The sequence below is a fragment of the Lacrimispora sp. genome (genome assembly GCF_032078915.1).
In the GTDB taxonomy this organism is placed as follows: domain Bacteria; phylum Bacillota; class Clostridia; order Lachnospirales; family Lachnospiraceae; genus Lacrimispora.
Genome location: NZ_DAMAUN010000004.1, coordinates 71,716 through 129,386, shown reverse-complemented (window position 1 = coordinate 129,386; position 57,671 = coordinate 71,716). Strand labels below are relative to the sequence as shown.

The 57,671-nt window shown below is 43.0% G+C and carries 47 protein-coding genes and 1 other annotated feature (2 of these 48 only partly in view); of the genes, 35 read left to right on the top strand and 12 right to left on the bottom strand.

Annotation, left to right across the window (positions count from 1 at the left end):
• The 12 genes from RT269_RS03210 to RT269_RS03155 form a co-directional block, all read left to right on the top strand.
• On the top strand, positions 1-186 hold the 3' end of the coding sequence (locus RT269_RS03210; RefSeq protein WP_313180546.1) for an ABC transporter substrate-binding protein. Its footprint begins 1,173 nt before the window's first position; the window shows 186 of its 1,359 coding nt (coding positions 1,174-1,359); its start codon lies beyond the left edge, outside the window; the stop codon is at positions 184-186.
• 56 nt (positions 187-242) lie between these two features.
• Positions 243-1,142, top strand: a complete 900-nt coding sequence (locus RT269_RS03205; RefSeq protein WP_313180545.1) for a carbohydrate ABC transporter permease — start codon at positions 243-245, stop codon at positions 1,140-1,142.
• On the top strand, positions 1,135-1,974 hold the full coding sequence (locus RT269_RS03200) for a carbohydrate ABC transporter permease (protein ID WP_313180544.1): 840 nt from the start codon (positions 1,135-1,137) through the stop codon (positions 1,972-1,974). The genes RT269_RS03205 and RT269_RS03200 overlap by 8 nt, the downstream gene beginning before the upstream one ends.
• A 34-nt stretch (positions 1,975-2,008) precedes the next feature.
• On the top strand, positions 2,009-3,223 hold the full coding sequence (locus tag RT269_RS03195; protein ID WP_313180543.1) for an enolase C-terminal domain-like protein: 1,215 nt from the start codon (positions 2,009-2,011) through the stop codon (positions 3,221-3,223).
• A gap of 290 nt (positions 3,224-3,513) precedes the next feature.
• A complete protein-coding gene (gene rpmG / locus RT269_RS03190; protein ID WP_013271142.1) occupies positions 3,514-3,663 on the top strand; it encodes a 50S ribosomal protein L33 in 150 nt (49 codons plus the stop codon).
• 24 nt (positions 3,664-3,687) lie between these two features.
• Positions 3,688-3,891 carry a preprotein translocase subunit SecE gene (secE, locus tag RT269_RS03185; protein WP_313180542.1) on the top strand — a complete coding sequence of 68 codons (204 nt, stop codon included), beginning with the start codon at positions 3,688-3,690 and terminating at the stop codon, positions 3,889-3,891.
• A gap of 23 nt (positions 3,892-3,914) precedes the next feature.
• The gene (nusG, locus tag RT269_RS03180; protein WP_313180541.1) at positions 3,915-4,430 is read left to right on the top strand and encodes a transcription termination/antitermination protein NusG; all 516 of its coding nucleotides are present in this window, start codon (positions 3,915-3,917) and stop codon (positions 4,428-4,430) included.
• A gap of 95 nt (positions 4,431-4,525) precedes the next feature.
• Positions 4,526-4,954, top strand: coding sequence for a 50S ribosomal protein L11 (gene rplK / locus RT269_RS03175; RefSeq protein ID WP_312427814.1), 429 nt, complete (start codon positions 4,526-4,528; stop codon positions 4,952-4,954).
• Positions 4,955-5,153: 199 nt separating this feature from the next.
• Entirely contained in the window at positions 5,154-5,849 is a 696-nt protein-coding gene (gene rplA, locus RT269_RS03170) for a 50S ribosomal protein L1 (RefSeq protein ID WP_313180540.1), read from the top strand.
• 40 nt (positions 5,850-5,889) lie between these two features.
• Positions 5,890-6,033: a sequence feature (ribosomal protein L10 leader region), on the top strand.
• A 59-nt stretch (positions 6,034-6,092) separates the two neighbouring features.
• Positions 6,093-6,596, top strand: coding sequence for a 50S ribosomal protein L10 (gene rplJ, locus RT269_RS03165; protein ID WP_313180539.1), 504 nt, complete (start codon positions 6,093-6,095; stop codon positions 6,594-6,596).
• Between the two features lie 116 nt (positions 6,597-6,712).
• A complete protein-coding gene (rplL, locus tag RT269_RS03160) occupies positions 6,713-7,084 on the top strand; it encodes a 50S ribosomal protein L7/L12 (RefSeq protein ID WP_013271148.1) in 372 nt (123 codons plus the stop codon).
• 256 nt (positions 7,085-7,340) lie between these two features.
• Positions 7,341-7,544: a cold-shock protein gene (locus RT269_RS03155; protein ID WP_025231175.1), complete on the top strand. Its 204-nt coding sequence runs from the start codon at positions 7,341-7,343 to the stop codon at positions 7,542-7,544.
• Between the two features lie 67 nt (positions 7,545-7,611).
• On the opposite strand, the gene RT269_RS03150 is transcribed toward RT269_RS03155, so the two are convergent.
• The 5 genes from RT269_RS03150 to RT269_RS03130 all read right to left on the bottom strand — a co-directional run bounded on the left by RT269_RS03150 (position 7,612) and on the right by RT269_RS03130 (position 12,247).
• Positions 7,612-8,403 carry a helix-turn-helix transcriptional regulator gene (locus tag RT269_RS03150; RefSeq protein ID WP_313180538.1) on the bottom strand — a complete coding sequence of 264 codons (792 nt, stop codon included), beginning with the start codon at positions 8,401-8,403 and terminating at the stop codon, positions 7,612-7,614.
• Positions 8,404-8,511: 108 nt separating this feature from the next.
• Positions 8,512-9,219 (bottom strand): alpha/beta hydrolase-fold protein, encoded by a 708-nt coding sequence (locus RT269_RS03145; RefSeq protein ID WP_313180537.1) that lies wholly within the window; start codon positions 9,217-9,219, stop codon positions 8,512-8,514.
• A gap of 14 nt (positions 9,220-9,233) precedes the next feature.
• Positions 9,234-10,298: an ABC transporter substrate-binding protein gene (locus RT269_RS03140; protein ID WP_313180536.1), complete on the bottom strand. Its 1,065-nt coding sequence runs from the start codon at positions 10,296-10,298 to the stop codon at positions 9,234-9,236.
• Between the two features lie 32 nt (positions 10,299-10,330).
• Positions 10,331-11,095, bottom strand: a complete 765-nt coding sequence (locus tag RT269_RS03135; protein ID WP_313180535.1) for an ABC transporter ATP-binding protein — start codon at positions 11,093-11,095, stop codon at positions 10,331-10,333.
• A 12-nt stretch (positions 11,096-11,107) separates the two neighbouring features.
• A complete protein-coding gene (locus RT269_RS03130) occupies positions 11,108-12,247 on the bottom strand; it encodes a FecCD family ABC transporter permease (RefSeq protein ID WP_313180534.1) in 1,140 nt (379 codons plus the stop codon).
• Positions 12,248-12,521: 274 nt separating this feature from the next.
• Here RT269_RS03130 and RT269_RS03125 point away from each other — a divergent pair, with 274 nt between their 5' ends.
• From RT269_RS03125 to RT269_RS03115, 3 genes are all read left to right on the top strand, one after another.
• Positions 12,522-13,142 carry a TetR/AcrR family transcriptional regulator gene (locus RT269_RS03125; RefSeq protein ID WP_313180533.1) on the top strand — a complete coding sequence of 207 codons (621 nt, stop codon included), beginning with the start codon at positions 12,522-12,524 and terminating at the stop codon, positions 13,140-13,142.
• An 84-nt stretch (positions 13,143-13,226) separates the two neighbouring features.
• A complete protein-coding gene (locus tag RT269_RS03120; protein ID WP_313180532.1) occupies positions 13,227-14,981 on the top strand; it encodes an ABC transporter ATP-binding protein in 1,755 nt (584 codons plus the stop codon).
• Complete coding sequence (locus tag RT269_RS03115) at positions 14,978-16,708, top strand: ABC transporter ATP-binding protein (protein WP_313180531.1); 1,731 nt, start codon at positions 14,978-14,980, stop codon at positions 16,706-16,708. The genes RT269_RS03120 and RT269_RS03115 overlap by 4 nt, the downstream gene beginning before the upstream one ends.
• Before the next feature lie 170 nt (positions 16,709-16,878).
• On the opposite strand, the gene RT269_RS03110 is transcribed toward RT269_RS03115, so the two are convergent.
• Positions 16,879-17,838 carry a helix-turn-helix transcriptional regulator gene (locus RT269_RS03110; protein WP_313180530.1) on the bottom strand — a complete coding sequence of 320 codons (960 nt, stop codon included), beginning with the start codon at positions 17,836-17,838 and terminating at the stop codon, positions 16,879-16,881.
• Positions 17,839-18,025: 187 nt separating this feature from the next.
• Here RT269_RS03110 and RT269_RS03105 point away from each other — a divergent pair, with 187 nt between their 5' ends.
• The 11 genes from RT269_RS03105 to RT269_RS03055 all read left to right on the top strand — a co-directional run bounded on the left by RT269_RS03105 (position 18,026) and on the right by RT269_RS03055 (position 31,277).
• Entirely contained in the window at positions 18,026-18,619 is a 594-nt protein-coding gene (locus tag RT269_RS03105; protein WP_313180529.1) for an MptD family putative ECF transporter S component, read from the top strand.
• Complete coding sequence (locus RT269_RS03100) at positions 18,580-19,698, top strand: ATP-binding cassette domain-containing protein (protein WP_313180528.1); 1,119 nt, start codon at positions 18,580-18,582, stop codon at positions 19,696-19,698. Before RT269_RS03105 ends, RT269_RS03100 begins: the two co-directional genes overlap by 40 nt.
• Positions 19,646-21,415, top strand: coding sequence for an ABC transporter ATP-binding protein (locus tag RT269_RS03095; protein WP_313180563.1), 1,770 nt, complete (start codon positions 19,646-19,648; stop codon positions 21,413-21,415). The genes RT269_RS03100 and RT269_RS03095 overlap by 53 nt, the downstream gene beginning before the upstream one ends.
• Positions 21,408-23,111 (top strand): ABC transporter ATP-binding protein, encoded by a 1,704-nt coding sequence (locus RT269_RS03090; RefSeq protein WP_313180527.1) that lies wholly within the window; start codon positions 21,408-21,410, stop codon positions 23,109-23,111. Before RT269_RS03095 ends, RT269_RS03090 begins: the two co-directional genes overlap by 8 nt.
• Positions 23,112-23,328: 217 nt before the next feature.
• Positions 23,329-23,943 carry an MptD family putative ECF transporter S component gene (locus RT269_RS03085; RefSeq protein WP_313180526.1) on the top strand — a complete coding sequence of 205 codons (615 nt, stop codon included), beginning with the start codon at positions 23,329-23,331 and terminating at the stop codon, positions 23,941-23,943.
• Positions 23,936-24,616, top strand: a complete 681-nt coding sequence (locus RT269_RS03080) for an energy-coupling factor transporter transmembrane component T (protein ID WP_313180525.1) — start codon at positions 23,936-23,938, stop codon at positions 24,614-24,616. Before RT269_RS03085 ends, RT269_RS03080 begins: the two co-directional genes overlap by 8 nt.
• A 12-nt stretch (positions 24,617-24,628) precedes the next feature.
• Positions 24,629-26,011, top strand: a complete 1,383-nt coding sequence (locus RT269_RS03075; protein WP_313180524.1) for an ABC transporter ATP-binding protein — start codon at positions 24,629-24,631, stop codon at positions 26,009-26,011.
• 26 nt (positions 26,012-26,037) lie between these two features.
• Positions 26,038-27,006: a helix-turn-helix domain-containing protein gene (locus tag RT269_RS03070; protein ID WP_313180523.1), complete on the top strand. Its 969-nt coding sequence runs from the start codon at positions 26,038-26,040 to the stop codon at positions 27,004-27,006.
• 175 nt (positions 27,007-27,181) lie between these two features.
• On the top strand, positions 27,182-28,966 hold the full coding sequence (locus RT269_RS03065; protein WP_313180522.1) for an ABC transporter ATP-binding protein: 1,785 nt from the start codon (positions 27,182-27,184) through the stop codon (positions 28,964-28,966).
• Positions 28,959-30,707, top strand: coding sequence for an ABC transporter ATP-binding protein (locus RT269_RS03060; RefSeq protein ID WP_313180521.1), 1,749 nt, complete (start codon positions 28,959-28,961; stop codon positions 30,705-30,707). Before RT269_RS03065 ends, RT269_RS03060 begins: the two co-directional genes overlap by 8 nt.
• Positions 30,708-30,938: 231 nt before the next feature.
• Entirely contained in the window at positions 30,939-31,277 is a 339-nt protein-coding gene (locus tag RT269_RS03055; protein ID WP_313180520.1) for a hypothetical protein, read from the top strand.
• A 164-nt stretch (positions 31,278-31,441) separates the two neighbouring features.
• Here RT269_RS03055 and RT269_RS03050 read toward each other — a convergent pair whose 3' ends face one another.
• Together RT269_RS03050 and RT269_RS03045 are read right to left on the bottom strand one after the other, a co-directional pair.
• The gene (locus tag RT269_RS03050; protein ID WP_313180519.1) at positions 31,442-33,469 is read right to left on the bottom strand and encodes a heparinase II/III family protein; all 2,028 of its coding nucleotides are present in this window, start codon (positions 33,467-33,469) and stop codon (positions 31,442-31,444) included.
• A gap of 57 nt (positions 33,470-33,526) precedes the next feature.
• Entirely contained in the window at positions 33,527-35,314 is a 1,788-nt protein-coding gene (locus RT269_RS03045; RefSeq protein WP_313180518.1) for a hypothetical protein, read from the bottom strand.
• A gap of 418 nt (positions 35,315-35,732) precedes the next feature.
• Between RT269_RS03045 and RT269_RS03040 the strand changes: the two genes are divergently transcribed.
• Together RT269_RS03040 and RT269_RS03035 are read left to right on the top strand one after the other, a co-directional pair.
• Positions 35,733-37,247, top strand: coding sequence for a sulfatase family protein (locus tag RT269_RS03040; RefSeq protein WP_313180517.1), 1,515 nt, complete (start codon positions 35,733-35,735; stop codon positions 37,245-37,247).
• 3 nt (positions 37,248-37,250) lie between these two features.
• On the top strand, positions 37,251-38,384 hold the full coding sequence (locus RT269_RS03035; protein WP_313180516.1) for a glycoside hydrolase family 88 protein: 1,134 nt from the start codon (positions 37,251-37,253) through the stop codon (positions 38,382-38,384).
• Between the two features lie 137 nt (positions 38,385-38,521).
• On the opposite strand, the gene RT269_RS03030 is transcribed toward RT269_RS03035, so the two are convergent.
• A complete protein-coding gene (locus tag RT269_RS03030) occupies positions 38,522-39,133 on the bottom strand; it encodes a YesL family protein (RefSeq protein WP_313180515.1) in 612 nt (203 codons plus the stop codon).
• 28 nt (positions 39,134-39,161) lie between these two features.
• Positions 39,162-41,321: a heparinase II/III domain-containing protein gene (locus tag RT269_RS03025; protein ID WP_313180514.1), complete on the bottom strand. Its 2,160-nt coding sequence runs from the start codon at positions 41,319-41,321 to the stop codon at positions 39,162-39,164.
• 296 nt (positions 41,322-41,617) lie between these two features.
• Between RT269_RS03025 and RT269_RS03020 the strand changes: the two genes are divergently transcribed.
• From RT269_RS03020 to RT269_RS03005, 4 genes are all read left to right on the top strand, one after another.
• Entirely contained in the window at positions 41,618-43,246 is a 1,629-nt protein-coding gene (locus tag RT269_RS03020) for an extracellular solute-binding protein (RefSeq protein ID WP_313180513.1), read from the top strand.
• Between the two features lie 25 nt (positions 43,247-43,271).
• On the top strand, positions 43,272-44,210 hold the full coding sequence (locus RT269_RS03015; RefSeq protein WP_313180512.1) for an ABC transporter permease: 939 nt from the start codon (positions 43,272-43,274) through the stop codon (positions 44,208-44,210).
• Positions 44,211-44,223: 13 nt separating this feature from the next.
• Entirely contained in the window at positions 44,224-45,108 is an 885-nt protein-coding gene (locus tag RT269_RS03010) for a carbohydrate ABC transporter permease (RefSeq protein WP_313180511.1), read from the top strand.
• A gap of 62 nt (positions 45,109-45,170) precedes the next feature.
• Complete coding sequence (locus RT269_RS03005; protein WP_313180510.1) at positions 45,171-47,435, top strand: helix-turn-helix transcriptional regulator; 2,265 nt, start codon at positions 45,171-45,173, stop codon at positions 47,433-47,435.
• Positions 47,436-47,581: 146 nt separating this feature from the next.
• Here RT269_RS03005 and RT269_RS03000 read toward each other — a convergent pair whose 3' ends face one another.
• Positions 47,582-49,600, bottom strand: coding sequence for a heparinase II/III family protein (locus RT269_RS03000; RefSeq protein WP_313180509.1), 2,019 nt, complete (start codon positions 49,598-49,600; stop codon positions 47,582-47,584).
• A 509-nt stretch (positions 49,601-50,109) separates the two neighbouring features.
• Here RT269_RS03000 and RT269_RS02995 point away from each other — a divergent pair.
• Complete coding sequence (locus tag RT269_RS02995) at positions 50,110-50,829, top strand: polysaccharide deacetylase family protein (protein WP_313180508.1); 720 nt, start codon at positions 50,110-50,112, stop codon at positions 50,827-50,829.
• 400 nt (positions 50,830-51,229) lie between these two features.
• Here the strand turns inward: RT269_RS02995 and RT269_RS02990 are convergent, their stop codons facing one another.
• Entirely contained in the window at positions 51,230-51,874 is a 645-nt protein-coding gene (locus RT269_RS02990) for a GntR family transcriptional regulator (protein ID WP_313180507.1), read from the bottom strand.
• Between the two features lie 406 nt (positions 51,875-52,280).
• Here RT269_RS02990 and RT269_RS02985 point away from each other — a divergent pair, with 406 nt between their 5' ends.
• On the top strand, positions 52,281-53,687 hold the full coding sequence (locus RT269_RS02985; protein WP_313180506.1) for a tyrosine phenol-lyase: 1,407 nt from the start codon (positions 52,281-52,283) through the stop codon (positions 53,685-53,687).
• A gap of 1,599 nt (positions 53,688-55,286) precedes the next feature.
• Positions 55,287-57,671, top strand: the 5' portion of a protein-coding gene (locus RT269_RS02980; RefSeq protein ID WP_313180505.1) for a DUF6273 domain-containing protein. 18 nt of this gene lie beyond the right edge of the window; the window shows 2,385 of its 2,403 coding nt (coding positions 1-2,385); its start codon is at positions 55,287-55,289; the stop codon falls past the right edge of the window.

The following is a 57,671-nucleotide window of genomic DNA, read 5'->3' as shown; positions in this document are numbered from 1 at the left end:
TACGCAGGCTTTTTACAGCAAATCGCAGATGGCTGCCGTCCAACCGTTAAGTTTGCATGTGTCAGCGGCTTAAAGAGCGCCCTTGGAAATGCATACGCGTCTGTATTCTCCAATGAAAAGAAAAACGAAGAAGCAGTAAAAACTCTGGTAAGTGATGTTGATGAATTGTTAGAGGATTATAACTGATCATTATGAATGAGGGAGGAACCATCCTCCCTCAAAAAAATGGAGAAGGGAGTAAGATGAATTTCATGAACAAAAATGGAACTGCCCATATAAAAGTGAAGTCCCAGAGGCAAGGATATTACTTTACTCTGCCGATTGTCGTCATGCTGGCTGCCCTTATCATTTATCCTATGGTTTATGGGTTCTATATCAGCTTTTTCAACACGAACCTGGTGACGAAATGGAATTTTGTAGGCTTTAAATACTATGCAGCGGCATTTAAAGAAGCGGCCTTCTACCAGTCGGTTCTGCTGACGACCATGTTTATGATTTTGGTTGTAGCGGGACATTTCATTTTAGGGTTTATCCTGGCAACTTTGCTTAACCGGGAATTTAAAGGAAGAACTGTTTTCCGGGTTATATTTATGCTGCCATGGTTTTTCCCGGAAGCGGTTGTGGCGCTTTTATTTACCTGGATCATGAATCCCATGTATGGAATCTTAAACAGTGCGCTGAAAGGACTAGGGCTTATATCTACCAATATTTCCTGGCTTGGCAGCAAGGAGCTGGCCTTTCCGGCGGTGGTCTTTGTCTGCATCTGGAAGGGATTTCCCCTGGTCATGACCATGATCCTGGCAGGTTTGCAGAGCATATCCAGGGATTATTATGAGGCGGCGGAAATCGATGGTGCCAGCAAATTGGCACAATTCCGATACATTACGGTTCCATCCTTAAAGCCTATTCTGACTACGGTTTTGATCCTGGACTGCGTCTGGTGGTTCAAGCAGTATACCCTGGTTTACACCATGACAGCAGGCGGCCCGGGAACTGCTACCAATTTAATCAGCTTAAGCATCTATGGAACAGCGTTCAATGATTTGAGGTTTGGAAAGGCGTCTGCCTGGGGCATCCTGGTGTTCTTCATTTGCTATTTGATCAGTCTGGTGAGTAAGGTGGTGACAAGGGAGAATGAGTAGATCAAAAAAAGAAAAAAATAAATTGGCAGCTACCTATGCGGTATTGATCTTTATGGCCTCTTTTATCGTGGTCCCGGTTTTATGGATGATATCCACTGCATTTAAAACGGAACCGCAGACGTATTATTCTCAGCCAAAATGGATTCCGGACCCGTTTTCCCTGGATTCCTTCCGGAAATTTTTCAATACTTATAATTTTGGACGCATGACCTTAAACAGTCTTGTGGTCTGCCTTTCCGCCATGGTGATCTGCGTGGCATGTGCCTGTCTGGCAGGATACGGGGTGACCAGATTCCGGTTTAAAGGAAGAAAACAGCTGATGAGTTTTCTCCTTATTACACAGATGTTTCCGGGAGTCATGCTGGTGGTGCCTTTTTATGCGGTGCTTTCTAAGTATCATCTTGTCAATTCCTTATTTGGCCTGGTAGTCGTTTATGCGGCTACAAATATTGCGTTCAGTACCTGGATGATCGTATCTTACTTTAAGACCATTCCCCTGGAGCTTGATGAGGCGGCACGGGTGGATGGGGCTTCCAGCTTCCGGATCTTTTGGAATATCATCCTTCCGCTGATCGTTCCGGGAATTGCGGCGGTAGCCATGTTCGTTCTGTTCAACGGCTGGAATGAATATATGTTTTCTTCTGTCCTGGTATCCAAGGATGAATTAAAAACGCTCACTGTTGGGATCATTTCATTAAATTCCCAATATCAAATTAAATGGAATGACTTAATGGCGGCATCCAGCATATCCAGTCTTCCTTTGGTAATTCTTTTTGTAAGCTTCCAGAAGTATTTCATTGCTGGAATGACCGGAGGAGCTGTAAAGAGCTGATTTGCAGAGAATATGACTTACGGAGGTACTAAAAATGGATCATATAAAAATCCATGACATTAAAGTTTTTGTAACTGCTCCAAGAAATATCAACCTGGTTGTGGTAAAGGTGGAAACAACGGAGCCGGAGCTGTACGGATATGGGTGCGCCACATTTACGTGGAGGCATAAGGCGGTGGTGACAGCCATTGAAGAATATCTGCGGCCCATGCTTAAGGGAATGCCTGTGGATGACATTGAAGGGATCTGGCAGACCATGATGGGAAGCTCTTACTGGAGAAACGGTCCTGTTTTGAACAATGCCATATCCGGTGTTGATGAGGCATTATGGGACATTAAGGCAAAGCGGGCCAATATGCCGCTTTACAGCCTGCTGGGCGGAAAATGCCGGGAAGGAATCGCAGTTTACAGACATGCGGATGGCAGCTCCATCGAAGAGGTGGAAGAATGCATCCGGAGGTATATGGCGGAAGGATACCGTTACATCAGATGCCATATGGGTACCTATGGCGGTAACTTCGACGGAAAAATACAAAGAATCGTAAAGCCTGACAATGCACCCGGGGGAGCGTATTTCCATCCCAGAATGTACATGCAAAGTGTTTATAAACTGTTTGACCGGGTTCGCAGGGATATTGGCTGGGAAGTGGAGCTTATGCATGATGTCCATGAGCGCCTAAGCTTTGCTGAGACTCTGGAATTTGCCAGGGAGATGGAGCAGTACAAACTATTTTTCCTGGAGGATTCTCTTGCACCGGAGCACGTGGAGTTCTTTAAAACCCTGAGGCACCATACCATTCTTCCTCTGGCAATGGGAGAGCTGTTCACCAACCCCAATGAATGGAAGTCTATTGTACAGAACCAGTGGATCGATTATATGAGAGTTCATTTAAGTGATATCGGAGGACTGACCCCTGCCAGGAAGCTGGCACATTATTGTGAGGCATATGGAGTGCGGACAGCCTGGCATGGGCCAAATGATTTATCTCCTATTGGGATGGCAGTGCAGATGCATCTGGATTTAAACAGCCACAATTTCGGGATACAGGAATTTTCCGGCTTCAGTGAAGCGGAGCAGGAGGTGTTCCCAGGCTGTCCGGTGATCAGAGAAGGATATGCCTACGTTAACGGTAAGCCTGGAATTGGAGTCGGTTTTGATGAAAAAGCGGCTGAAAAATATCCTGCGGTGGATATGGACCATGGCTGGCTCTTTTCAAGGCTTCCTGACGGAACGCCTGTAAGGCCATAGAAAAAAATACAGAATACATATTATTATAGAAGCAGGTCCGGCTGGAACAGATTTAAAAAACCTTTAAATCCTCCTGACCGGACTTGCAATTTTTTTGCTTCCATGATATAATGACGAAATACCGTGAATACCATTGTTTTTCACAAAAAAAGATTGACGAATCCTGGTCTGTATGTTATAGTAATTGGGCGAATGGAAGAGCTTAGGTCTTTTTTTTATGCTCAAAATTGCTTGCAGCAGACAAAGGGACTTAAAACACAACAATGAAAATTTAAGTGGAGGTGGAAGTCGTGCGCACAAAAATCACACTGGCATGTACAGAATGCAAACAGCGTAATTACAACATGACCAAGGATAAGAAGACTCATCCGGACAGAATGGAAACCAAGAAGTACTGCAGATTCTGTAAGAGCCATACAATGCACAAGGAAACAAAGTAATCAGTTTGTAAAGGACGTGAAATTATGGGAGATACAGTGAACAACGAGAGTGCTCAGAAGAAGAGCTTTTTTAAGGGTTTGAAATCTGAGTTTACAAAAATCGTTTGGCCTGACAAAGAAACCGTAACGAAACAGTCGATCGCTGTCATTTCTTCAGCGATTGCTTTAGGACTGATTATCGGAATTCTTGATCTAATCATCAAGTTTGGTCTCAGTTTTATCTTATAATTCGTAAGGGTTAAGGTGAGTTTATGTCAGAAGCACAGTGGTATGTAGTTCATACCTATTCAGGTTATGAGAATAAAGTAAAGGTTGACATTGAGAAAACAATCGAAAACAGAAACTTACAGGATCAGATTCTGGAAGTATCGGTTCCGCTTGAATCCGTCATTGAACTGAAGAATGGCGTTGAGAAGAAGGCGGATAAAAAGATGTTTCCCGGCTACGTACTGATTCACATGGTCATGAATGACGACACATGGTATGTGGTGCGTAATACCCGTGGAGTGACAGGCTTTGTAGGTCCTGGATCAAAACCGGTTCCTCTGACAGAAGAAGAGATGGAGAAACTTGGGTTCAAGAACGAAGAGGTCATCATTGGCTTTGAAGTGGGAGATACCGTTGTGGTAACTTCCGGTGCATGGAAAGATACGGTTGGTGCCATCAAGTCCATCAACGAAAGTAAGAAAACCATCACCATGAGCGTTGAGATGTTCGGCCGGGAGACCCCGGTAGAATTAAACTTCAGCGAAGTAAAGAAGATGTAACAAGTAAAAGCGGCTTATACCGGTGTATGCCGGTGTATAGGCTCGTGGGAGGGAAATCCCCGACAATACCACATTTATTTAGGAGGTGCCTTATTATGGCAAAGAAAGTAACAGGATATATCAAATTGCAGATTCCAGCAGGAAAGGCTACACCAGCTCCTCCTGTAGGTCCGGCACTTGGACAGCATGGTGTAAACATTGTACAGTTTACAAAGGAATTCAACGCAAGAACAGCTGATCAGGGAGACTTGATCATCCCGGTTGTTATCACTGTTTATGCTGACAGAAGCTTCAGCTTCATAACCAAGACTCCACCGGCTGCTGTATTATTAAAGAAGGCCTGCAAGATCAAATCCGGATCTGCAGTTCCTAATAAGACAAAGGTAGCTACAATTACTAAGGCTGAATTACAGAAGATCGCTGAACTGAAGATGCCTGACTTAAATGCCGCATCTGTTGAGGCAGCTATGAGCATGGTCGCTGGTACCGCAAGAAGTATGGGTATCACAGTAGTTGAAGCATAATTTTCCTGGCATATTTTACTTAATGAAAGCAAGCGTAATTTACTTAATGAAAGCAAATGTAAGCGCGGCTTGAATTTAGAGAAATAGCCGTTCGACGAGCCATTAGGCGAATCGAACTTCCTTATAATATCGCAGTTAATGAAGTTTTAAGAACGTGGGAGGGAAAATCCCCGACAATACCACTAGGAGGTTATTTAGAATGAAAAGAGGAAAAAGATACGCAGAGGCAGCTAAAACAGTAGATCGTTCTGTTCTCTACGATGCACCAGCAGCAATCTCTTTAGTTAAGCAGAATGCAAGTGCTAAATTTGATGAAACCATTGAAGCTCATATCAGAACCGGTTGTGACGGACGTCACGCAGACCAGCAGATCCGTGGTGCAGTTGTACTTCCCCACGGTACAGGTAAGACTGTTCGTATTTTAGTTTTCGCTAAGGGTCCGAAAGCTGATGAAGCACTGGCCGCAGGCGCAGACTATGTTGGAGCTGAGGAACTGATTCCGAAGATCCAGAACGAAGGCTGGTTGGATTTTGATGTAGTTGTTGCTACACCAGATATGATGGGTGTTGTTGGCCGTCTGGGACGTGTCCTGGGACCAAAGGGCTTAATGCCAAACCCAAAAGCTGGTACTGTTACCATGGACGTAACAAAAGCAATCAACGATATCAAAGCTGGTAAGGTTGAGTACAGACTTGATAAGACAAATATTATCCACGTGCCAGTTGGAAAAGCTTCTTTTACAGAAGAACAGTTAGCGGACAACTTCCAGACGCTTGTTGATGCAATCGTCAAAGCAAGACCAAGTGCAGTTAAGGGCGCCTACTTAAAGAGTGTTACACTGGCTTCCACTATGGGACCTGGCGTAAAACTGAACGTAGCGAAGTTAATGAACTAGTTTTGTTTTGTGGTTGACATTAATTATAAATAATGTTATACTATGCAAGTATTGACTGCCGAAGACAGCAGGTGCCGCAAGGCATAAGGTGTTAACGCCTGCCGAGGAATGTACAAGAATCATTTTTTGTAAATGAATTGTAGACCTCTCCGTCCATCCGGCGGAGGGGTTTTTCTTTGCGGTTTATACGAGCGGGCCTTACGGGCAACCGGGAGGCTCAGACTAAACAGGAGGTAAACCATAATGGCAAAAGTTGAATTAAAGCAGCCAGTTGTAAGCGAGATCAAAGAATTACTTGATGGCGCTGAGGCAGCGGTAGTTGTAGATTACCGTGGTATCTCAGTTGCTCAGGATACAGCACTTCGTAAGAAATTAAGAGAGGCTGGAGTTTCCTACAAAGTATATAAGAATACAATGATCCGTTTTGCGGCTCAGGGCACAGCATTTGAGGCTCTGGAACCTGATCTGGAAGGACCTACAGCTATCGCTGTTTCCAAGACAGATGCAACAGCTCCGGCAAGAATCCTGGCTGAGTTTGCAAAAACTGCTCCGGCCTTAGAGATTAAGGGCGGCGTTGTAGAAGGCGCTTATTATGATGCAAAAGGTATGGAGAAGATCTCCAGCATTCCTTCCAGGGATATCCTTCTTGGAAAGTTGCTTGGAAGCATCCAGTCTCCTATCACAAACATTGCCCGCGTTCTCAAGCAGATTGCAGATGCTCAGGGCGGAGAAGCAGCAGAGGCATAAAATTCTTAATGAAGGTAAGCGAAGCGAACCTGGATTTAGAAAATCAGCCGTTCGATGAGCGATAAGGCGAATCGAACTTCCTTAAAAAAACATATTAAATACGGAGGTATATTATCATGGCAAAGTTAACAACAGCTGAATTTATCGAAGCGATCAAAGAATTATCTGTATTAGAATTAAATGAATTAGTAAAGGCATGTGAGGAAGAATTTGGTGTATCTGCAGCAGCAGGCGTAGTAGTTGCAGCAGCAGGTCCTGCAGCAGCAGAAGAAGAGAAGACTGAATTCGACGTAGAATTAACCGAAGTTGGTCCTAACAAGGTTAAAGTTATCAAGGTTGTTCGTGAAGCTACTGGCTTAGGCTTAAAGGAAGCAAAAGACGTAGTTGATGGAGCTCCTAAGGTATTAAAGGCTGGCGCTTCCAAGGAAGAGGCTGAGCAGATCAAGGCTTCTTTAGAGGCTGAAGGCGCTAAAGTTACTTTAAAGTAATTTTATTATAATTATTTTGGACAGGGTCTGTACTTTTTAAACAAGGACAGAACCCTGTTCTTTTCTAGGGTAAAATAGCAGAATAGTCTTGACAATTTTGTAAATTCAGGTTAGAATGTACGTGTATTATCGAATGGAGTTATGATTTCACATATTTTTGTAAGTCATTATTTTCGGATGATGATTTACAAAAATATGTGATTTTTTGTTTCAGGCGATATATCAAATATTTTTTATTTTATAGGAGGTACACGTTATGAACAACGGTACAGTAAAATGGTTTAATGGTGCTAAGGGATATGGTTTCATCGTAAATGACGCAACAGGCGAGGAAGTTTTCGTACACTTCTCCGGCATCATGTCTGATGGTTACAAGACTCTGGAAGAAGGCCAGAAAGTAACTTATGATACAACAGAAGGAAACCGTGGTCTGCAGGCAGTTAACGTTTGCATGGCTTAAGAAAAGCTTCGATTTCTATATAAGCTTTAAAGGCTGTTCTCATTTTAAGATGAGAACAGCCCTTTTTTTATCCTTTTTTCCGTTGTATCTGGCTTGGCGCATAGCCGGTACGTTTTTTGAATAAACGGCTGAAATGAAGCGGATCGGTATATCCTACAGCATCCGCGGCTTCGGTCACGTTATACCCCTGCTCACGCAAAAGCTTAGCAGCCATATTAATCCTGTAATCTATGAGAAAATCAATGGGCCGGCACTGTGTATATTTATAAAAAAGATAGGAAAGCTGTGACTTGCTTTTCCCGATATAATTTGCCAGATCCTCCATTGTCAGTGCACTTCTGCAGTTATTTTCCATATAGTCCACAAGTTCTTTTACGATGCGGTAATCTTCAGCAGAATTATCTTTTTCACCGTTGAAGAAAATGTTCTGGAAAATTTGCCGGGACAGTAACTGCTTTTGGAGGATGGAATGAATGTCCATCTTTTCATTGGTATCAGCCAGCTCCTGCAAAACCGAAGAAACAGCGGGAAGATCAATGGGCATGGAAAACAGTAAATTACTGCTTATTTGATGGTAATAAATATTGATATGAGTAAAGGGATTCTCTCCTAACACATGAAAGGCAAGCTGACACCCCGGGCAGCCATGTACCATTGTTCCCGGCTTTGCAAGAAAGCATTTATCATCAAACCTTATCTCTGCTTCTCCCTCAAGGGGAAAGATAAATGCTCCGTGTATGGTTTGGTAAGAGGTAGGCTTGTCCGATGGATACTTCACAAACTGTATGACATTATTAACGCGGAACGGAGAAAGGCGATAAGCTTGTTTCAGTATATTCAGAGCTGTTTGAGTCTCCATTTTATCCCTCCTTTCTTTCAATACGGTAATAGGGAAATCACCGCATAAGAACAGATGGTTCTTTCGCGGTGTTTCCCAAATAGATTTTATTCGTATGTGTTTATGCTGTTATGGGAACTGCTTATCTAAGTAAGTCAATGCCCCGGATAACTTCAGGGGAATATTTTCATGATGACCGTAAGGGTTCCACTGCATTTCTATATTGCCCTGGGGCAAATGATTTAAGAGCGCTTCATAAGTATCTTTTGTTGCCTGTGCAGCATTTTTTTTAATATCATGGGAATCTTTTCCTTCATCTTCTCCTGAAGAAAGAAATACGGATGCTTTTTTGTTAACCAGAGAATTTTTTTTCACAAATCCGGTCCATTCAGGATACCAGAAAGAGCCCGAAATTGAAACAACAGTATCGAAGATATCTGTCTTATACAAAGAATATATCCCAAGCAGTCCGCTAAGCGAGTGCCCCAATAATGCCGTTTTGACGGGAAGAGCATTGCCAAACAGCTCCTTATTAATGCCTGGAATCAGCTCCTTCCCTAAATAATCCAGATACTCCTCTGCCTTGCCTCCGAAATCAGCAAAACGTTCATGAAGAGCTTTGGCCGGCCAGGGCGTATACTCGGAAAGCCGGTCCAGGGGCGGTATACCGACTAAAAGAAAGCGGTATGATTTCTTTTCTTCCGGGATTTTTCCCAGCGCCTTGAAAATGATGTCTGAATCCAGCGCATAGACGACCGGACAACTGCTTGTTCCGGGAGAAAAGCCAGATGGTACCAACAGTTCTAAGTCTCTCCCTGCTATATGAATTGTTTGCATCTGTATCCCCTTAATCAGTTATAAAGGAAGTCTGAAAGTTCTTCCAACGTATCGAAGTTGCGTACACCGTAGTCCATAAAAGCGTCATAGGGTATTTCGATGATCCTGTTGTTTACAATAGCTGGTATTGATGCCAGTATTTCTTCATCTTTTATACTTTCTACAGCCTTTGCATCAGTTTGGGCATTACGGTCCGCAGTAATATAGATAATAACATCAGGATTTGCTTCTACAAGGTTTTCCAACGTAAGATTGGAGCCGCCCTTATCCATGACATTTGCACAATTTAATGTGGAAAGCATTCCATTTTGCAGCTTTGCATTTGCACCGAAAACGACAAAGGTTCCTTCCTTATAAGTTGCCATAACCAGCACTTTAAGAGTTTTGTCTCCGGCAGAGGCTGCCACTTTTTCTGAAACTGTGTTTAAACGCTCTGTCAGGTTTTTGGCATATGCGTTTGCTTTATCTTGAACATCGAAAATTTCACCAAGGGAAATTACGTCATCGATAATATTCTTCATGGAAACATCTGTGCTCATATCACTTGCTTTTTGTGCATAAACATTGATTCCAAGCTCATTCAGTTCCGGAATGGAACCAAAGGTTCCCTCTGCAAACGTGGCGCTGCGTCCAATAATAACATCCGGTTCCGCCGCCGCAATCACTTCTTTGCTGATGGTCATTTTATCGCCTAAAATATCCAGTGAATCATACAGTTCTTTCCAGTCATCTCCCGGTGCATTATCAATGGCAATGGTACCGGCAATCTTATCTGAAAGGCCTAAGTTGTAAAGCAGTTCTATGGATGAGGCGTTTGCTGTAACGACTTTGTCCGGCGCTTCGTTATAAGTCTGCCCAACAGGGACATAGTCGCTGCCTTTAGTATCTGCCGTAATCGGATATACTGTATTTACAGCGCTGCTTTGTGATGCTTCTGATGAAGGAGCAGGCGTACTTTGTGAGGCGGGAGTATCTTGAGGGGTGTCCTCCTTTGGGCTGCATCCGCTTAAAATTGCTCCTAATATCATAGTGCCTGCTGTGAAGGCCGCCATTTTCTTTCTCATTTTATTGTTTTTCATTTCTTACTCCTTTATTTATAATATTTGTCATGTTACACAAGGGGAAAATAGCTGATTGCCATTCCGGCCTGACTGTCTTCCGTTATTTTACAATCAACGCGATAAATGCGGCGCACCATTTCACGGTTAATAATATTTTTTGGCGATCCAAAGGAATCAATCTCCCCTTTATTTAAAATGTAGATGGTATCGCAATATTGTGCTGCCAAAGATAAATCATGGAGGGCAGCCAATACATTAATACCTAAATTTTTGATAATACCTAGAATCTGCAGCTGATATGTGATATCCAGGTGGTTTGTGGGCTCGTCCAAAATAAGAAGGGACGGTTGCTGAGCCAGCGCCCGTGCCAAAACAATCCGCTGCTTTTCTCCTCCGGACAAAGTGGAAAAGCTTCGTTTGGCATAGCTCTCCATACCTACCTTTGCTAAAGAATCCGCCACAAGATCACGGTCCTTTTGCTTTTCTCTTTCTAATGTACCAAGGTGCGGGGAACGCCCCAGCATAACAATTTCTTCAACCGTCAAATCAAAATTTATACTGTTGAACTGTCCGACAACTGCCATTTTCCGGGCCAATGCTTTTGGCTTGTAGCTTTGCAGGGGCTTATCATTAAACATAACAACACCATCGGATGCCTTTTGCATACGGTATATGGTTTTTAGAAGCGTCGATTTACCACTGCCGTTGGGCCCTAAGACACCAATGAATTTTCCGTTTTTAACCTCCAGTGAAACGCCTTTTAAAATCTCATTTGCTGCTAAATGAACCTTTAAATCTCTTACAGTAATATCCATGCTTAAACCTCACTAACCAAAACGGTAATGCCGTTTTATTAAAATATAGGCAAAGAACGGTGCACCAATCATAGATGTTACAATTCCAATGGCAAGCTCCCCATTGGGTATTATAACTCTTGCCAGTGCATCCGCCCAAACCAGAAATATCCCTCCCATCAAAATTGTAATAGGCAGCAGACGGCGGTGATCCGCCCCCACAACCGCTCTTGCAATGTGTGGAATCATCAGACCGACAAAGCCGATCATGCCGCAGGCAGAGACCAATACGCCGGTTAAAAGAGCAGCCGCTGACATATACAGCTTTCTGTAAAAGCTGAGATTTACGCCCAGGGTAGATGCCGCCTCATCACCAAGCAGCATGGTATTCAGGGTCCGGTACTGGCTTAGAAAAAATATGCAGCTGGCAGCCACAATGCAGCTTGGCAAAATAAGGTTATTCCAGCTTCCCCGGGTCAAGGATCCCATTGTCCAGAATTTTATGCTCAGCATCCCATTGCCATCGCCGGATACTGAAATAATAAAATTTGAAAAAGAGGTACATATGGCGTTAATAATTGTACCGGAAAGAATCAGCTTGCCGGATGTGGCTTGTCCGCCCATAGAAGCCAGGAATAAAACTGCACCAGTGGCTCCGGCTGCTCCCAAAAAAGCAAGCAGCGATACGGAAGAGATGCTGCCGGCCAGCGGAATGGCAGTACCGATAAAAACCGCAATCGTGGCTCCTAATGATGCTCCGGAAGATATTCCCAAGATATATGGCTCTGCTAAAGGGTTTTGCACGGTAGCCTGCATGACTGATCCACACAGTGCAAGACCGGCGCCTGCGGCAACGCCCAGCAAAACTCTGGGGAAACGGATCTTCCATATGATTGAGGCATTGGCGCTTCGTAAAACTTCAGCGGTTCCCGGCCGCTCTATACCAAACAAGCGGTTCATGATTATGGCATATGTATCAGGAAGGGATATGTGTACCGCACCAAGTCCAAGCGCTAAAAAAATTGATAAAATGAGAGCGGCGCACAAAAGTGCAACAACCAGCCTGAAAGGAAATAACTCCGTATTGCCTGCTGCACTGCTTTTTTTACTATTTAATACTTCCTGGCCAAATGTAATCTTGTTATTTGCAGAACTGAATTTTACCTTATTCAAAACAGGCCTCCTACTTTTGTTAGGCACAACTAACTACTGGGTTATTATACACAATTTTATCCTCTGTTACAATGGGGAATAATTCAATGACATGGACTATTATTAAAAAACTAGACTATGCCAATCCTGATCAATGCTTTAAAAGAGAACACCGGCCTTGTATGGAGAAGTGCAAAAGACCGTGTTTAAGAATTTATACTTGACAATCATATTAATAAGTATTATATTCAAAACAGTGTTATGAAACACTGTTTTGAATATAGGAGGAAAATGTATGGCAAAACAAATTGAAGGTGTATATGAGAAAGTGTATGAATGTGCAAAAAAGGAATTCTTAAATAAAGGATTCAAGGACGCCTCCCTTCGTAACATCGCGCAGGAGGCTGGAACCAGCACAGGTTCTATCTATACACGTTTTCATAACAAAGAAGGATTGTTTCATGCCATGGTTTATCCGGTAGTGGTGGAATTGAAAGCATGGTTTCTGGGGATGCAGGAGTCTTTTCATCAAATGGATGCTGATTATCAAAAGGAAAATATGTTCTATTATAGCGGAATGGAAACTGAGAAGTTAGTGGCTTACATTTACGACCGCTATGATGTATTCAAGCTATTGCTGGAATGTTCAGAGGGAACGGAATTTTCGGATTTTGTAAATCAACTGGTTGAGATTGAGATGGAATATACGGTGAAGTATATGGAGGCCACAAAGGATGATGCATTGAAAAATGAAATGATCACAACTGAGTTTCTTCATATTGTAACCAGTGCATATTTTTCCGGAATATTCGAGATGGTGCGGCATGATATGAAAAGAGAAGATGGTATGCTGTATGCAAAACAGCTCAGGGAATTCTATTACGCCGGTTTTGCAAAAATCTATAATTGGAAATAAGGATACACATGCCTGAAAAATGCGGGATATCCCCGCATTATTTTAAAACATATGGTTAGCTAAAACTAACCAAAAGGAGGATTTATGGAACAAAAAAATCAAAGTCCACTAAAGCGGATATGGGCATTGGCAAAATCAGAGCATCCAAGACTTAAACTGGCAGTTTTACTGGCGGTTATTGGTGTTATGGCAGGTTTTATTCCATATTTGTGTGCGGGGAAAATAATTATTATGCTGCTTTCACAAACGGCAGATATGCAAAGCTGTATTCCGTGGCTGATCCTTGCCTTGGCAGGCAGTATTGGAAAAGTACTGCTCACTGCTTTTTCGACTGCACAATCCCACAAGGCCACCTTTGCAGTATTGGCAGAAGTACGAAACAGATGTGTACATAAACTGGCAAAGCTGTCTATGGGGACCTTACAGAATCAGTCTGTTGGAAGGTGGAAGAGCATACTGGTTGACCAGATTGAGAGCATGGAAACGACCCTTGCCCATCTTTTACCTGAAATGACTTCCAATGTTTTATCACCGCTGGTTCTTTTAATAGCCTTGTTTTTCATTGACTGGAGACTGGCACTGCTATCAATTGTCACACTTCCTCTCGGCATGATTTTCATGATGGCTACCATGAAATCCTATCCGGCAAAATATCAGGAATCCGTTCATATTGGAAAGAAAATGAACGATTCTATTGTAGAATATGTAAATGGCATTGAAGTTATCAAGGCTTATAATCAGGGTCAGGCAGCTTACGCAGGATATATGGATGCGGTAAATGCCAATGCATCGTTTTATTATAACTGGATGAAAAGTGCCCAGTTTGGCTCTGCCTGCTACCGGAATTTCAGCCCGGCTGTTTTGGTGGGCGTTTTACCGGCAGGCCTGGCATTTTATCTAAGCGGCGGTATTACGGCGTCACAGTTTATTATGGTCATGATTTTGTCCATGGGAGTCGTTGGACCGATTATTGCTGCCACTAATTTTGTTGATTCGCTGGCACAGACAGGTACGATAATAGAATCCATAGAAACAATATTAAATGCGCCGGAACAGCACCATCCAAAGGAGTCAGTCCTTCTGTCAGGAACGGATATTGAAATGAATCATGTTTCCTTTGCTTATGAAAAAGAAAAAGGGAATATCCTAACAGATGTCACACTAAAAATCCGTCAGGGCACAGTAAATGCCTTTGTTGGACCAAGTGGAGGTGGAAAATCAACGATTACAAAACTGATTGCAGGTTTTTGGGATATTGAAAAAGGAAGTATCAGAATCGGTGGAAAGGAAATCAGTGAAATTCCGCTGGCACAGATAGCCGACCAGATTGCCTATGTCTCTCAGGATAATTTCCTTTTTGACGATACCATCCGGGAAAATATCCGAATGGGGAAAGAAAATGCTACGGATAAAGAGGTGGAAGAAGTGGCAAAAAGGGCAGGCTGTGATGCATTTATCCGAAAACTGGAACATGGATATGAAACCAGAGTAGGCGGAGGAGGAGGAACTCACCTGTCCGGCGGCGAACGGCAGAGAATCGCCATTGCAAGAGCAATGTTAAAAGATGCACCAATTGTCATATTGGATGAGGCTACTGCTTATATAGACCCGGAGAATGAAGCCGTCCTTCAAAGGGCAATTTCCAAACTGGTGCAGGGGAAAACGCTGATTATCATTGCACACCGTTTATCGACGATCGTTGGTGCAGATCAGATTCTTTTAGTGGATCAGGGAAGAATCAGTGCCACCGGAACTCATGAACAGTTATTGCAGAAATCGGAATTATATCAGAATATGTGGAATGCACATATCGGAGTAAAGGACGGGGATAAGGAATGATAGAAATTTTTCGTAAAATATGGAGATTCGCGGGAGAGGAACAAAAAAACATTCGAAATTCTATAATCATAGGGTTTATCAATGCAATTTTCCATATGCTGCAGATCGGAGCGATTTTTCTTACCATTCAGGCGCTGGTAGAAAAAGAAGCGGATAAAGCAACCATATGGTATGTATTAGGGCTAATGGTTGTAAGCATAGCAGGTAAAACTGCCACAAATTATTTTTCTCAGCTTCAACAGACACATGCAGGATATTTTATGGCTGCAAATAAAAGAGTTTATATCGGCAATAAGATGAAATTAATACCCATGGGATTTTTTAACCAGAGCAGCCTTGGAAATATCACTGGGATCTGCACCACAGTTCTTGGCGATGTGGAAACCACTGCCCCCATGGTTATGGTAGTGACGCTGGGCGGTTTTATTACTACGATCGTATTTACGGTTTATATGCTGGTTTTTGACTGGAGAATGGGATTGATTACAGCGGCCGGGGTTCTTTTATATTGTTTGATTACATCCGCTATGGAGAAGAAGTCCAGGAATACGGCACCAAAGAGACAGAAAGCACAGGCTGTGCTTGTAGAGAATATGTTAGAAACCATTCAGGGAATGGGAATCGTAAAGTCTTTTAATCTTACAAGAATGGATAACAAAAAAGTCGATCAGGCGATTGAAAACAGTAAAATCACAAATCTGGCAATGGAGCAGCTGATTACGCCGTATACGATTATGCAGGAAGGGATACTGAGAATATTCAGTGTTATCATGATGGGGGCAGCATTGTTTTTCTATTTTAAGGGAACCATGGAGCTTACTTATTCCCTGATGTTTATTGTGGTTTCTTTTATTATCTTTGAACAGATTGAATCTGCCGGACACGGAGTTGCGGTTCTTCGTATCTGTGGAAGCTCTATTGAGCAGGCCAATCAGATGGATGATGTGCCTTTCATGGATGAAAAAGGACAGATTATAAAGCCAGACAATCATGAGATCATATTTGAACATGTGGATTTTTCTTATGAGAAGCGGCAAATTCTAAAGGACTTGAACCTTCAAATCAAAGACAAGACAACGACTGCCATCATTGGACCAAGCGGTTCTGGAAAATCAACAATTTGTAATTTGATCTCCAGATTCTGGGATGTGGACAGCGGTGAGATTAAAATTGGCGGAATTAATGTGAAAACTTATACGCTGGAATCATTGATGGAACAGATCAGCATGGTATTTCAAAACGTATATCTTTTTCAGGATACCATTGAAAATAATATTCGCTTTGGAAGACAAAATGCGACCAGGGAAGAAGTCATCGAAGCAGCGAAAAAAGCATGCTGTCATGAGTTTATCTGTAGCCTTCCGGAAGGGTATGATACCGAGATTGGAGATAAGGGCTTTGCCCTTTCAGGAGGCGAAAGGCAGAGAATATCCATTGCAAGAGCTATCTTAAAGGATGCACCAATTATCATTTTTGATGAGGCGACAGCCAATGTAGATCCAGAGAATGAAGTACATTTACAGAAAGCCTTTGAAGAATTGACAAGAAATAAAACGATTATTATGATAGCGCACCGCTTAAAAACAGTCCGCAATGCGGATCAGATCCTTGTGGTAGATGGAGGAAAAATTGTTCAAAAGGGAAATCATGAGGAGCTGATGGAACAGGACGGTATCTATAAACGCTTTGTGGGAGAAAGAAAACAGGCTGTTTCCTGGAACATCTAAGAAATGGGGCTGTCTCAAAATGAAAAATTTCAACAAGATATGGTTTTTGGTTGCTTGGTGAATCCCCATATCTTGTATGAAAAAATCATTTTGCGACAGCCCCCATCTCGTCACAACGGTATCGGTACTTATGTGCCTGATCCTTTGTATTTCATGGCCGAAACGTTCTTTTAGTTCATAACTCTCCGGTATTCTCCGGGGAGAATCCCAACATTTCTTTTGAAAAGCTCTGCAAATCTGCTGGCGTTGGAATATCCAATGGTCTGAGCAATCTGCGCGATACTCAAATCCGTATGTGATAATAAAAATTCAGCATGTTCAATCCGTGCCTGCTGGATAAATTCCGTAATGGTGCAGCCATGAATCAGCTTGAAGCTCTTTTTTAATTTAGTCTGTCCCATACATGCTATTTTGGATAACTGCTCCAATGTTAAAGGAAAAACCGCGTGATCCTTAATATAAGCTGAAACATTATAAATCTGTTCCATATCGTTATCCGAAATATGGGGCTGCTTTTTGCCTTGCTTATGAAAATGTTCCACTACCAGAGAAACAGCCTCATTTACCTTTGCTTCATAAAAAAGCTTTGCACTGATCCCGGTGCCCCGGTATTCGGCTACCTGATTAAGAAGTAACAGCATTTCTGGGAAGTGCAGGGTTTCATCGATGGAGCAAAAGGCATCATAGGGGTTTAAATAATCATCCGGGTATTTTTCTTTCAAATAGTGGAGGTAATAAGCCGGAAGTATTTCGATTCCCACTGCCTTAATGGGTATCTTTTTATGCATGACAGCTTTATAAGGACTTTTTCCGCCAATAATGGTCTTAATGCAATTCGCATTGATCCTCCGATACGGATTCAGCTCATGGCCGGCAATTGATTGATAATAGGACACGCTCATGCATTCCGGCAGTTGGCATTCGAATAAATAATCTTCGTAAAAAGAAAAATCATGTATCTTGATATCATATAAATCCGTTTCTGAATAAATCCAGTAAAATCCTTCCCCTAAGTCTTTGGAAAGCTCATAGGTCTGTCCGCAGGAATTAAATCTTCCGTTTGGTTCAATAGGTGCAAAACCTCTGTCTACCAATACATTTTCATAAAAAAAATCTATCTTCTCTTTCATTAAATTCTCCGTTCCCTATAAAATACCTTGATTGGACGAATGATTACCACGATTAGACGAAACTAACTGATAACCATTGTAAATGAAACGTCTATGTGGTAATTTTATTTACTGAGGTTAGCGATAACTAACATATATCATAACATAATTTTTTGTAACGTCAAGAAATAAAAAAAGGAGGAAAATTGTGAGTAATCAGACGAGAACAAACAAAAAAGAGCTAAGCATAAAGGACCTGGTAACGATCGGTATATTTACCGCACTTTTATTTGTAACCATGTTAGTGGGTGGGATAGCCTTTGCGCCTAATCCGGTTCTTACCTTTTATATGCCGCTGGGATCCGCTTTATTTGGAGGACCTGTCATGATGCTCTTGATTGCAAAAGTTCCAAAGCGCGGAGCGATTGCTATTGCCGGTATCCTGTGTGGATTGATATGGTTTGCAACCGGGATGCACTGGGCAATGGATTTAGGCTATATCGTTGGAGGAATCATGGGAGATTTCATAGCAGGAAGTGGAAAATACAGAAATAAACTGCTGAATATGCTTGCATACATCTGTCTTAGCTTAGGCGCTGCCGGAACCTATATCTGCTATTTTGCAGACCGTAATACATGGTGCAATTACATGTTAAAAGGCGGAACATCTTCCAGCTATATTAACGCCATGAATGCAGCAGCAAAGAACTGGATGCTGGCTGTCATTATAATTGGAACGGTTGTAGTGGCAGGAATCAGTGCGTGGGTTGGAAGTATACTATTGAAAAAGCAGACGATTTAAAAATCACCAATCTTTTAAATCGCAGTATCTTTTCCTTATCGGGCGGTGAAAAACAAAAGATAGCATTTGCTTCCGTGTATGCCATAAATCCTGAAGTTTACCTTTTGGATGAGCCATCCTCCAATCTTGATACCGATGCGATTTGTGATTTACGAGAATATATTCAAATCCTGAAAAACCAGGGAAAGACCATTATCATCGCAGAGCATCGCTTATATTACTTAAAGGATCTGGCTGACAAGGTTTACTACATGGATACTGGGGAAATCAAGTATCAATGGACACAGGAGGCTTTTTTAAAATTATCTGTAAATGAGAGAAAGCAGCTTGGGCTGAGAAGTCTTCAATATGTAGAACCTGAAATTGAGGAAAAATCAATAAAAAATGACAACGTTTCTTTTGAAATCAGGGACTTTTCCATTGGATATGGTAAAAAAGAAGTGTTAAATGATATTCATTTCAAAGCGAATAAAGGAGATATTATTGCAGTAACCGGACATAACGGAGTGGGAAAATCCACCCTGTTAAGAACCGTATGTGGCCTGCAAAAGGCTTTGGGCGGGACGGCCTTGTGGAATGGAGTAGTCCAGAGCCAAAAGGATCTGTTAAAAAGAACTTATATGGTCATGCAGGATGTGAACTATCAGCTGTTTGCTGACAGTGTGGAGCATGAAACCTGTTTTGGTATAAAAGATCCCGATTTTGCGAAGGTGGAACAGGTATTAAAGGAACTGGATTTATACGAGTTAAAAGAAAGACATCCCAATACCCTGTCAGGCGGACAAAAGCAGCGCCTTGCAGTTGCAGTAAGCAGGCTTTATGAAAAGGATGTTCTGGTTTTTGATGAACCGACCAGTGGTCTTGACTTAGAAAGCATGGAGCTGGTATCGGAATTAATGAAAAACCTGGCAAGTATGGGGAAGATCATTTTTGTTGTTACCCATGATTTTGAATTGGTTTCACTGGCGTGTACAAGAATTTTCAGGTTAGGTCTTGGAAATATTAAAAAAGAAACGAGGAACGATAATAATGGAGAAAAAAGACAGTTCCATACGTCTGCTCTTAAAATGGGCTGGTAAGGATAAATATTTTCTTTATTTGTCTGTAGTTTGCTCATTGATAAGCGGACTTTGTACCATGATTCCCTATTATGGGGTATACCAGGTGCTTACGGCAATTTATCAAAATACCTGCACAAGAGAGGTGCTCCTTCATAACAGCATATTGATTCTGGTGGCAATTGCGGTCCGTTTTGTCTTATTTGGATGCTCCGGAGGTTTATCACACAAGGGAGCCTACCGCACCCTTTATAAGGTCCGGTGCATGATCATAGACCACATGGCCAAGGTTCCATTAGGAGTATTAAGTGAACATAATACTGGTTCCATCAAAACGGTATTAAATGAGGATATTGAAAAGCTGGAACTATTTCTGGCACATCATCTCCCGGAATTTATCTATTATATGTGCGGTCCGGTTGCAGTATTTATCTATCTTTGTTCTGTTAATGTCCCGCTGGCGCTGGTTTCTTTGATTCCGCTGGTGTTGGCAATGGCAGTGATGGGCGTGATGTTTTCCGGTATGTCTAAGGTGTTAGGAGATGCAAATCAGTCTCTGGTAAATCTAAATTCGGTTATTATTGAATACATAAGCGGAATGAAAGTCATAAAAGCGTTCCACATGGGAAGCAACTCTTTTCAAAAATATAAAAATGCCATTGAGAAAGAAAACACGATATGGAATAAGATATCAAAAAAGATGGGTCCTCCTTATGCGGCCTATATCGTGATTACGGAATGCGGATTGCTTTTTATGGTGCCAATTGGCGGATATTTCTTTTTACACAGATCCCTTCCCCTAAATGTATTTCTTCTTTTTCTGTTTATCGGTTCGTTGTATTTAACAGAGCTAAGACCGCTTCAGGAGCTTGGATCAAACTTTGCAAAGGTTCTGCATGCAGTGACGAAAACAAAAGAAATACTGGATATCCCTGTTTTTGAGGGCGGCGGCGATTTTCCAAAGAAACATGAAATCTGCTTAAGCAATGTAAGCTTTGCTTATCCATCCAATGAGAACGAACCGGTTCTGACAAACTGTAATCTTACAATCCACCACGGAGAGAAGGTGGCTTTGGTCGGGAAATCCGGTGCAGGTAAAAGTACCGTCATTCAGCTGATTGCCAGATTTTATGATGTAGGAAAGGGCAGAGTAACCATAGGCGGAAAGGATGTACGGGAGTTAAATTATGAACAGCTGTTAGAGAATGTGTCCATTGTATTTCAAAAGACATTCTTAACAAGAGACAGTGTTTTTGAAAACATCCGAATGGGGACACAGGCAACGCTTGAGGAAGTCAGGAAGGCAGCAAAAAAAGCGCAGATCGATTCCTTTATCATGAGTCTTCCAAAGGGATATGAAACAAAGGTCGGAAGCTATGGCACCCGTTTTTCAGGAGGAGAAAAACAGAGAATTGCAATCGCAAGGGCAATCCTAAAGAATGCTCCCATACTGATTTTAGATGAGGCCACTTCCGCGGCAGATCCTGAGAACCAGTTGGAAATTGATAAAGCGATTCATAATCTGTGTGAGGGGAAAACGGTGCTTATAGTTGCCCATCGTCTAAGTGCATTAAAGATATGTGACCGTATTGCAGTTGTAGAAAACCATACTGTCAGCTGCATTGGAAGTCAGAAAGAGGTCTTAAGAGAAAACTCTTATTTTAGAGCTGCCTGGGAAAGCTTTCAGAAGGCAAGGACTATGGCTTATCAGATGGAAGGAGGTTTTGAAAATGAATGAGAATCATCCAATGAAATGGAACAAACAGCTTTTCCTCTCCATAGTTTGCGTTATGTTAGAAGGACTTCTGTCTGGGTGTAATTTTATGGTGATGTATTATATATTTCAGTCCTTGTGGAACCATCAGATGGCCATGGGAAAAATCATGGAAATCACAGGAGGGATTGCCCTTATCTTTCTTCTCAGGCTTATTATTTACAGCTTTGGTTATGTAAAAGGCCAGATCGGCGGTGCCAGAGTCAGTAAACAGATACGGCTGTTTCTTGGGGATAAGCTAAGAAGGATCCCGCTTTCCAGATTCCAAAAGTCCCAGACCGGAGAGTATATCAATGCAGCAACTGCAAATGTTAATAGTTATGAGCAGATTTTAACACATAAAATAGGGGATATCATAAAAAATCTCACACTGGCGGTCATGCTGGTCATTTTCGTGGCAACCTTGTATGTGCCTTCGGCATTGATCTTATTGGCAGCGGAACTTTTATTCGTACCTGCAATTGCCGCCTCTTTCTATGCCGTTAAAGAGTATGGGATGAGAAAAAATGCAATCTGTGCGGAAAATGTCAGCAGTATAGTAGAGTATATTACCGGAATCCAGACCTTTCGGGCTTATGGAATCGGAGGGACAAAAAATAAATCGGTTACCAGCTCTATGAAGAAATTTAGTGATATCAGTTTTATTTATGAATTAAAAATTATTCCGGTTGGAGTGGCCTATAGTATTCTGATCGGGTGTACGCTGCCGCTTGAAATTCTGGTTGCCGGAGACCGTTGGATGAGTGGAAGCATGGAAACCCCATCGTTTGTCATAATTTGTCTGCTCCCCTTATTTTTGACGAAATTATTAGGCACCATATTTATAGATATGACAAGCTATAAAAATCTGATGATCGCAAAACAGAAAATCAATGGGGTTGTTGAGATTCCGGAAGAAATACAAAGCAGCCTGGAATTTGCTCCGCAGAAACATGATATCCTTTTTGAACATGTTGATTTTTCTTATGAAAAAGGAGAACTTATCTGCAAGGATATGAATATCCGGATAGATGATCAGAAATTGACTGCTATTGTCGGGGATTCCGGTTCTGGGAAATCTACGGTTCTGAATCTGATATCAAAGTATTATGAGCCGGATGGAGGATCGATCAAGATAGGAGGATATTGCATTCAGAATGTGGGAACGGAACAGGTTCTCTCACAGATATCCATGGTTGATCAGGATGTATTTCTTTTTGATGATACCATCCGGAATAATATCCGGTATGCAAGACCAGAGGCTGGGGATGATGAAATAGAGTGGGCATGCCAAGAGGCAAATTGTGATGAATTCATACGAAAAATGCCAAAAGGATATGAAACAATGGCTGGCGAAAACGGAAACCAGTTATCAGGAGGTGAGCGGCAGAGGCTTTCCATAGCAAGAGCCATTTTAAAAGACTCTCCAATACTTTTGCTGGATGAAGCTACGGCAAATCTGGATGTGGAAAATGAATTAGCCGTAAAACAGGCAATTGCAAATCTGCTGAAAAAGAAAAAGACTGTCGTTATGATTGCTCATACCATGTCCATTGTTAAAAATGCGGATAAGATTCTTGTGATTGCCGACGGGAAAGTGAAGGAAGAAGGAAAACATGAAGAATTGCTTCGTTTAAATGGAAAATATGCTGCCATGTGGAATGCAGAGCAGATGTTATAGCTGTTGTATGATAAAAAAGACAAATCAGCATAAAAATATGCAGTGATGCGTATGCAAAATTGATTTACATTATTACTTTCGTCCAATTGGACTAAAATGGTCTGATTGGACTAGATTTTTCAAAAGGCTTTTTATATGCTAACAGATAGAAACGCTCCTGGAGCGTTTTTATTTGCTGGTTAAGTTAGTTAAGACTAATCAAAAGGAGGAGTCATTTATGTCACAAAAATCAAGTGGCGGCAGTTTGAACGGAAAAGACCTGATTACCATTGGCATCTTTTCTGCGATCTATTTTGTGATCAATTTTATTTTTATGCTGATGGGAGGATTGCATCCCATCCTATGGATTCTTATGCCCGGATTTATCGCTTTGTTTACAGGGGTTCCCTTTATGCTGATGTGTTCCAAGGTTCAAAAAATGGGAGCGATCTTATTAATGGGAGTCATTACAGGTTTGATTTATTTTATAACAGGTATGTTTACTGTTGTGATATTAGCCACATTTGCAGCTGCCTGCGTTTTAGGAGAAGCTGCACGTTTCATCAGCAGGTATCACAGCACAAAGGGAAATACAGCGGCGTTCGTCTTATTCTCTCTTGGAATGACAGGTTCACCACTTCCAATCTGGATCATGCATGAAAAATTTATGGCACAGATCAGCGGACAGGGAATGCCGGACAGCTACATAAAAGCCTTGGAAAGTTTTTCAACCCCGGCCATGCTTTTGGTGCTTTTCCTCGCACCGGCTCTGGGAGCGGTTCTTGGGGCATGGATCAGCAAGGGGCTGTTTCGTAAGCATTTTGAAAAGGCAGGAATGGTTTCTAATGTATAATAGGGCAGGCAGCGGTTCCTTTTTGGATCCACGAACCTTTTTATTGCTTTTGCTATTGGCAAATGCAATCACCTTCTTTCAAAAAAGCTTATGGATTGAAACAGGCTGGATAGTATTTATTGGTATTATGATGCTGGCATCCGGAAACTACCGGTTGGCAGTTCAATGGATCCTGTCATTTGGTATCCTGTTACTTTTACAATACATTGTGCTGCCTGCAGCACCTGAAATAATATCCACGATATTTGCCCTTCTGGTGAACTATTCAATCCGGATGTTCCCATGCCTGATGACAGGTGCTTTTATGATCAGAGAAATAACCTTGCGAAGATTTATTCTTGCTATGAGGAAATTACATATTTCAGAGAAACTAATCATTTCGTTATCAGTCACCATCCGTTATTTCCCGGCGATTAAAGAAGAAGCTCACTACATCAAAGATGCAATGAGTTTAAGAAAGATAAAATTTTCAAAGAAGCTGGAGGCAATGCTGGTGCCGCTTATGATGTCAGCTACTGCGACTGCGGAAGAACTATCTGCGGCAGCTGTAACAAGAGGGATTGAGAATCCCATAGAAAAGACAAGTTTACTGACATTAAAATTAAACTCCGCTGACTATATATGCTGTGTGACTGGCTGTTTGTTTCTTGTCGGAACCTTTATAATAAAATAAGGAGCAAAAGTTATGGTATCCATACAAGGTGTATCCTTTGGCTATGGTGGTCAGGACAAAATACTGAAAAATATTAATATAACGATCAGGCAGGGGGAATGTATCCTTTTATGCGGAGAATCAGGCTGCGGGAAAACAACAGTGACGAAGCTGGTGAATGGTCTGATACCACATTTTTGTGAGCAATGCCAACTGGAAGGAACCGTACTGATACAAGACGTGGAAGTGGCGAGGACAAAGCTTTATAAGATTGCAGAATCGGTTGGTTCTGTATTCCAGAATCCAAAGAGCCAGTTTTTTCAACTGGATACGGATAGTGAAATTGCATTTGGAATGGAGAATCAGGGAAAAAGCCAGGAAGAGATGAAAGCGAGACTTAAAGAGATCGTTCATAACCTTCATCTTAAAATGCTTTTAGGCAGGAGTATATTTGAACTGTCAGGAGGAGAAAAACAGATACTGGCGTTTGCTTCGGTATATGCCGTGAATCCATCTGTCTTTGTATTGGATGAACCTACTGCAAATCTGGATTTTTCTGCAATAAATTCATTAAAAAAGCTGCTTCGCATTCTAAAAGAAAATGGTCATACAATTATCATTGCGGAGCACAGACTCTCATTTTTATATGATTTGCTGGACAGAGCTTTCTATTTAAAAAATGGAGAGCTGATCCAGGTTTATTCCAGAGAGGAATTTCTGACCCTGCCGGAGCAGGAGCGTAAAAGAATGGGCTTAAGATGTTTGAAGGAGGAGGAAGGGGAGCTTCCAGGGGCACATTCTGCCGGAAAGGGAATTGGATTATCTGTTGAAGCGGTTTCAGTTGGATATAAAAAGAAGTCAGCCCTGTTTCGGGACATTTCTTTTTCGGCAGTTCCGGGTGAAATACTTGCCATAACAGGGTACAATGGAATTGGGAAAACAACCTTGATTCGTTGTATTTGTGGATTAATGAAACAAATGAGCGGCAATATATTACTGAATGGAAAGGCAATGTCCGATAAAATGAGGCGTAAGCAGTGCTTTGTAGTCATGCAGGATGTCAATCATCAGTTATTTGCTGAAAGCGTATGGGAAGAATGCAAAATGTCAGGAGACAGCCGGGAGGATTCTGTGATACAATCTGAATTAAAGCAAATGGGATTGTTGTCTTATGCCGATAGTCATCCCATGGCTCTTTCGGGAGGACAGAAGCAGCGCCTGGCGATTGTTACCGCTATCCTTTCTGATAAAAAGGTTCTGATTTTTGACGAACCAACCAGTGGACTGGATTATGCAAATATGAAAATTGTATCCACCCGGTTAAAGAAACTTGCAGACTCTGGGCGAATCGTAATTGTGGTGACACATGATAAAGAGTTTATGCTGTCTACCTGCGACAGAATGCTAAAGATATAGAATATTTATCAAGGAGAGGCTGGATAATGAGGTTTCAGGAAGCGAAAGAAGAAGAGCAGATGCTTCTTTTGGCAGAAACAAAAGAATGCAGTGTTTTTCAGATGAAAAATAATACCGGAGAAGGTATCATGACAATGTATCAGGTATTTCCGGGAGTAAGCATTTCCTATAATGATTACCATATGGAAAGTTTTGATTCAACTTATACCACGAATCGTAATCTGTTCTGTATTGATCATTGCAGGGAGGGCAGGCTGGAATATACAGCAGCTAAGGGAGCTTTTTCTTATTTTGAGGCTGGAGATTTAAAATTAGACCGGAGAATTACACACCAGGGACATTTTGAATTTCCCCTTGCACATTACCATGGACTGATGATTGCCTTTGATATGGATCAGGTGGGGGTAACTTTAAAAGAAGAAATAAAGGATTTTCCTGTAAATCTCTTAAGCCTGCAAAAGAAGTTCTGCAAGGGAAAGCAGCCTATGGTGATTCATAATGCACCTGCCATAGAGCACATTTTCAGTGAACTTTATATGGTTCCGGAAAAGATTCGCATACCCTATTATAAAATTAAAATATTTGAATTATTGCTATATCTGGACGCATTAGAGCTTCCAAAGAACCTGGAGGAAAAACCTTATTTTTATAAAAGTCAAGTAGAAAAAATAAAAGCGATGCAGAAAATGATGACAGAAAATCTGGAAAAGCACTATACACAGGAACAATTGTCGGAACGCTTCGATATTCCCCTCACTCCCATGAAGAATTGCTTCAAAAATGTCTATGGAAGCCCTGTTAATACTTATATGAGAATATACCGGATGAATCAGGCGGCAGTTCTGCTGAAAAATAAAAGCAATTTGAGTGTTACCGATATTGCCGGTAAAGTTGGTTATGACAGCCCGGGCAAGTTTTCGGCAGCTTTTAAAGTGGTAACAGGAAAATCGCCTTTGGAGTATCGTAAAATATTTGGTCCAAATGGATTAAAGTAGTCGGCATGGAGAAGAAAAAAACTTTGTATCACTTTATGATATGGATGGTCGGAGAATTCTGACGATCCATTTTTTCCTTTCAAAGGCTGAACAAGCAGCGAAAGCGGATTAGGAATATCCGCTTTTGCATAGGGAAAAGGCAGAATTCGATGCAGAAAGAAAGGAGATATCATATATGGAAAAGAAAAAAGAAAACTGGTTTTTCTGTCTGATGAATTATGCCATTGGAAATAAAGGGAAACTTTCGCTGTCTGTGCTGCTGTCTGTCATCAGCATCGTGTCAGGTCTTGTACCATATTATTGTGTGTACAGGATGATTGAGCAATTTACGAGAAATGAAGTGACAAATGCTTCCATGGTTCATTGGGGTGTAATTATCCTGGGAGCTTATGTGGTAAAGGTGGCTGCCTTCGGACTTTCAACCGGTATTTCCCACCAGGTAGCATATCATATTCTGGAGAACTTAAGACTTCGTGTCTCAGATGCATTTATGCATGCACCCCTTGGAGAGGTCACAAGCCATTCGATCGGAGAAATAAAAAATATCATGGTCGATAAAATTGAGAACATCGAACCTCCATTGGCACATTTGATTCCGGAAGGAGCCGGACATGCCATACTGCCGCTGGTAAGTCTTGCCGGACTTTTTATGGTGGACTGGAGAGTGGCACTTGCTTCACTGGTAACCCTGCCTCTTGCATTTGTCTGCATGGTGCTTACTTATAAAATCAGCGGAAAGAATTTTGATAAATATAATGAATCCAATAGTTATATGAACAGTACAATCGTTGAGTATATCGAGGGAATTGAGGTCATTAAGGCATTTGGGAGGGAAGGAGCTTCCTATGAGAAATTTGCCGGGGCAATTACGGATTACCGTGATTTTATCCTAAAATGGCTTTCTTCCACATGGGTCACCATGAAATTGTCATTTGCTCTTCTTCCGTCAACACTGCTTGGAACACTTCCAGCTGGGCTGTTATTATACAGCCGGGGAAGTTTTTCTCCTGCACAAGCAGCACTTTGCTGTATGCTATCCATGTCCATGATTGGTTCGTTGGCTAAGCTGGAGGTATTTAGTGAAGGCATTAGGGAAATGCAGTTTACTATAGAAAATCTGCAGCAGTTTCTTAACATGCCATCATTACCAGAAGCAAAAGCTCATGTGGAACTCAGTGAATTTGATATCAGTTTTCGAAATGTTACCTTCTCCTATGATGGAAAAGAAGAGCATGAGGTATTGCATGGAATCAACATGAGCCTGCCTCAGGGAAGCTTCACGGCGCTGGTAGGACCTTCTGGCGGAGGTAAATCAACCATTGCCAAATTGCTGGCACGTTTTTGGGATGTAACTGGCGGAGCCATAGAGATCGGCGGTGTGAATGTAAAAGACATTCCGCTCAAACAGCTTGCAGATACGGTCAGCTTTGTCACACAGGATAACTTTCTGTTCCGCTGTTCTCTGCTTGAAAATATTCGGTTAGGTAATCCGAAAGCGTCGGATGAGGAGGTATATGCCGCTGCAAAAGCAGCCCAGTGTGACGAATTCATCCGTAAGCTGGAAAAGGGGTATCAGACTTCCGCAGGAGAAGCTGGAAAAAGATTATCAGGCGGAGAAAAGCAGCGCATTGCCATTGCGAGAATGATATTGAAAAATGCACCGGTTGTTATTTTGGATGAAGCAACTGCCTTTACTGATCCGGAAAACGAAGAAAAGATCCAGCACAGTATTGCAGCGCTCACAAAAGGAAAGACGCTTTTGGTGATTGCCCACCGCCTTTCTACAATTAAGAATGCAGATAATATCGTAGTCCTGAAAAATGGCAATATTACTGCTGAAGGAAAACAAAATGAATTACTGAAAAGCTCACCCTTATATGCGGATATGTGGAAGGCTCATATTGGAGCAAAGTCATGGTCTGTTGGATTACAGGGAAAGGAAGTGAGCCAGAATGTTTAAAACCATAAAACGAATCATTGACTGGTGCGGAGAATTTAAAGGAAAATTGTATATAGGGTTTTTATTCTCCTTCTTATCCGCATGGTTTGCGGCAATGCCAGTTATTATAGCTGCATATACAATCGGCATGGTGATCGAGGAGAAGAGAGGAGGGGCTGGATTTGATACGAAATGGATAGGGCTCAGTATTATACTGATGTTACTTTTTATATTCCTTCGTTTTCTCTTTGATTATCTTAGAGCTATATTTCAGGAAGCAATCAGCTATGAGCTGGTTTCCAGAGACAGGCTTGCAATTGGCGATTTGCTAAAGCGGGTATCTCTGGGATATTTTCAGAATGTGAATACCGGCGATATCTTAAATTCAATCACAACAGGTCTGCATACATTAGAGAATATGGGAATCCGAATGGTCGATGATTTTATCGGAGGATATCTGAATTTCTTATGCATTTTCATATGGATTACTGTAATTAATCCAATGGTATCTTTCATAATAATCGCAGGTGTGGCCGGTTCCTTTTTATTTTTGGTGGTAATTTCAAGGTATAGTATGAGGAATGCTCCTGTCTCTGCGCAAACGGATCGTGATCTTACCAATGCGGCAATTGAATATGCAAGAGGATTGCCTGTAGTAAAATCCTTTGGTCAGGATGGTGCATCCATAGCAACCATGAAAAAAGCTTGTAAAGAGAGCAGGATTATTCATTTGAAAATCGAATGGGGGTTTGTACCAGCCAACTGCCTGCACCTGCTTGTGCTGAAAATTGCTTCTCTGGGCCTTCTCTTGTCAAGCTTTTATCTTGGCTGGGCGAATCAGATATCAGTCTCCAATATGTTGTTATTATCGTTTCTGTCGTTCAGCGTATTTGCTTCTATTGAACCAATCAGCGATAGCGCCCATGTTCTGGGTGTCATTGAAAACGCCATGAATCAGCTGGATGCACTGAAGTCGGAAGAATTTATTGATGAGGGCGGCAGGGAGATTCCGCTTACTCACTATGGGATAGAGTTTCGCGATGTATCTTTTGGTTATGATTCCAGATTGATATTAAATCATGTGAGCTTTAAAATTCCGGAAAAAACAACGACTGCAATTGTTGGATCATCTGGAAGCGGAAAAACGACGATTTGTAACCTGATAGCGAAATTTTATAATGTAAACAGCGGATGCATTGAAGTCGGAGGTGTTAATGTAAAGGAATTTACCTGTGACAGTCTGCTGTCCAATATTTCAATGGTATTTCAGAATGTCTATTTATTCCATGACACCATTCGGAATAATATCTGTTTTGGAAATCCTGAGGCAACAGAGGCAGAAATGATACGTGCAGCTAAAAAGGCTTGCTGCCATGATTTTATCACGGCCTTGCCGGAAGGATATGATACGGTAATTGGAGAGGGCGGCGGAACGCTTTCAGGCGGTGAAAAGCAAAGAATATCTATCGCAAGGGCAATATTGAAAGATGCACCTATCGTCATTTTGGATGAAGCAACCGCTTCTATTGACCCTGAAAATGAACACTATATTCAGGCGGCGATCTCTGAATTAACAAAAGGAAAGACGATCATCACGATCGCGCACCGTCTGGCAACCATAGAGAATGCTGATCAGATACTTGTTGTTGATCATGGAGAAATTGTTGAAAGTGGTAACCATAAGGAATTGGTAAAAAAAGACGGTATTTATAGGAAATTTGTTGAAATACGTGAAAAGGCAGAAGGATGGTATATTGAATAAAATAGAACAAGCCATTGGTGGCCGTAAGTGTAATAGCTTATGGCTGCCGTTCTTTTTTGATCCATGGAAAAGTTCAATGGTAATATTTTTAGCATAAGGAGTGGAGAACGAAAGAAAAGACAGGTGTAAATAGCAAATCAAAAAATATTACCAGTTTTTAGACAATTAAAATATTCATAACGGGAACATAAAATGGTAAGATTCAACCATCAAAAAACAGGAGGAAACGATATGAAAAAACAATTAATAAGCTGTTTTCTTGCAATGCTGCTGGCGGGATCCTGCCAGACGGGATGTGCAGATTCAGCGAACGGAGTGGCCGCCAGTGGACAAGGCGGTGATGAGGTAGTTCACTTACAGTTCTGGGGAGGAATTCCGGAGGATCAGGGACCGCAGGATACGGTAGACGCGTTTAACGCTTCACATGAAAAGATTCAGGTGGAATATATCCGATATACCAATGATGACGCGGGAAATACAAAGCTGGACATGAGCCTTATGGCCGGAGGCGATCATATGAAAAATGTAAAGAGCAGCTATCCGGTAGTGTTTCGGATTCGGATCGATTAATGTTAATACAGCCTGGGAGAATATGTGTAATGAGCGGGCTTATAATAAGACCACAAAGGCTATCATAGCTTTTGCGGTCTTTATTTCGTTCGATGCCATGCCAGCTGCAACAAATGACCGCCATATTCCTCTTATCGGCTTTCGGCTGTCTTTTGTTCACAGGTTCATAATAGAATCGTCAGTTCGTTTTGATGCAGCGACAGGTGATAGTCGTGTTCGTCAATTCGGAACGATACAAGGAAGAGACCATCCGTCCGGAACTCTTTGCAAATGTCAGTAACATCCGGGAGGGCGATTCCGGCGGGAACCGGATATGCAATGGATACAAAGCCATGACGTCCCCCTGCAAGATGCTCTGCCTCAAATTGTGCAATCATGGTGTCGTGAGCGACATCATCTCTTGTGGACCTTCTGGCAGGAATGAGGGAAGGAACTGCCTGGCCGTCAGAGAAGATACCGATATTGGCCTCATTGGACAGGGAACGGGCAAGACGGCGTTCGGAATCGGCCATGACAGTGGGACTGTCTATATGGAAGTTGATCTGAACACTGGAATCAGGTACCACCTTATCGAGAAGATCCAAGACCAACAGGAACCGCTTGTCCACCAGGGCAACAACGCGTTTGTGTATGGCCGGAGTATAGCTTAGATGCTCTGCTGCAGCATACATCAATCTCTCGGTTGAGCTCACTGACAGAATATCGCCTGGTTGCTGCGGGCCGTAGTCCCATGAGGAGATATATTTCCAAGGGTCCTGATGATTAAGAGTCAGACAGTTGTGCCAGTGGATGGATTTGAATTTTCTGCGGTCTTCGTCGTCACGGAAACAGAAGATGGCAGGATCAGTCAGGAGGGGGCGTCCATAAGCAGTAAAATCGAATCCGGCCGGATCCATGTGCGCGTGTGCGTTCTGGATTGGTGTGCGGCAGGCGAACATCAGAGAGAGGGCATTTTGAGACCAGTCTGTCCGTATAAATACCTGCTTTAAGTCTTTCTGCCAAGAAAACGCAGGCAAGACAGGAAGCGCAGGGCATTCTTTTGTATTTTTAAGGACGCGGTGTAAATCAGATAAGTCATCCACTTCCCAGATATACTTGGAAGCGGCTTTCTCCAGCTCTTCATAACGGTAATAGGTCCGTGCCTGAGCAATATAACTGCTGTCCCCAAACGCCAGATAATGGCAGAAAGCTCCCCAGGTGAAGGTTCCAGTAAAGGTATTACTGTCTCCCCATGGGTAATTTCCCCCGCAGGGGCGGGTGGCGTGAACGGAATATTCAACCATTCGTTCCAGGCGTTTCCGGTAGTCATTAGATATGGTGAAATGATATTTTTTTGACAGCAAAATAGGAAGAACAAACCAGTAAAGGCAGCCATTATGATAAGACGGACACCCCTCGATTTGTCCGCCTCCTGTAGTTACCTGAGCAAAAATACTGCGTTCCAGCTCATTCAGTGCATGCTGTTTCCACAGTTCAGAATCTTTAAACTCCGGAAACATACAGGATAAGTAAAGCAGTCCGTTATTTTCCATCAGATAGTGGTTATGATCCGCCTTAGGCCAGAGAATCGGCGGAATAATATAGAGAACTTCGGCATGTTGATAGAGACTGGTGAGATAGATTTCCAGAAAGTTTTCGTCAATATAACTAGTATCAATTAGATGGTGGATCATGTCCGGCCATGTCCGGTACATCCGGATGCCGATTTCAAGGGAACGCCAGATACCCTGATTGCATCCGCAGCCGCCAAAGTTTTCTACGATCACGTTTCCGGATTCATCATATAATGGCTGGCGTGGGCAGTTCTCAATCCAGTGATAGAATTCTTCCATCACTTTTCCTGCATATTTGTTATCACCGGTCAGAGAATAGGCTTCTAACATGCTTCGCCAGTGGTCCATACGGTTTAAAAAGTAAGTGTATTCCGCATCGTTAAAAAGGTTCTCATGCCATTTTACCGGATTGCCGATAAAATGCGGGGAAGCGGAACCCGGAAGAACAGCCATTCCGTTAAAGTGGTTTTCGCCCTGTTCCACCTGCGCTTTGTAAATGTCAGGGAACAGATGGAGTATGGTTTCTCCGCGCTGCAGAAAGGACATACCCTGTTGGAAATCCTTTTCCCGTTCTTTAAGATTCACGAGGACATCATGGACGGTAATTCCGTCCTTCAATACTTCGGTAATATGTTTCATGTTGTTTTCTCTGGCCCTGCCGGACCGAGAAACCTCCTTTCACTGTTGCGTTTTTAGTTAAAGTTTATTGACTTTCAGATTAAAACAAATCTGCATGTCTTCGGAGACAATCACTGCTTTTATGGCTTGTAATCCCGGAACCAGATTATAACATCGTTCCAGGCCATGGGGCAAAAGCAACTGGCCATGTTCTACGGTTAAGATGATTTCTGCGAGCTCTTTTCTGATGACAAGCTGGTTTCCGGTTAGTACTGCGAATTCTCCTGCTTTTGAGATCAGGGGGCATTGGTAATAGACACGGGAATCGCTTACCCCGGTTTCGAAACGGAGACTGTCTTTCTGGAAAATATAGCGGCTCTCATGCGTTACCGGCTTTGCAGGCAGCACATGGTTAATCTTTGGAAGCTGGCCCAGTACATGTACTGTGTACTCACCGGGTATGTCCTGATGTGACATCACGCAATCAAAATCGTATAGGGACGTAAAGCAAATGCCGTCTTCCTCATATTTCAGCGCCGGGGAAATACACTCGTGGAAGGCAAAGCGGGGAAGCTGCATGTTTGGCGGTTCTTCTGTCAGGTACTGGCTCACCGAGGCGCACAGAATGGGGCCGGCAGCATGGTGCCACAGCATGGTTATATTTCCGCCGCTGGCGTGACCGCCGGAAATATATTCCCAGTCGTTTGCAGTGATAGAAGCAAGCATACCGTGGCAGTTGATGAAATAACTGTCAATATCAGCAAAATGCTGGATACCTTCATTTCCGGAAACCATAGAAGGCATTGACGATTCAGGTAGAGAAAGTTCATGATTTAAAATGTCCGCCAGAACTTTAGCGTGAGTAAATGTGTGGTGCACACAGGCACGCTCACCGGCCGCATGATAGTGAGGGCCGCCGTAAAGCAGGCCGCCGTGAGTACACTGCCGGAGTAACTGGAGATTAGCGTATGCCGCCTGAGCGAATGCGGGATTATGGTTTGCCAGCAGGAGCAGGCCGAATGCGGAACCATCTGAAGTACGGCTTCCCCAGTAGGTCCATTTGTAATTCCTTGTACCGAAGCTGTTATTCCAGCCTCCGTCAGGAAGGAACGCATGCAGATGGGTTTCGAAAGACTGCGTCACCCTGTTTTCTAATTCTGTATCCCCGATAATTGTGGAACAGGCGGCCAGTGCAGGCAGGGATTCTTCCACGTTGTAGCCAATATCAACGGCACGGCATCCCCTTGGGGTCCGGCCATCCGTCGGATATCCTTCACCAAATAAAAAACTATCCCCCGGCATGTGGTCCAATGCCTTTTGAATATTGTTCCGGGCATATGCTTTATATTCCGGGATATTAAGTAATTCACCACAATAGAGCATGGTTAGTGCATTGGTAATGCAGTAGTTGATGTTATTGTTGTTTAGTTCTTCAAAATGATACAGGAATTTTGCCGCTTTATCTAACCGTGCCATCCATATCTGCCGTGTATCCCCGTCTAGAATATGACCGTGAAAGGTCAGTGCCTCTGCCAGTTGAAGCGCGCTAAACACAGTGGTTCCCTGCCAGTCACAGTCCATGTCATTAACGTAGGAACCATCAGGACGTGAGACGGTCTGTTCAGCCCATTCAAACAGCCTCTTTGCGGCGTCCAGAAAACGCAGATCATGATGGGTATCGGCCAGATAGAGAAATGGATAGATGGCTTCAAAGCATCTGCCGTGAATCCGGGCGCAGGCGGGGCACAGAATACCTCCGTACAACCCGGTTTCGTCAGAGTGTGAAATTTGCAGGGTTAAAAGCTTTTCACTCCAGTCTTTCAGCAGCCCTTCACATAAAGTGTTTATCCTGATTTTTTGCACCATTGTTTCTCCCTCTTTTTAAGCTCGGTAGTTTTTTAAGCTCGGTAGTTTCTTGTATTGTGTCTGGCATTATGCTTGATTTCAGTGTAATTTCAGAATGAGATTTCTTCAATGATACTTTTTAGCAGGATAACAATCTTTTTGGGGAGCGTGCATGAAAGGATGAAAAAAGCTGCTGAAAACTATAAAAATAGTGGGTATATCCATGAAAATGATTGAAAATATGAGGGAAAAACACCATGCAAAAAAGTGTTGTTTTACAATTATTTGATTATTGTGCTTTTAGAATATGCATGATATGTTAACTTCAAAAGATGGGAATTTGGGGTGGAAGGCTATTCAGACTTACTGTGTTTTGTTCTATGCTAAGATCAAATGAATAGTATCAGCTTTTAGAAACATATGAGGAGAAAGAGAAAACATGAATAAGAATGGCAAAAAGGAAGATATGCCAAATTGTATATTAATAGCTGCGGATCAGCTTCGTTTTGATGTATTGGGTAAGGGATACACTCCCAATATTGACGCCCTGATGAAGGACAGTGTCCGTTTTTCCAACGCATACTGTGCAAGCCCCCTCTGTGTACCGGCCAGAGGCGCGCTGTTTACCGGAACTTATCCGGGAGTAAATGGAAGCCTGATTAATGGGTGGTTTCCGCCCGAGGAACCGTATTCCAGGGTAAAGGAAGGAACTGATCATCTCTACAGCGTTATGGAACGTCTGGGGATGGAGTGTATCCACAGTGGAAAACAGCATTTATTCGTAGAAGGAATACCGCTGGAAGCGCGTCCTGATACGAAGACGAGGTGGCTGACAACGGAGGCGAGCTACCGTGCCTTTGTGAAGGGGCAGGGGAAACGTCTGCCGGGAGGCCCGCTCTTTACCACCCCGATCCCGGAGATGGCTGATGGTGTGCATACTACAGTCTGCGCTTATTCCAATCCCCATACCGGACGGTATGAGGGAGGATATGACTGTTATTTTGACGGGTACTTTACAAATACCGCAGTAAAGGCGCTGGACGGGTTTGCCGGTGAAAAGCCGTTGTTTTTGAGTATGATGTATGTGGCTCCCCACCCGCCGTTTGATATTCCGGACCCATGGTATTCTCTGGTGAAAACGGAAGATGTGGAACTTCCTGACAATGTGAACCGGTGGTATGAGCACCAGTCCCCTTTACAAAAATATAATCTTACGGGGTACATAGGGAGTTCTTACCGGCTGGAAGACTGGAGAGAGGCTTGGAGGACCTATCTAGGGCTGGTATCTCTGCTGGATCAGTGTGTGGGCCGGATTATCGGGAAGCTGAAGGAAAAGGACCTATATGAGAATTCTATTATTGTATTCACCTCTGATCACGGTGAGATGCTGGGTTCTCACTGTCTGTTTCAGAAAATGTGCATGTATGAAGAATCAGCCAAAACTCCTTTCAGCATTCACCTGCCAGGGGGAAGAAAGAAGGGAACGGTGAGGGAAGAGTTTATCAGTCATATTGACTTATTCCCTACTATCTGTGATTTTTACGAAGTCACTCCAACCGGTGAAGTGAATGGCACTTCCTTAAAAGAACTTTTAGAAGAAACAGAAAGCTTTAAAGAACGTCCTGTCTATATCCAGTACGATGGCAACGGTTCACGCGGCAATTTCCAGAGGTGCGTGATCTGGAAAAATTATAAATATATTGTGGATGTTTTCAAGGATGAGTATTATCTGGAACTTTACGATTTAAAAAATGACAGACAGGAGACGAAAAATCTGTTGTTTGAAAAAGAGGAGGACAAAAAGAGCAGATATTGGGAAGCAGCACTGGAACTGAATCGCTTGCTGAACTCCCATCTTCAGGAGATACAGGATGATCTGGCTCTTTTGCCCTGGAATCCCGCAGAATTTTTGGAAAATTATAATTTTAACCGTTTTTGTAAAGGAGGTTTTTAGGCTGTGGAAAAGTGGTTAGAGCTTTTATTTCAAAAAATGGATGTCAAATTCCATGCAGAATGTGAGCGTATGGGTGATAAGATTCCTTACCTGACGACGGAAGGGAGCTATAAAACGGATTATGGTGAATCGGATATTTACTGGTGGACAAATGGTTTCTGGCCAGGTGTTTTATGGCAGATGTATCATGCCACGGGAAAGGATAACTACCGTAAGTGTGCAGAACTGGCAGAAAGGAGGCTGGATAAGGCGCTGCATGGTTTTCTGGGGTTGCATCATGACACCGGATTTATGTGGCTTCACAGCGCAGTTGCGGATTACCGCCTGACCGGTTCGGAGGGGGCCAGAACACGCGGGCTTCTGGCTGCCAGTATTCTGGCTGCCAGATATAATCCGACAGGAAAATTTATCAGAGCCTGGAATCCTGAATGTGTGGAAGAAGGACAGGATTGTACCGGTTGGATCATCGTGGACTCCATGATGAATATTCCGCTTCTTTACTGGGCATCTGAAGAACTGAAAGATCCGAGGTTTTATTATATTGCAAAGGCTCATGCTGACACTGTAAAAAGAACTCTTGTCAGAGCCGATGGTTCATGTGGCCATATTGCATGCCTGAATCCGGATTCCGGAGAACTTACAGAGATTATGGGGGGACAGGGTTACTCGGACGCCTCTTCCTGGTCACGCGGACAATCCTGGATCTTATATGGATTCGCGCTCAGCTACCGTTATACGAAAGATCCTGAATATCTGGATACGGCAAAAAGAACGGCTCATTATTTTATCTCCAATATCTCTTTAACGGATTATATTCCTCTGTGTGATTTCAGACAGCCTGAAAAGCCGGTATATTGGGATGTGTCGGCCGGTCTTTGCGCGGCCTGTGGTCTGTTGGAGATAGCGGAGCATGTTGAAGAGCAGGAGAAACGGCTGTACCGTGCCCATGCGGAGCGAATCGTGAAGGCGGTGTCAGAGCGGTGCTGTGACTGGAATCCCGAAAACGACTCCATCGTTCAGAATTGTAAGGTAGATTACCACAGCACCGGGGATCAGCAGACGGATCTGATCTATGCGGATTATTTTATGGCGGAGGCTGTTCTGCGTCTTGCGGAGAAGGATTTTCTGATATGGTGAGAATCGGTACGTGCCTGGGAATTGACATTGGGGCGGCGGCACCTTTGCTGGCAGAATAAATACAAAAAGGGGTTATTGGAAAAGTAAAATACCAATGACCCTTTTAAGGTATAGCTGCGACTGATGGGATGATGAGATCAGGCTGTGATATAGATATCAAATATCCGGCTTAAAAATTTTGAATGCATATAGCAGAGGCCGGCCGGTGCGAAGATTAGGAGAGGCGGAAATGCCAGGAATCCCACCGCCAGGATGAACAGAGAAAGCATCAGCATAGCCAGGCTGGAAGGCCAGTGGCAGAGGGCCATAATGCAGGCGTTCTTTATAATATGGAAGGTGGAGTTCTGAAATTTGGCCAGAACCGCGTACACATATAAATTCATCAGGACAAAGACCAGCGCCAAACTGAAAAACAGGGTCATAAATATCATATGTCCGAATTCAGTCTGTTTCCCCCTGTAATAGACCACAAAATCAAGACCCAGAAACAGACCAGCCAACAGGAGTATGAGCCAGATGAGAGTCCCCTGCTTAAGATTCTGCCGGAAAGCGGTGAAGAAGGAGGCGGTTAAGTATCCTTCTTCATTGCGGACGTATTTCAGTGTTATGGAATAAAGCGCGGAGGTTGACGCTCCTATGGTGACAAGCGGAAGGCTGCAGACCAGCCATAAGATACTCAGCCATAGAAAATTCAGCGCTTTGCTGGATATACTCCAAAGGGGACTGTTGATCGAAAACAGACCATTCATGATGTTATCTTCCTTTCTATCAATATAATTATTTTATACGCAGGAATAAGTCAAGAGCCGCGGTAAGGTTATCATGTTCTGCGTGGGAAAGCAGAGTGTCACACAGGCTGTCACAATCCCTGATCGTAGGAATGCCATCTGTTGCATCCAGAATCAGCAGGCTCTGTGACACCGGGCCGATACCGGATTCTGCATCTATGACAGGTGTAAAGTGTGCATCTATGATGGTGGACAACTGATTCCGGTCTTTGACGATTTCAGGGTATAAGTCCTCTTTCTGCCAAATATGCAGACTGGGAGTTCCGCTCCATAAAAGAAGAGTAAGAATACCATTCTTTTCCAGAAGGACCCTTCGGTCATCAAGCTGCCGGTATGATACGTCAGGAAAAAGATTCCACCGCTGTATGTGGGGCTCAGGAATGCGGTCACCACCCCGGATACAGTCATGAATCAGAAAACCTTTCTCACGGCAGGCGAGAATCTTTCTGGTATGGCGGCAGAAAGTATAGGCATCATGGTACGCGCTGACAAAACAGCCCTCTTTTCGGGAGGAGAAGTGCTCTACAGGAGAATCCGGCCTCATCACGCCCCATTTTAAAGTATAGAACCGGTCATCCTGAACCGGGTTCCCATATACCAGTACCGTATTGTGGGAAGTCATATTATACATGTATCCGCGTTGGGGGCTTCCAGCCCGTACTGAGTGGTAAAGATGTCTTGAATGAGGCTCACCGATAAGTTCCTGACCTCTCATAGTGATAAAGAGAGAAAGCATATCCATGTGATTATGACCGGAGTCTCCGCAGTCCACTTTGGAGGACATTAAAGCATAGTTGGCGTCGGCAGAGAGGTTGCTCCTGGAACAGAAAAATCCACTTTTGTCATTACAGTAGTCCAGAGGAATTTTCGGGATATCCTCCGTTTGCCCCAGGCGGTATTCCAGCAGCTGTCTGCAGGCGTCATTGCCCGTACGGTAAGCGCCGTTGGATAAGATCTGCTTCACCTTGGGGCCGCCATTATCTCCGAGAGACGGAAAACTGTCATCAGGGGGGGTGATTTCAGCCAGGATATTATAGCTGGCCTGGATTCGGCGTCCGCTTTCTTCATCCAGAAGCTCTGTGCGGTTTAATTGCCCTAAGTAAATGCCGTTGCTGATCATCTCGCCCAGAGCGGCACCGCACCAGTAGGCAACAGAATGCTCACTGTAACCGCCGGCCTCATTGAAATCATCTATGACATGCTGCCGGACTACTTCGGTACCCCTGTCTTTCATGGCTGCAAGTGCCGGAAACTCAGGAAGCAGGGTGGCCAGCATAAACGGAACCAGACCTCTTTCCCACATGTGATGGTTGAATTTCCGGTATGTATCTGTGTCGAATCTGCGGAACTGGATACCCAGGAACCAGATTCGTTTTAAGATTCCAAAAGCCATTTCTGTAGAAATCTCATAAGGAATCCTCGTATAAAACAAACTGAGATAGCAAAGGGTCAGAAATCCGGTACTCATAACATCACGGTCCTCGGTATGTAAAAAATGGGAGATATCCGGATCGGTAAATTCCAGATCGAGAGGATAATGATCCCAGAACATTTGAAGGGTTACTTCAAAGTTTTCCAACACTGCCGGATCCCCAGTCTCATGGTAGAGGATGGCAAGGTATTCAAAAAACTGTCCCCTTGAAAAGATATCCAGAACCGTACGGTGTTTTTTGCCCAAATCTTCCTTAACATTAAAATGTGGGAGGTTTTCGTAGTCAGGCCCAAGCTCGACTTCTATATCTCCGCCTGGACGGACATAGACATGTTCCATCATTCTTTTTCCGGCATACAGGCAGAACTCTTTTAAGCTGCCTTTCAGTCCCAGAGCTGCCTGAAAAAACTGCGGATTGCTGTCGGTATCAATTGGCTTTAAAGGCAGGCTGCGGTAATTGTAGTAATAGATTACATTAGTCCGGGTCTGAAAATAGCTGACTAGTTCTTTTTTTGCAAGAAGTGTGTTTCCTGCTTCTAACGCAAGACGTACATTTGAGAGTCCGGGATAAGACAGCTGAAGAGCAGAAAATAAATCTTCATCAGTCACTTCCCCTTCCTTTACCGGTATGGGAATCATAGATAAAAATCCTCCTGTATAAGTGATGATTTCATTATAGGAAAAGCCGTCTCCGGCTTCAATGATACTTTTCTGCATTATGATAGTTTCTTGCTGCGCAATGTCGGAAAAATACGCGTAAACGAAGGAAATAATAGGGATAATCGGGAAAAGGTATAGAAAGGACGGAGTATATACCGGCTGCAAAAAAGTGTTATTTTGCAATTTTTTGCTGATTGTCTGGGGGAAAGACATGTGCTATTCTCACATTAACGGTACGGCCCATGTGTTCCGCCTACTGATACAGACAGGCGCCAGGCTGGGAGTAAATCATGGGGTACTAAAGGCGAAGTCAGTTAAAAAGCGAATTTCAAATTATAATGGAGGACAATGAAATGAGAAGATGGAAAAGATGGACCGCCTGCATGATGGCAGCAGCCATGGCAGGAAGTATGCTGATAGGGTGCGGTTCCGGCGAGACAACACAGTCAACCGTATCTGATAAAGGAAGTACAGCAGCCAACAAAGGAAGCGCAACAGAGGCGGCCAGTGAGGAGCCGGTTCAAATGTCATGGCTGACCGGTCAGACTTCCGCAGAGGTAAATGATGATGCAGAAGTAGTAAAAATGATAGAGGAACGCTTCAATATTGATTTAAAGGGTTTTTATGTAGATACCAATAATTATCAGCAAAATTTAAATGTAAAGTTTGCCGGCGGCGAGATGCCGGATGTTCTGGTTATCGGAAGCCCGGCTGATCTTGCTACATACGTGGAGGGTGGTATCATTGCGGAAATTCCTATTGAAACTATCAGGGAGAAAGCACCAAACTTCGCAAAATGTGCAGATGAAAACGATGATGGCTCATTGTGGAGCACCATGATCTATAAAGGAAAGAACTATGGGGTTTCCAATCCCATGAGCGTTGTGCCTATGGCCATGTTCTGGAACCAGAACTGGCTGGATAATCTGGGGTTGGAAGTACCGGAAACGCTGGAAGAATATGAAGAAGTGCTGACTGCATTTGTAGAGCAGGATCCGGATGGAAACGGTAAAAAAGATACAGCAGGTATGGCGGAGCGTGCCTTCAGCGCGGTATTTGGTGCATTTGGCCTTCGCTGTGTTACCGGCGGTTTTCCCGGCTTTACAGTAGAGGAGATGCAGCTAGGTGACGACAATGTTCCTTTCTTCCCGTATATCCGTCCCGAAGCAAAACAGGCTCTGGAAGTATTAAACAGATGGTATGAAAAGGGAATCATCGACAAAGAGTTCATCACAGGCGAAAATCATGGCGGTTACGAATGGCTGTCTCACTCCTTTATGAACGGACAAATAGGTTTAACAAGCGCTATGCCATATCACTATTTCTACTACAGCACAGATTGTGATGATGTAAACAATCAGGCTATCTGTTTGAAAGAGATGAAGGCTTTAAATCCAGAGGCTAAAATTGTAGCCGGACCCGCGCCGATAGGCCCGGATGGAAAATCTGGAACGGAGGCATGGTCAAAAGTAGGACGTTTAACCTGTCTGACTACACAGGGCGCTTCTGACCCAAGAAAAGTAGATGCATTCCTGGCGATTTTGGATGCTTACTATTCTGATGAGGAATTTATGGAACTGTCAAACTATGGTCTGGAAGGCAAACACTTCGAGATGATTGGAGAAACGAGAAAGCGTATCGGAGACGGAGTTGAACTTCGTAAAGAGGGTGTCATGCAGGTAGACTTTGGTGATACAGTTCTTTATGCCAAAAAATTAAATGCATCGAAAGTGAAACTTGGAAATGATATTACAGGAAATGGCTACTACCGCTTTAACGCTCCCGCTACAGAAGAATTTGCCAATGTGAGCGCAACCCTGGATACATTGACCGAGCAGGCTTATTTTGACATGATTACAGGTGCAAAACCTCTTGACTATTTCGATACCTTCGTGAAAGAATTTAAAGCTGCCGGCGGAGACGCCGCTGAAAAGGCTGTTCAGGAAGCTTATGCAGAGCAGCAGAAAGTGCTGCAGAAATAATGGAAGAACAATTCGGGAGGTGGATATGACAGCACCTAAAATAAAAACAACCCGCAGTAAAACAGGTTTTTTGGGCAATTTATCACAATATAAAGAATATTATATTATGCTGGTTCCAGGAATTTTGTTCTTTCTTGTATTCTGTTATGGACCTATGTATGGACTCATCATAGCATTTCAGGATTACTATCCTTTGAAGGGAATTGAAGGAAGTGTCTTCGTAGGATTGAAACATTTTAAGAGTTTGTTTTCCAATCCTTTCTTTTTATCAGTGTTGAAAAACACATTAATTATCAGTTTATATAAATTACTGATATGTTTCCCGGCACCGATCTTCCTGTGCCTGGTGTTGAACGAAATTAAAAATGTCAGATTTAAAAAGGTGGCTCAGTCTATCTCTTATCTGCCGCACTTTGTCTCCTGGGTTGTTGTTTCCGGTATTATCATTGAGTTTTTATCCCCATCAAGAGGGCCGATTAATATCCTCCTGCAGAATTTGGGATTTGCCCCCATATTCTTTGTGGGGAACGCCAAGTATTTCCGCGGAGTTTTAGTGCTCTCTGATATGTGGAAGTCCATCGGCTGGGGCTCCATCGTGTACCTGGCTGCGGTGACCTCTGTCGATCCGGCTCTTTACGAGGCGGCGGAGATGGACGGCGCGGGCAGAATACAGAGGATTCTGCATATCACCCTCCCGGCCCTGGCGCCTATTGTTACGGTTATGCTGATTATGGAGTCCGGTAAAATTTTGAATGACAGCTTTGAACAGGTATATAACTTCCTGTCTCCAACAACTTATGGTGTAGGTGATGTAATTTCCACTTTCGTATACCGGATGGGTATTCAAAATATGCAGTACAGTTTTACAACAGCAGTTGATTTATTTAAAAATATCATCTCTTTCATGCTTGTCATGCTGACGAATTATATAGCGCGAAAGACGAATGATTACGCATTATGGTAAAGGGGGAGAGGTCATGAACACCATACGCAGAAAAAGAAAAAGATCTGCAGAAGACTGGCTGGTAGACGGAGTCGCATACGGATTTGTGCTGATACTGATGGTATCGATCCTACTTCCCTTTATGCAGGTAGTCACCATATCTATGAGTCCGGCATCGGTTGTAAATGAGACGGGTTTCCATCTGTTTCCGACCAAGCTTGATTTTTCCGGATATATGCAGATTTCCACAGACCCCAATTTCTGGCATAGCTATCTGGTTACCATCGTAAGAACGGCGGCAGGTACGGCAGCAGGAGTGCTGGTGACAGTGCTGACCGCCTATCCGCTGGCAAAATCCAATCTGCCTTACCGCAGGTTCCTGATGATGTTTGTAGTGTTTACCATGTATTTTTCAGGCGGTATGATACCCAAGTACTTGTTGATCAAGGAACTGCATTTAACTAATAATTTCCTGGTGTATATTCTGCCCTGCCTGATTACAGGATTTGCCCTGATTATCACAAGGAACTTCTTTATGGGAATTCCGCCGGCGCTGGAGGAGTCAGCGAAGCTTGACGGCGCTTCAAACTTTCAGGTATTGTTTCAGGTGTACTTACCGCTGTCCATGCCGGTCATGGCTACGATTTCCCTGTGGTACTGCGTACAGCACTGGAACTCATGGATGGATAATATGCTGTATGTGTCGAAAAAAAGTCTTTATGTCCTGCAATATGTGCTGCAGACAATTCTGACCAATGGGCAGACCGCGGATATGGAAGCGGCCGCGGATGTCCTGATCCATACGGAAACCATGAAGATGGCGGCGTTGGTACTGTCACTGATACCGATCGTATGTACTTATCCGTTCCTTCAGAAATACTTTGTTAAAGGCATGATCGTTGGATCTGTAAAAGGCTAGACAAATATGTTATACTTTAAATAAAAAAGAGACCGCCAGGTGTCTGTATCAGGAGGTGGGTTATGAAACGCAAATTAACTGTCAGAAGGAAATATTTACAATCGTCAGTATTTGCAGTGATTTTATGGCTCAACCTGTTCAGCATCGCAGTGGTCTCTTTATTTAATTATTTTGTGTTTCACCGGATGAGCAATGACGCATATTTAAAAAGTTTTATTGAGCACAACAGCCAGGTGACGGATTTGGCCTTCAGCAATATTGATAAGCAGATTATGATGTCCGTATACCATATCCCTCAGCTTTACTTTTCTCCTATGGCGGAGAATGATGATCTGCTGTATCCTCAGGAAAAGGATATTACTGGTTCGCCGGAGAGGATTCTGGCGCAGGCGGCCGGAATGCGTAAGCTTAAGAAGGTTTCCCCCTATGTAAAGAGCATGGATATTTATTATGAAGGTACAGGAACCGTGGTGACCGGTTTTGATAAGGTCCATTTCCCTGAAAGTCAGGAGCTGTTTAAACGGTATCTTCCATGGTTTGAGCCATGGAAAGAGGGCGGTGAGGAGACCGGCTTTATGGACCGGTCTATAGAAGCGTATTCAGTAGATGAGCCTGTGATCACGTATGTGGTGAAGCTGACCCAGCACAAGTGGAAGGGAAGCTCTATCTATCTGGGAATCCATATCGCGAAGTCTGCATTTGGAGAGTATATCAGTGAGCAGGAGGGATCTCTTGCCATTATAGGTAAAGAGAACCAGGTGATTTATGATACTCCTTTCTATGAAGCGGAACGAATGTCGGCGGGGGCCGTTATGACGGAAGCCGGCAGAAATGGAGTCGTATTTGAAAAAGGCGGACAGGCGGTATCGCTGAATGTGAGCGGAGACAGCCAGACCGTGTTTTATACGGTGTCTGCAGACACGGGGCTTTTATATCTTTACCGGGTTGATGACAGCAACTTTTATCAGGAATATAACGTGACAAAACGTATGTTTATCATTGGCTATCTGGTGTCAATCGCCTTTAACCTGCTGGTACTGGTCATGATTACTTACTATAATAACACGGCCTACCGAAAACGGATTCAGCAGGTATCCAGGGGGGCAGGAATTGATATCTCACACAATAATAGAAGCTTTGAGGGAACGCTGCAGGTGCTGACCAGTGAAATCAGTTCTCTGCATCAGTCGATTGACTCCTCTAAAGCGCTTTTGTTTCAAAGCGCGGTCCGGTCGATTATTCTCAAAAAAAATCCGGAGATGGGGTATGACAAGCTGGAACCTTATTTTACGGGTGAGTGTGTATGTACCTTTTTCCTTTATCTCTCTGAAAAAGATGGCGGACGGCTGTCGTTGGAAAGTCTGCAGGAAGAGTATGAGATTGGAAGCAGGCCTTATGAAGTGTTATTTACCACCATGGAAAACGACGGTCTGGTAGCTATTATGATTGCTTCGAAACAAAATATGGCAGCAGCCAGACAAAGCTTCATGAAGGAGATGGAAGCCCGATGGAATACGTGTCACATAGTTTCCGGCAGGAACTGTTCCATAAAAAAAGAGGGAGTGAAGGAAAGCTACAAAACCGCGGCTGAAGCTGCAAAATATCGTTATATTTACACAGAGGAGGCATGCCTGTCTTACGAGGCGCTGCAGCTGGAGAAACGCAAACACTCAGGAAGTCATTTAAAGCTGTTTGAAGTCATGGAGCGTGACATTGCCAACGAGAACTTCCTGGATTTTAAAAAACGCATGGAGGGACTGATTGTGTCCTTTAAGAGCGGAGATTACGATATCACTTACTGTAATTCCACACTGCGGGATTTAGTTGCCATGTTCTATCAGATGATGCAGCAGTACCAGCTGGATATGTGGGTGGTGTTCGGTTATGACATCAGGGAATACTATAAACAGATTCCGGATATTAATGCCTTTCACCAGTGGGGAAATTATCTGTGCGAAAGCATCATCAGAAATATACGGCACCAGAAGGAATCTATCGATGTGAATTTAAAAGATAAGATCATCCGGATTATTGATGAAAAACTGGAGACCTGTATTTCGCTGGATTATCTGGCCGATGAACTGCACATGCGTCCCGACGCGGTCAGCCGTATGTTTAAGCAGATGATGGGGAAAGGATACGCGGAATATATTAAGGAACAGAAATTAAACCGCGGAATCCAGTTGATGGATGAGGGATACAGTGTGAAGGAAATCGCGGAGCAGCTTGGATACAGCTCTTCCCAGTATTTTATTAAGGTGTTTAAAAAAGCGTTCGGGATAACGCCGCATCAGTTTAAGAAGAACAGGGAAAATACAGACTGGTAAAAGGGCGAAAACTGGCTTGGAGACATACGGAAAAACCCAAGCAATGACAGAATTTTTGTATGGAGTTTTAAAGAGAAGGAGGCTGCATCTGCGATAGCTTGTCGCAAATGCAGCCTCCTTGCTGTCCACAGCTCTGGCTGGAGTTCTCAGACAGAAAGCCGGTCATTTAAAAAGGTTAATTCGTAAGTTTGACCGGAAACAGTAAAGGATACTTTGACGGCTCCATCGGCACATAACTCTTTTTTTATCTCTGTAACCATTTTGGGGGTCTCGCCGGTCTGAGCCGGCATGGCAATACATACGAACGCGCATCGCGTGTCGTTTAAGTGCTCAGCTTCAAAACGAGCGATGACAGTATCATGCCAGACATCATTTTTGGTAGAAATCTTGGCGGGAACCAGGGTGGGTTTTAAGCATGCGTCAGAATATACGGCAACGCTGGCATCACTGGTTAAGGAGCGGGCATAAGAAGCTTTCGTATTGACCAGAGCCTCGGGAGCGTCCATGTGGAAATTTATCTGGACGCTGGTGTCTGGGACCACATGATCCAGAATATCAAGAATTAGTAGGAACTTCTGATCAACAATGGCGACTGCGCGTTTATGTATGGTTGGCCGGTAATTACTGTGTTCAGCCACAGAGTAGATCAGCTGTTCCGTTTTTTCTACTGCCAGAATATCTCCAGGCTGCTGTTCGCCGTATTGCCAGGAAGAGATATACTCCCAGGGATTTTTGCGGTTTAAGGTAAGGCAGTTGTGCCAATGAGCCGATTTTAAGTTTTTTCTTTTCTCGTCATCCTTATAATAATAGATGGCGGGATCACCCAGAAGGCAGCGGCCATAAGCGGTAAATTCAAAACCGGCAGGATCTATATGTGCATGATTATTCTGAATAGGAGTACGGCAGGCAAACATGACATACAGCGCGTCATTGGACCAGTCGGTTCGTAAGAACACTTGCTTAAGCTGCTTCTGCCAGGAAGTGACGGGCATATCAGGCATCGTCATTCTATTGGTGATTCGTTCAATCTGTTTATGTAGGTCATATAAGTCAGGAACTTCCCAGATATAGGGAGCCATACCCGCCAAAAGCGCATCCATGGAGTAATAATAATGGGCGTTTTCCATGTGGGAAGGATCACCAAAGGCCATATAATGGCAGAAGGCGCCGGTAGACAGTGTGCTGCTGTAGGTATGGCTGTCACCCCAGGAAGAATTGCCTCCGCAGGGACGGGTAGCGTGGGCGGAATATTCCACCATCCTACCGAGCCTTGTCTTATAGGCGTCAGAAACGGTAAAGCCGTATTTTGCAGAAAGCAGAAGGGGGAGGCAGAACCAGTAAGCAGAGCTGTTGTGGTAGGAAGCACAGCCTTCGATCTGTCCGCCTTCCTCGGTTACCTGAGCTTCGATACTCCGATCCATCTCATGGAGCGCATGTTTCTGCCAGAGTTCAGAATCCTTAAATTCAGGAAACATGGAGGCTAAATATAAAAGCCCGTTGTTTTCCATCAGATAGTGATTATGATCCGCGTTGGGCCACAGCTTCGGTGTCACCAGATAAAGTATCTGAGCATGCTCATAGGCGCTTGTCAAGTAAGCTTCTAAAAACTTCTCATCGATAAAGCCGCCGCTTATTAAGTGGTGGACGACCCATGGCCAGGTCCGGTACATGCGGATGCCCACTTCAAGAGAGCGCCAGATCCCCTGATTGCATGCACAGCCGTCAAAATCTTCTACCGCTAGTTCGCCGTCAGCGCGGTACAGAGGCTGTGAAGGGCAATCGTCAATCCAGTGATAAAATTCACTGATAATCTTTTCTGCATAGCGCCGGTCGCCGGTGTAGGAATATGCTTCTGCCAGGAAACGCCAGTGATCCATGCGGTTTAGTTGATATGTATATTCATCGTAATCAAAGATATTCTCATGCCATTTTACCGGGTCTCCGATGAAATGAAGAGAAGAGCAGCCAGGAAGAATCATGCGCCCTTCCAGGCTGTTGTCAGCCTGTATGATCCTTGTCTCACACACCTGTGGGAAAAGCTTTCGAATGATGGCTCCTCTTTCAGCAAATGTCATGCCGTTTAAAAATTCTTTTTCCCGCTTCTCCAAATTTTTCAGAACATCACTTACGGACATGCCGTCCTTTAATACCTCTGTAATATGCATCCTTGTTTTTTCCAGTCTCTTTTTGAGGCCGGTCTCCTTTCCGCCTAATCTTTTGATGGGATTAAAATTGATCCGGATTTAGTATAGCAAATGGGCTTTTGGAGTGGCAATGACAGGTTTTTGTAAAAGTATACTATATTGTGATACAGGCCAGTTCTTAATGGTAAAAATATATCGCACTAAAGAAACTTGAACCCTATGAATTTCTGTGCAGATGAAGTAGCTAGCGGAGGCTCTCTAGAGGATACAACCTGGGCTTTATGAAGGGCTTATTGCCATGGTCAGGGCCGCTTCCCGGCGAACGCCAAATGCAATAGAAAAATCATATGCCGCCAGAAATGGCGGCATTTATTTTTCAAGATATGCATGGACTACTGTTTACCGGATAAGTCCTTGCGATAAGATCATATAAGGGAAAAGATAGAAAAAGGCAGAAATGTTTTGGTTTTATTTTTCTGTAATACTCCATAAGTTTATTAATAATAGCAGAAAGCTGGGCTTATGGGAAAATGAAAATGAAATGGAAAGCGGCCTGTTTACTGGTTGTTTTTATATTGGACATTATTTTTATAAAAGCTATGTACCAATCATACACAGAGGCAAAGAATACCCTGTTCCTTCCAGTGGGTGCGGATGCAGAGGCAAGAGATGAGGTCAGGAGGCAGTTTTCTGGAGATAAGCAGATCGCATTGACCTTTGATGACGGCCCTCATTCCGTTTATACGCCAAGACTTCTTGACGGGCTTCGCAAGAGAGGGGTCCATGCCACATTCTTTATTCTTGGTGAAAATGTGGAGGGGAAAGAGGCCATTTTGAAACAGATGAAAGAGGATGGCCATTTAATCGGGAATCATGGATATACTCATGTGCAGATGAGCAAGGAATCTGTGTTGACTGCTTGCCAGCAAATAGAACAGAATAACCGACAGATCGAAGAGATTACTGGTACAAGACCTGAGTATCTGCGGCCGCCTTATGGTTCATGGAATGACGAATTGGAGTGTACAACCGACATGACGGTTGTGCTCTGGAACTTAGACCCTCTTGACTGGAAAACAAAGAGCGTCAAAAAGGTGGTGCGTTATATTGTAAAGCGTGTGGAGCCTGGAGATATTATCCTTCTTCATGATGTGTACCCGACTTCAGTGGAAGCGGCCCTGGAGGTAATTGATACTTTGACAAAGCAGGGATATACCTTTGTTACGGTCGATGAATTGCTGATCGATTGACCGAAATCGGATTTTATGCAAGTTTTGGGCTTAGTGAAATATCGAAAACTCAATTTTACTATAATGGATTTAGAGAAATAATATCTCATATTAGTTGACGGTTCGAAAAGCCTGGCATTGCCGGCAGTTTTTTTAATTCAGTATCATCAGCACTGATGATATGTTTGGCATTGGTGATGTTAAATCTTACAGAGTATAAGTGCTGTACAGATATGAGGACATGCTGCCTGAAGAGAAAAAAGATATAAGGAAGCAGTTGATATAATCAGCTGCTTCCTTATCGATTGTAATATGTGGAAACCATGTTCAAAATGTATAAGGGAAAGGTGAAATTCTGGCCGACCTTTAATGAGATCAATGCTTTTCTGCATGGGCACAGTCTTTCGTCTGATGATTTTTTCTATGGATTGTATTCTTTGATCAGTGAAAGGCCGTGGATATAGTGCAGCTGAAGAAGCTGGGACGCAAGATCAAAATTACCGGAGCTGTAGGCATCGACGATTTCTCCGTGCTGCTTGATGGAACAGGACCGGTCCTCAGCTGTACGGATAGCAAACTTTATCAGAAGGAAACGGATAAGATTGTATCTCTTGTAGGTTTCTTTCAAAAACTGGTTGCCGCAGAAGTCAAAGAACGACTTATGAAAATGGAAGTCTGCCTCAAAGTAGGCATCGTCATCCTGTGCAATTGTCTGCTTTTTCAGATATTTTCTCAGATGCTTTGTCACTTCCTTGTCTGCACCCCTAGTAGCGGTCATAGTTAGGGCTACACAGGAGATAGCCGCAATGAATTCATTGATTTCTGCCGCATATCCATAGTCAAAGTTGATTACCTGGGCACCTGTTTTTGTAACCTCTTTAACGAGGCCGTCCTGATAAAGCTTGTTGATAGTGTCTCGCACCGGTGTGGAGGAAACTAAAAAACGCTCCTGCAGTTCTCTGTTTGTAATTTTGCTTCCCAGAGGAATGGTTCCGCTCATGATTTCATTTTTTAGAATGTCGTATAACTGTTCGCTTAGGGTCATTTTCACAAGAGTATTCTTCATCTTCGTCTCCTTCCTGATCGTCTTAATTGCTTTTATTTTACAGTTTACTATAAATCTATCTTAAAAGCAATAAAAGGGTCAATTGTTGCTCTGATTTGTCTATATAATTCCCAGAACTTTTAGAATATAAATATATTGAAAATTTTAAAATAAATATTGACAAATCTGCATATTAATGTATAATAAACACGACGATGCATGATGCATCACGCATCAAACATCAATAGAACGGACTGAAAGTGAATTACATAAAATTAGATTTTTGCACTGGAGATGTTAAAGGACTGATGACCATGTTCAATATGCTGGCGATCAGTCCGTTGTCAGGCCATTGCATCGCTTAAAGATTACGAAAAGGATTTTTCAATTTAAAAAAAAATAAAATCATTTTAAAGGAGGAATAACAATGGATATGATGAAATTTGCACCAGAACCTTTTAAAATTAAGATGGTGGAGCCTATGGGCAACCTTAACAAAGATGAGCGAAAAGAAGCTATCAAGACAGCAGGATACAATACTTTCCTGCTAAAATCAGAGGAATGTTTTATTGACCTTCTGACAGATTCAGGAACAAATGCAATGAGTGACAGACAGTGGGCAGGACTGATGTTGGGTGATGAAGCCTACGGCGGCTCCAGGAACTTTTACCATCTGGAAGAGACTGTGCAAGAATTGTTTGGATTCAAATATGTAGTTCCTACTCATCAGGGACGCGGCGCAGAGAACATCCTGTCTTCTCTTACCATTAAGCCAGGAGACTATGTGCCAGGAAATATGTACTTCACCACAACCCGCTTTCATCAGGAACACAATGGTGCTACCTTCCGCGACGTGGTTATTGACGAAGCCCATGATCCAAATGCAATCCTGGACTTCAAGGGCAATGTAGACTTAAATAAATTCCAGGCCCTCATTGATGAAGTCGGCGCAGACAAGATCCCATATATCTGCCTTGCAGTTACTGTAAACTTAGCAGGCGGGCAGCCCGTTTCCATGGCTAACATAAAGGCTGTATCCGAGATGGCCCATAAGTATGGCATTAAGGTAATGTTTGATGCCACCAGATGCGTGGAGAACGCATATTTCATCAAGACAAGAGAAAAAGGCTATGAGGATAAGACCATCAAGGAGATTGTTCACGAATTGTTCTCTTACGGCGATGGCTGCACCATGTCCGGAAAGAAAGACTGTCTGACCAATATCGGCGGATTCTTATGCATGAATGACAAAGATTTATATATCCGTGCAACTGGAATGGTCGTACAGTATGAAGGTATGCCTACCTACGGTGGAATGGCAGGAAGAGATATGGAAGCAATGGCAATTGGTCTTAGAGAGTCAATGGAATTCAACTACATCAGTCACCGCGTAAACCAGATCCGTTACCTTGGCGAGAAGCTGGACGCAGCAGGAGTTCCTATGGTTAAGCCGAGCGGCGGTCATGCAATCTTTGTAGATGCCCGTGCATTCTTAGACCATTTGGATCAGAAAACGGACTTCCCGGCACAGGCTCTGGCAGCAGCTGTTTATGAGTACTCCGGCGTTAGAACCATGGAGCGGGGCATTATCTCCGCAGGAAGAGACAATAAGACAGGAGAGAACCATGTGCCGAAGCTGGAGACAATCCGTCTGACCATTCCGAGAAGGGTTTATACATATGCACATCTGGACTATGTTGCTGACGCAATCATCCAGTTGTATCAGGTGAGACATGACATCAGCGGTCTTACATGGGTATATGAGCCAGAAGTTCTGCGTTTCTTCACCGGACGCTTTGAACCAAAGAATGGAGAACTAATTAAGGGATTCTGAAACTTAGAATTGAAGAGATAAACCATAAGTGGATTTTTGTGCAGAATGGGATTGATAAGACTTGCTCCGGAGTTTCATAATGAGCCTCCGGAGCAAGCTCTTCTTTTATATAACAATATCTTTGAAATAGATGGGACTCTATGTAAAGGGTGTATCTTGTGTAGATGATAGCTTTCATATATTCTTCATGAGCATGTTGATTTTCTGAACGGTTTGTTGTATACTGTCATAGTAGGCAGGAAGCAATGTTCATGGTGTTTCGGTGCTGGGTAACAGTGTGCAGTTTGGATGGAATCCTATTACCGTCTGATATGATAAATGTACGGTTAGAAGACTCCTTGCAGTGCAGGTTTTTTTTTCTTTAAAATAGGGCGTCCAATTGCTAAGGGCAGATTTACAAGACAGAAGAGTCTGTAATGGTTGGAGAATCAGGAGGTTTAGTTTCTTTGCCTGGTTCATTTAAGTCCCTGTTTACTGTAAGAGTAAAGCCAGACTGAGTTTAATTCTTTTTATATGGAAGCGTGCTGCTGGGATTGATAAAAACAATTATGCAGCAATCATTTGATTTTTCAAGTCAGTATCGACAAATATTCCCGTTTATTATATTGTTAAATCGTATATGTTATCTAGCTTTATTTGGGTCATTTGATGGTTCGCCACCGATAAATGGACTTTTTGTTTTTATATCATTGTTTGATCTATTCTGGAAGGAGGTATATTAAATGCTTGTATTGACATGGGCTTGCATTGAATAGAATCTTATCTGAACATAACTTATTCAAATATGTTTCTAGTACCATATAATTGTCTGGCGAGGCAGGCAACATTTTTCATATCTAAACTCATTTTCTATGATCCCATTTCGTTGAATCCCATTTTAAATATTATATATTGTAAGTTTTATTTATTTCGGTTTGCTTTCATATAGACGGTGAGGAACTTATTCAGTGTGTTTCATTGTTTCTGCGGTGGTATATTTTACCTTTTATTTTCTCTAAGTTCTTATTCATATCGGTATATTCTGTTTTCATTTTATTCCATTGTTAACGTATTTTTAAGCTTATTTATTACATTTTGCATATTGAATAGAGCAAATTTACTTATTAATTAGAGATTGAGTTACCAATAGGTTGGCGGCTTTGGTATGCAATTAATTGATCCGGGTATTTGGAATGTTTTCGTAACCAATGTTATGTGGATATAAAAAATATTAAATCGTTATTTCTGCAAAAAGACATGAAATTTCATGTGATATGACTATCTGTTATTCTGGTAATTCAGGTGTTACTTCTTTTGGATTATATTTACTTCTCCATTACATTCCATAATATTTATTAATTAATTTAATACAAAATGGCCATAGAACTTATCTCTATAAGTCTACTTTTTTACTGGGAACAACCTGAAGGATTAACCCCTGCAGGAACCATATATCCCTTCTTGAGCAAACAGACTAAATGTATTTCTGTATACCTAACTATCCCATTTAATACGGAAAATTGCAGTGCTTGAAAGTTCTTAAATGAATATAAGATATCATCAAAAAAAGTCTGTTTGGAAGAAGAAAAAACAAATAGTAAGGAGTGATGAAATTTTTCAATGAATAAAAGAAAATATTTTGTTATATTAAGTGCGGCTCTAGCGGTAATGTCTGTTCCAATTCCAAGCTATGGTGCTTGGATACGGAACGATAACCATTGGATCTATGAGGATAATCAGATTTATGAAAAGAACGCCTGGAGGCTGATTGACGGGGCTTGGTATTACTTTGATGATACTGGCTATATGGTTACTGGTTGGAAACTGATTGGCGGGGCTTGGCATTACTTTGATGATACTGGCTATATGGTTACTGGCTGGAGACTGATTGACGGCAAATGGTATTTTTTGAACCCTGTCTCTGACGGGACGAAGGGAAGAATGCTGACCGGCTGGCAATGGATTGATGGACGTTGCTATTACCTGTCTGACCTATCTGAAAATAATCATCCGAAAGGAACCCTGTACATAAATGAAAAAACGCCGGATGGGTATCCTGTAGACTCTGTTGGAGCCTGGACTGATGAATACGGTACAGTACAATATGTACCTGGAAAAGGGATACAGACAGTCATTGCAAAAGAGGCAGCTTCGGAAAGTAAACTTTCCGGAAGAGGCTCTGGTGGTGGAGGATCAGGGAGCCGGGGAAGCAGTACAAAACCAGATAAGGACCCTAAGCCAGACAGTGGTCCCAATGATTCGATACCGGGTGTGGGAGATTCAGAAGCTGTTCCAGGGATTCCGGCGACGGACGCTCCCCCTGGGGAAACCAACGAGCCAGAGGAGGAAAGGAAGCAGTACAGATACACGGTACGGTATATGGAGGTTATGGATAAGACCATATTACAGGTTGTGGCTGGTGTGGGCACGGAAGGAGAGCTGATTGCTATCCTGCAGCCGGTTATGGATGGATATAAGCCATGCGAGGGTCAGAAGGAAAGTTTTAAACTGACCAGCGATCATATGCTCCTAAATGTCTATTACGAGAAAGAAAGCGCGGCCTCCCCTTCAGAAGCCCGAAGAGTTGACTGGAACCTCTATTTTGTTGAAAAGGGAAATCATAGCAACGAGATATTGAAAGTCCAGCAGGGTCAGACGGAAGAGGATAGACTCCTTGTTGTTGATTTTCCGGAAATCATTTTAGGCGCAGATCGGTATTATTATCATTCCCTTGTTTCAAGTCCGTGGAGTGTTATTGTAAACGGCAATGGGACCCAGAAATACTATATTGAGTATGAGAAAGGAGATTACCTCCAAGAAGAGGAGGACCCGGATCAGGAGGCCAAGGCCAAGCGGGAAAAATGGCTCGGAATTGCTAGGGATGCAGATATTATGCTTAGCGGCCAGGAGCCATCAGAGCAGCAGCTTATCACTAAGAGCATAGAGGAAAGCAATGAAAGGCTTCTTAATCTGGTGTCCATGGCTGATGGTACGGAACGGAAGGAAATCTATCTCATTGCAAAGGGGCATGTGCCAAGTACCGTGATTATAAGTCAGATATTCCAAAACATTAAGGATCTATCTGAGCTGGTCATGGATGAATTCAACATAGCTGATGATAATTATACGATTGTGAGAGTTGGGTTTGAAAAAACCTATGATGAAAGCACCTGCAGTCACGATTATCAGGTTATAGATAAGGTCAACACCACATGTACAGAAAACGGTCATGAAACGGTCCGATGCCGGAAATGCGGAAAAGAAGAAACCGTGATACTGCCAGCGACCGGCCATGTGGATTCCGATCATGACGGAATCTGTGAAGTATGTGATAGGCCAGCCAGCGAAATACCGAAAACCATGCATTACAGCATCGGAGATGTACAGGCCCGTAACATTGGAAACAAAGTCTATCTGTTCCGCTGCGTCGATGAAGATTATGAGGATGCAATGAGTAACAGCCAGCAGACGGCATTGTTTCTATGTGACAGCGTGATCCGCTCAGACATACTTGAAAAAATGGGGCAAGCTGTTGATGGAGCGGATAATAAACTGAGCTTTGGGTCTAATAACAATTATAAATACTCTGAGATCCGGGAATGGCTTTTGAATCATGCGGAAGCTGATTTTGTCCACGAAACCAATATCGGGATCACCAGGTCATACATAGGTGCTACCTGGAAGGGAAGCTATGAACAGTTCAATGATAACAGCCTGATGGCTATGAAAGAGATGTTTCAGCTTTTGCAGGATAAAGTATTCATTTTATCAGTTGATGAGGCACTTAAGTACCGGAATGCTCTCTGGCGGTTTAACGGAAGTGAAACTAACAATCCGGGAACACAGGTTTCCGCTTATTCAAAAGGATATTATCTTCGTACCCCCCAGGATGGTGGACGAAAGGATTTCCTTTATGGTGACGGAATCTATGCAGTCAGCCTTGTAGATGGAAATATCCAGCCGGTAAGTGTAAAAGAGACAAGCTTTGGAATCCGGCCAGCTATG

Coding starts and splice junctions, on each gene's coding strand:
- RT269_RS03195 (WP_313180543.1), top strand. CDS start 2,009: ATGGATCATATAAAAATCCATGACATTAAAGTTTTTGTAACTGCTCCA.
- RT269_RS03045 (WP_313180518.1), bottom strand. CDS start 35,314: ATGGTGCAAAAAATCAGGATAAACACTTTATGTGAAGGGCTGCTGAAA.
- RT269_RS03090 (WP_313180527.1), top strand. CDS start 21,408: ATGAATGAGAATCATCCAATGAAATGGAACAAACAGCTTTTCCTCTCC.
- RT269_RS03020 (WP_313180513.1), top strand. CDS start 41,618: ATGAGAAGATGGAAAAGATGGACCGCCTGCATGATGGCAGCAGCCATG.
- RT269_RS03005 (WP_313180510.1), top strand. CDS start 45,171: ATGAAACGCAAATTAACTGTCAGAAGGAAATATTTACAATCGTCAGTA.
- rplA (WP_313180540.1), top strand. CDS start 5,154: ATGAAAAGAGGAAAAAGATACGCAGAGGCAGCTAAAACAGTAGATCGT.
- RT269_RS03155 (WP_025231175.1), top strand. CDS start 7,341: ATGAACAACGGTACAGTAAAATGGTTTAATGGTGCTAAGGGATATGGT.
- RT269_RS03115 (WP_313180531.1), top strand. CDS start 14,978: ATGATAGAAATTTTTCGTAAAATATGGAGATTCGCGGGAGAGGAACAA.
- RT269_RS03200 (WP_313180544.1), top strand. CDS start 1,135: ATGAGTAGATCAAAAAAAGAAAAAAATAAATTGGCAGCTACCTATGCG.
- RT269_RS03150 (WP_313180538.1), bottom strand. CDS start 8,403: ATGGAGACTCAAACAGCTCTGAATATACTGAAACAAGCTTATCGCCTT.
- rplL (WP_013271148.1), top strand. CDS start 6,713: ATGGCAAAGTTAACAACAGCTGAATTTATCGAAGCGATCAAAGAATTA.
- RT269_RS03060 (WP_313180521.1), top strand. CDS start 28,959: ATGTTTAAAACCATAAAACGAATCATTGACTGGTGCGGAGAATTTAAA.
- nusG (WP_313180541.1), top strand. CDS start 3,915: ATGTCAGAAGCACAGTGGTATGTAGTTCATACCTATTCAGGTTATGAG.
- RT269_RS03065 (WP_313180522.1), top strand. CDS start 27,182: ATGGAAAAGAAAAAAGAAAACTGGTTTTTCTGTCTGATGAATTATGCC.
- RT269_RS03050 (WP_313180519.1), bottom strand. CDS start 33,469: ATGAAACATATTACCGAAGTATTGAAGGACGGAATTACCGTCCATGAT.
- RT269_RS03080 (WP_313180525.1), top strand. CDS start 23,936: ATGTATAATAGGGCAGGCAGCGGTTCCTTTTTGGATCCACGAACCTTT.
- RT269_RS03070 (WP_313180523.1), top strand. CDS start 26,038: ATGAGGTTTCAGGAAGCGAAAGAAGAAGAGCAGATGCTTCTTTTGGCA.
- secE (WP_313180542.1), top strand. CDS start 3,688: ATGGGAGATACAGTGAACAACGAGAGTGCTCAGAAGAAGAGCTTTTTT.
- RT269_RS03120 (WP_313180532.1), top strand. CDS start 13,227: ATGGAACAAAAAAATCAAAGTCCACTAAAGCGGATATGGGCATTGGCA.
- RT269_RS03135 (WP_313180535.1), bottom strand. CDS start 11,095: ATGGATATTACTGTAAGAGATTTAAAGGTTCATTTAGCAGCAAATGAG.
- RT269_RS02990 (WP_313180507.1), bottom strand. CDS start 51,874: ATGAAGAATACTCTTGTGAAAATGACCCTAAGCGAACAGTTATACGAC.
- RT269_RS03125 (WP_313180533.1), top strand. CDS start 12,522: ATGGCAAAACAAATTGAAGGTGTATATGAGAAAGTGTATGAATGTGCA.
- RT269_RS03025 (WP_313180514.1), bottom strand. CDS start 41,321: ATGCAGAAAAGTATCATTGAAGCCGGAGACGGCTTTTCCTATAATGAA.
- RT269_RS03075 (WP_313180524.1), top strand. CDS start 24,629: ATGGTATCCATACAAGGTGTATCCTTTGGCTATGGTGGTCAGGACAAA.
- RT269_RS03145 (WP_313180537.1), bottom strand. CDS start 9,219: ATGCAAACAATTCATATAGCAGGGAGAGACTTAGAACTGTTGGTACCA.
- rplJ (WP_313180539.1), top strand. CDS start 6,093: ATGGCAAAAGTTGAATTAAAGCAGCCAGTTGTAAGCGAGATCAAAGAA.
- RT269_RS03015 (WP_313180512.1), top strand. CDS start 43,272: ATGACAGCACCTAAAATAAAAACAACCCGCAGTAAAACAGGTTTTTTG.
- RT269_RS03205 (WP_313180545.1), top strand. CDS start 243: ATGAATTTCATGAACAAAAATGGAACTGCCCATATAAAAGTGAAGTCC.
- RT269_RS03085 (WP_313180526.1), top strand. CDS start 23,329: ATGTCACAAAAATCAAGTGGCGGCAGTTTGAACGGAAAAGACCTGATT.
- RT269_RS03030 (WP_313180515.1), bottom strand. CDS start 39,133: ATGAATGGTCTGTTTTCGATCAACAGTCCCCTTTGGAGTATATCCAGC.
- RT269_RS03055 (WP_313180520.1), top strand. CDS start 30,939: ATGAAAAAACAATTAATAAGCTGTTTTCTTGCAATGCTGCTGGCGGGA.
- RT269_RS02995 (WP_313180508.1), top strand. CDS start 50,110: ATGAAAATGAAATGGAAAGCGGCCTGTTTACTGGTTGTTTTTATATTG.
- RT269_RS03040 (WP_313180517.1), top strand. CDS start 35,733: ATGAATAAGAATGGCAAAAAGGAAGATATGCCAAATTGTATATTAATA.
- RT269_RS03110 (WP_313180530.1), bottom strand. CDS start 17,838: ATGAAAGAGAAGATAGATTTTTTTTATGAAAATGTATTGGTAGACAGA.
- rplK (WP_312427814.1), top strand. CDS start 4,526: ATGGCAAAGAAAGTAACAGGATATATCAAATTGCAGATTCCAGCAGGA.
- RT269_RS02985 (WP_313180506.1), top strand. CDS start 52,281: ATGGATATGATGAAATTTGCACCAGAACCTTTTAAAATTAAGATGGTG.
- RT269_RS03140 (WP_313180536.1), bottom strand. CDS start 10,298: ATGAAAAACAATAAAATGAGAAAGAAAATGGCGGCCTTCACAGCAGGC.
- RT269_RS03000 (WP_313180509.1), bottom strand. CDS start 49,600: ATGCATATTACAGAGGTATTAAAGGACGGCATGTCCGTAAGTGATGTT.
- RT269_RS03010 (WP_313180511.1), top strand. CDS start 44,224: ATGAACACCATACGCAGAAAAAGAAAAAGATCTGCAGAAGACTGGCTG.